Annotated in this window: 54 protein-coding genes (1 of these 54 cut by a window edge); 19 read left to right on the top strand and 35 right to left on the bottom strand. The window is 62.8% G+C overall.

The features are described 5' to 3' along the window. A protein-coding gene (zwf, locus tag F1542_RS11945; RefSeq protein WP_193733231.1) for a glucose-6-phosphate dehydrogenase crosses the window boundary here: on the bottom strand, window positions 1-1093 show its 5' portion. It extends 431 nt beyond the left edge of the window; 1093 of the gene's 1524 nt are visible here — the first part of the coding sequence; the start codon lies at window positions 1091-1093; its stop codon lies beyond the left edge, outside the window. Window positions 1094-1378: 285 nt separating this feature from the next. On the opposite strand from zwf, the gene F1542_RS11940 reads away from it, so the two are divergent. The 6 genes from F1542_RS11940 to F1542_RS11915 all read left to right on the top strand — a co-directional run bounded on the left by F1542_RS11940 (window position 1379) and on the right by F1542_RS11915 (window position 6954). Continuing rightward, window positions 1379-2398, top strand: a complete 1020-nt coding sequence (locus F1542_RS11940) for an aspartate-semialdehyde dehydrogenase (protein ID WP_193733230.1) — start codon at window positions 1379-1381, stop codon at window positions 2396-2398. Between the two features lie 253 nt (window positions 2399-2651). Continuing rightward, window positions 2652-3044 carry a succinate dehydrogenase, cytochrome b556 subunit gene (gene sdhC / locus F1542_RS11935; RefSeq protein WP_010514767.1) on the top strand — a complete coding sequence of 131 codons (393 nt, stop codon included), beginning with the start codon at window positions 2652-2654 and terminating at the stop codon, window positions 3042-3044. A 2-nt stretch (window positions 3045-3046) separates the two neighbouring features. After that, window positions 3047-3478, top strand: coding sequence for a succinate dehydrogenase, hydrophobic membrane anchor protein (gene sdhD, locus F1542_RS11930; RefSeq protein WP_193733229.1), 432 nt, complete (start codon window positions 3047-3049; stop codon window positions 3476-3478). Window positions 3479-3575: 97 nt separating this feature from the next. Then, complete coding sequence (gene sdhA / locus F1542_RS11925; protein WP_193733228.1) at window positions 3576-5387, top strand: succinate dehydrogenase flavoprotein subunit; 1812 nt, start codon at window positions 3576-3578, stop codon at window positions 5385-5387. Window positions 5388-5413: 26 nt separating this feature from the next. Next, complete coding sequence (locus F1542_RS11920; RefSeq protein WP_010509197.1) at window positions 5414-6196, top strand: succinate dehydrogenase iron-sulfur subunit; 783 nt, start codon at window positions 5414-5416, stop codon at window positions 6194-6196. Between the two features lie 95 nt (window positions 6197-6291). Continuing rightward, complete coding sequence (locus F1542_RS11915) at window positions 6292-6954, top strand: tyrosine-protein phosphatase (protein ID WP_193733227.1); 663 nt, start codon at window positions 6292-6294, stop codon at window positions 6952-6954. Window positions 6955-6962: 8 nt separating this feature from the next. Here F1542_RS11915 and F1542_RS11910 read toward each other — a convergent pair whose 3' ends face one another. From F1542_RS11910 to F1542_RS11890, 5 genes are all read right to left on the bottom strand, one after another. Next, the gene (locus F1542_RS11910) at window positions 6963-7412 is read right to left on the bottom strand and encodes a helix-turn-helix domain-containing protein (RefSeq protein ID WP_193733226.1); all 450 of its coding nucleotides are present in this window, start codon (window positions 7410-7412) and stop codon (window positions 6963-6965) included. Between the two features lie 412 nt (window positions 7413-7824). Further along, window positions 7825-9369, bottom strand: coding sequence for an apolipoprotein N-acyltransferase (lnt, locus tag F1542_RS11905; protein WP_193733225.1), 1545 nt, complete (start codon window positions 9367-9369; stop codon window positions 7825-7827). A 36-nt stretch (window positions 9370-9405) separates the two neighbouring features. Further along, on the bottom strand, window positions 9406-10251 hold the full coding sequence (locus tag F1542_RS11900) for a GNAT family N-acetyltransferase (protein ID WP_193733224.1): 846 nt from the start codon (window positions 10249-10251) through the stop codon (window positions 9406-9408). Next, on the bottom strand, window positions 10248-10739 hold the full coding sequence (locus tag F1542_RS11895) for a Fur family transcriptional regulator (RefSeq protein WP_019090652.1): 492 nt from the start codon (window positions 10737-10739) through the stop codon (window positions 10248-10250). The genes F1542_RS11900 and F1542_RS11895 overlap by 4 nt, the downstream gene beginning before the upstream one ends. 58 nt (window positions 10740-10797) lie before the next feature. After that, window positions 10798-11202 carry a MucR family transcriptional regulator gene (locus F1542_RS11890; RefSeq protein WP_019085217.1) on the bottom strand — a complete coding sequence of 135 codons (405 nt, stop codon included), beginning with the start codon at window positions 11200-11202 and terminating at the stop codon, window positions 10798-10800. Between the two features lie 93 nt (window positions 11203-11295). On the opposite strand from F1542_RS11890, the gene F1542_RS11885 reads away from it, so the two are divergent. Continuing rightward, on the top strand, window positions 11296-11544 hold the full coding sequence (locus F1542_RS11885; RefSeq protein WP_193733223.1) for a sulfurtransferase TusA family protein: 249 nt from the start codon (window positions 11296-11298) through the stop codon (window positions 11542-11544). On the opposite strand, the gene rimI is transcribed toward F1542_RS11885, so the two are convergent. From rimI to hrcA, 13 genes are all read right to left on the bottom strand, one after another. Continuing rightward, window positions 11525-11959: a ribosomal protein S18-alanine N-acetyltransferase gene (gene rimI / locus F1542_RS11880; RefSeq protein ID WP_193733222.1), complete on the bottom strand. Its 435-nt coding sequence runs from the start codon at window positions 11957-11959 to the stop codon at window positions 11525-11527. The genes F1542_RS11885 and rimI overlap by 20 nt on opposite strands. After that, a complete protein-coding gene (gene tsaB, locus F1542_RS11875; protein WP_193733221.1) occupies window positions 11956-12669 on the bottom strand; it encodes a tRNA (adenosine(37)-N6)-threonylcarbamoyltransferase complex dimerization subunit type 1 TsaB in 714 nt (237 codons plus the stop codon). Before tsaB ends, rimI begins: the two co-directional genes overlap by 4 nt. Before the next feature lie 3 nt (window positions 12670-12672). Next, a complete protein-coding gene (locus F1542_RS11870; protein WP_193733220.1) occupies window positions 12673-13257 on the bottom strand; it encodes a malonic semialdehyde reductase in 585 nt (194 codons plus the stop codon). Window positions 13258-13290: 33 nt separating this feature from the next. After that, on the bottom strand, window positions 13291-13854 hold the full coding sequence (locus tag F1542_RS11865) for a NifU family protein (RefSeq protein ID WP_193733219.1): 564 nt from the start codon (window positions 13852-13854) through the stop codon (window positions 13291-13293). 116 nt (window positions 13855-13970) lie between these two features. Then, a complete protein-coding gene (locus tag F1542_RS11860; RefSeq protein WP_227672702.1) occupies window positions 13971-15260 on the bottom strand; it encodes an ATP-binding protein in 1290 nt (429 codons plus the stop codon). 109 nt (window positions 15261-15369) lie between these two features. Next, on the bottom strand, window positions 15370-16143 hold the full coding sequence (locus F1542_RS11855; RefSeq protein WP_193733218.1) for a response regulator transcription factor: 774 nt from the start codon (window positions 16141-16143) through the stop codon (window positions 15370-15372). Between the two features lie 193 nt (window positions 16144-16336). Continuing rightward, window positions 16337-17647 (bottom strand): tetratricopeptide repeat protein, encoded by a 1311-nt coding sequence (locus tag F1542_RS11850; RefSeq protein WP_346011920.1) that lies wholly within the window; start codon window positions 17645-17647, stop codon window positions 16337-16339. A gap of 120 nt (window positions 17648-17767) precedes the next feature. After that, the gene (locus F1542_RS11845) at window positions 17768-18538 is read right to left on the bottom strand and encodes a MotA/TolQ/ExbB proton channel family protein (RefSeq protein WP_010509183.1); all 771 of its coding nucleotides are present in this window, start codon (window positions 18536-18538) and stop codon (window positions 17768-17770) included. Between the two features lie 87 nt (window positions 18539-18625). Beyond that, window positions 18626-19081 carry a hypothetical protein gene (locus tag F1542_RS11840; RefSeq protein WP_227672696.1) on the bottom strand — a complete coding sequence of 152 codons (456 nt, stop codon included), beginning with the start codon at window positions 19079-19081 and terminating at the stop codon, window positions 18626-18628. Between the two features lie 115 nt (window positions 19082-19196). Further along, window positions 19197-20328 (bottom strand): peptide chain release factor 2 gene (gene prfB / locus F1542_RS11835; protein ID WP_193733216.1). Its coding sequence is split into 2 segments (ribosomal slippage): window positions 19197-20258 and window positions 20260-20328, totalling 1131 coding nucleotides; the frame shifts between segments, so codons are not numbered across the junction. Window positions 20329-20393: 65 nt separating this feature from the next. After that, window positions 20394-22958, bottom strand: a complete 2565-nt coding sequence (locus F1542_RS11830) for a penicillin-binding protein 1A (protein ID WP_193733215.1) — start codon at window positions 22956-22958, stop codon at window positions 20394-20396. A 110-nt stretch (window positions 22959-23068) separates the two neighbouring features. Then, entirely contained in the window at window positions 23069-23956 is an 888-nt protein-coding gene (locus F1542_RS11825; protein ID WP_193733214.1) for an aldo/keto reductase, read from the bottom strand. Between the two features lie 118 nt (window positions 23957-24074). Further along, window positions 24075-25154 carry a heat-inducible transcriptional repressor HrcA gene (hrcA, locus tag F1542_RS11820; RefSeq protein ID WP_193733260.1) on the bottom strand — a complete coding sequence of 360 codons (1080 nt, stop codon included), beginning with the start codon at window positions 25152-25154 and terminating at the stop codon, window positions 24075-24077. 147 nt (window positions 25155-25301) lie between these two features. Here hrcA and rph point away from each other — a divergent pair, with 147 nt between their 5' ends. Both rph and rdgB read left to right on the top strand, forming a co-directional pair. After that, window positions 25302-26030, top strand: a complete 729-nt coding sequence (gene rph / locus F1542_RS11815; RefSeq protein ID WP_193733213.1) for a ribonuclease PH — start codon at window positions 25302-25304, stop codon at window positions 26028-26030. After that, complete coding sequence (gene rdgB, locus F1542_RS11810; protein ID WP_193733212.1) at window positions 26027-26644, top strand: RdgB/HAM1 family non-canonical purine NTP pyrophosphatase; 618 nt, start codon at window positions 26027-26029, stop codon at window positions 26642-26644. The genes rph and rdgB overlap by 4 nt, the downstream gene beginning before the upstream one ends. A gap of 131 nt (window positions 26645-26775) precedes the next feature. Here rdgB and F1542_RS11805 read toward each other — a convergent pair whose 3' ends face one another. From F1542_RS11805 to truB, 4 genes are all read right to left on the bottom strand, one after another. Then, on the bottom strand, window positions 26776-28194 hold the full coding sequence (locus tag F1542_RS11805; protein ID WP_193733259.1) for a nitronate monooxygenase family protein: 1419 nt from the start codon (window positions 28192-28194) through the stop codon (window positions 26776-26778). Window positions 28195-28286: 92 nt separating this feature from the next. Next, window positions 28287-30422: a polyribonucleotide nucleotidyltransferase gene (pnp, locus tag F1542_RS11800; RefSeq protein ID WP_193733211.1), complete on the bottom strand. Its 2136-nt coding sequence runs from the start codon at window positions 30420-30422 to the stop codon at window positions 28287-28289. Window positions 30423-30729: 307 nt separating this feature from the next. Further along, complete coding sequence (gene rpsO / locus F1542_RS11795; protein ID WP_025439775.1) at window positions 30730-30999, bottom strand: 30S ribosomal protein S15; 270 nt, start codon at window positions 30997-30999, stop codon at window positions 30730-30732. A 24-nt stretch (window positions 31000-31023) separates the two neighbouring features. Beyond that, complete coding sequence (truB, locus tag F1542_RS11790) at window positions 31024-31944, bottom strand: tRNA pseudouridine(55) synthase TruB (RefSeq protein WP_193733210.1); 921 nt, start codon at window positions 31942-31944, stop codon at window positions 31024-31026. Between the two features lie 253 nt (window positions 31945-32197). Between truB and F1542_RS11785 the strand changes: the two genes are divergently transcribed. After that, a complete protein-coding gene (locus tag F1542_RS11785) occupies window positions 32198-33169 on the top strand; it encodes an MlaD family protein (protein ID WP_193733209.1) in 972 nt (323 codons plus the stop codon). A 195-nt stretch (window positions 33170-33364) separates the two neighbouring features. On the opposite strand, the gene rbfA is transcribed toward F1542_RS11785, so the two are convergent. Genes rbfA through rimP form a run of 5 tightly spaced genes read right to left on the bottom strand, consistent with a single transcriptional unit; the run spans window position 33365 to window position 39347 of the window. Next, window positions 33365-33778, bottom strand: coding sequence for a 30S ribosome-binding factor RbfA (gene rbfA / locus F1542_RS11780; RefSeq protein WP_010509158.1), 414 nt, complete (start codon window positions 33776-33778; stop codon window positions 33365-33367). A 23-nt stretch (window positions 33779-33801) separates the two neighbouring features. Continuing rightward, entirely contained in the window at window positions 33802-36507 is a 2706-nt protein-coding gene (gene infB, locus F1542_RS11775) for a translation initiation factor IF-2 (RefSeq protein ID WP_193733208.1), read from the bottom strand. Beyond that, entirely contained in the window at window positions 36504-37214 is a 711-nt protein-coding gene (locus F1542_RS11770; protein ID WP_193733207.1) for an RNA-binding protein, read from the bottom strand. The genes infB and F1542_RS11770 overlap by 4 nt, the downstream gene beginning before the upstream one ends. Next, entirely contained in the window at window positions 37171-38706 is a 1536-nt protein-coding gene (nusA, locus tag F1542_RS11765) for a transcription termination factor NusA (protein WP_193733206.1), read from the bottom strand. Before nusA ends, F1542_RS11770 begins: the two co-directional genes overlap by 44 nt. 20 nt (window positions 38707-38726) lie before the next feature. Then, window positions 38727-39347 (bottom strand): ribosome maturation factor RimP, encoded by a 621-nt coding sequence (gene rimP, locus F1542_RS11760; RefSeq protein WP_193733205.1) that lies wholly within the window; start codon window positions 39345-39347, stop codon window positions 38727-38729. Window positions 39348-39531: 184 nt separating this feature from the next. Between rimP and F1542_RS11755 the strand changes: the two genes are divergently transcribed. From F1542_RS11755 to F1542_RS11745, 3 genes are all read left to right on the top strand, one after another. Next, on the top strand, window positions 39532-40161 hold the full coding sequence (locus F1542_RS11755) for a hypothetical protein (protein WP_193733204.1): 630 nt from the start codon (window positions 39532-39534) through the stop codon (window positions 40159-40161). Beyond that, window positions 40158-41432, top strand: a complete 1275-nt coding sequence (locus F1542_RS11750; protein ID WP_193733203.1) for an AAA family ATPase — start codon at window positions 40158-40160, stop codon at window positions 41430-41432. The genes F1542_RS11755 and F1542_RS11750 overlap by 4 nt, the downstream gene beginning before the upstream one ends. Before the next feature lie 66 nt (window positions 41433-41498). Further along, on the top strand, window positions 41499-42440 hold the full coding sequence (locus F1542_RS11745) for a hypothetical protein (protein WP_227672694.1): 942 nt from the start codon (window positions 41499-41501) through the stop codon (window positions 42438-42440). 96 nt (window positions 42441-42536) lie between these two features. On the opposite strand, the gene F1542_RS11740 is transcribed toward F1542_RS11745, so the two are convergent. Together F1542_RS11740 and acnA are read right to left on the bottom strand one after the other, a co-directional pair. Further along, complete coding sequence (locus F1542_RS11740; RefSeq protein ID WP_193733202.1) at window positions 42537-43433, bottom strand: LysR family transcriptional regulator; 897 nt, start codon at window positions 43431-43433, stop codon at window positions 42537-42539. 233 nt (window positions 43434-43666) lie between these two features. Then, window positions 43667-46360, bottom strand: coding sequence for an aconitate hydratase AcnA (gene acnA, locus F1542_RS11735; RefSeq protein ID WP_193733201.1), 2694 nt, complete (start codon window positions 46358-46360; stop codon window positions 43667-43669). A 279-nt stretch (window positions 46361-46639) separates the two neighbouring features. Here acnA and ccmA point away from each other — a divergent pair, with 279 nt between their 5' ends. Both ccmA and ccmB read left to right on the top strand, forming a co-directional pair. Then, on the top strand, window positions 46640-47284 hold the full coding sequence (gene ccmA / locus F1542_RS11730; protein WP_193557700.1) for a heme ABC exporter ATP-binding protein CcmA: 645 nt from the start codon (window positions 46640-46642) through the stop codon (window positions 47282-47284). A gap of 23 nt (window positions 47285-47307) precedes the next feature. Continuing rightward, window positions 47308-47961: a heme exporter protein CcmB gene (gene ccmB / locus F1542_RS11725; protein ID WP_039734178.1), complete on the top strand. Its 654-nt coding sequence runs from the start codon at window positions 47308-47310 to the stop codon at window positions 47959-47961. Window positions 47962-48076: 115 nt separating this feature from the next. On the opposite strand, the gene F1542_RS11720 is transcribed toward ccmB, so the two are convergent. Together F1542_RS11720 and F1542_RS11715 are read right to left on the bottom strand one after the other, a co-directional pair. Beyond that, on the bottom strand, window positions 48077-48475 hold the full coding sequence (locus F1542_RS11720; RefSeq protein ID WP_346011913.1) for a copper resistance CopC family protein: 399 nt from the start codon (window positions 48473-48475) through the stop codon (window positions 48077-48079). A 119-nt stretch (window positions 48476-48594) separates the two neighbouring features. Continuing rightward, window positions 48595-49725, bottom strand: a complete 1131-nt coding sequence (locus F1542_RS11715; RefSeq protein ID WP_193733200.1) for a type III PLP-dependent enzyme — start codon at window positions 49723-49725, stop codon at window positions 48595-48597. Between the two features lie 292 nt (window positions 49726-50017). Between F1542_RS11715 and F1542_RS11710 the strand changes: the two genes are divergently transcribed. After that, a complete protein-coding gene (locus F1542_RS11710) occupies window positions 50018-51046 on the top strand; it encodes a YihY/virulence factor BrkB family protein (protein WP_193733199.1) in 1029 nt (342 codons plus the stop codon). A gap of 10 nt (window positions 51047-51056) precedes the next feature. On the opposite strand, the gene F1542_RS11705 is transcribed toward F1542_RS11710, so the two are convergent. Continuing rightward, window positions 51057-51599 (bottom strand): septal ring lytic transglycosylase RlpA family protein, encoded by a 543-nt coding sequence (locus F1542_RS11705; protein WP_193733198.1) that lies wholly within the window; start codon window positions 51597-51599, stop codon window positions 51057-51059. A 152-nt stretch (window positions 51600-51751) separates the two neighbouring features. On the opposite strand from F1542_RS11705, the gene aroQ reads away from it, so the two are divergent. From aroQ to accC, 3 genes are read left to right on the top strand one after another with little or no spacing between them, the layout of a single operon-like run. Next, on the top strand, window positions 51752-52207 hold the full coding sequence (gene aroQ, locus F1542_RS11700; RefSeq protein WP_010514708.1) for a type II 3-dehydroquinate dehydratase: 456 nt from the start codon (window positions 51752-51754) through the stop codon (window positions 52205-52207). After that, on the top strand, window positions 52204-52665 hold the full coding sequence (gene accB, locus F1542_RS11695) for an acetyl-CoA carboxylase biotin carboxyl carrier protein (protein WP_193733197.1): 462 nt from the start codon (window positions 52204-52206) through the stop codon (window positions 52663-52665). Before aroQ ends, accB begins: the two co-directional genes overlap by 4 nt. Beyond that, window positions 52665-54017, top strand: a complete 1353-nt coding sequence (gene accC / locus F1542_RS11690) for an acetyl-CoA carboxylase biotin carboxylase subunit (RefSeq protein ID WP_193733196.1) — start codon at window positions 52665-52667, stop codon at window positions 54015-54017. The genes accB and accC overlap by 1 nt, the downstream gene beginning before the upstream one ends. 204 nt (window positions 54018-54221) lie before the next feature. On the opposite strand, the gene F1542_RS11685 is transcribed toward accC, so the two are convergent. Both F1542_RS11685 and F1542_RS11680 read right to left on the bottom strand, forming a co-directional pair. Next, entirely contained in the window at window positions 54222-56456 is a 2235-nt protein-coding gene (locus tag F1542_RS11685; protein ID WP_193733195.1) for an FUSC family protein, read from the bottom strand. Window positions 56457-56590: 134 nt separating this feature from the next. Further along, on the bottom strand, window positions 56591-57121 hold the full coding sequence (locus F1542_RS11680) for an adenine phosphoribosyltransferase (protein WP_176642901.1): 531 nt from the start codon (window positions 57119-57121) through the stop codon (window positions 56591-56593). Between the last annotated feature and the right edge of the window lie 207 nt (window positions 57122-57328).

Below are 57328 nucleotides of genomic sequence, written 5' to 3'. Positions count from 1 at the left end.
CGACCTCGGTCCGCCGGCCGCCCAGCCCCTTGCCGGTGCGCAGGTAGAACGGCACCCCGGCCCAGCGCCAGTTATCCACATGCAGCTTCAGCGCCACATAGGTTTCGGTATTGCTGTGCGGGGAAACGCCGGGGCTTTCGCGATAACCGACCATGGGTTTGCCCTCCACCGTGCCCGCCGCGTACTGGCCGCGCACGGCATCCGCCGGGTTGATCGGGGTCACGGCCTCGAACAGCTGTTCCTTGGCGTTGCGCACGCTTTCGGCGTCAAACGTGTTGGGCGGCTCCATCGCCACCATGGCAAACAGCTGGAACAGGTGGTTGGGCACCATGTCGCGCAGCGCGCCGGTGGGTTCGTAAAACGCGCCGCGCTGTTCCACGCCAATGGTCTCGGCTGCGGTGATCTCGACATGATCGACATATTCGTTGCGCCACAGGGGCTCGAATATCAGGTTGCCGAATCGCATGGCGAGGATGTTCTGCACCGTTTCCTTGCCCAGGAAGTGGTCGATGCGGAAGACCTGCGACTCCTCCAGCACCGACAGCACCCGGCGGTTGAGCGCCTGCGCCGAAGCCAGGTCGGAACCAAATGGCTTTTCAATCACCACACGGCGGAAGGCGTCGTCTTTCTGTTCCACCACCCCGGCCTTGCCCAGTGTTTCCACCACCGTGGCGAAAAACCGCGAGGGGATGGCAAGGTAGAAGATGGCGTTGCCCGGCAGCTTGGTACCCAGCTGGCGCAGGGCGTCCACGTCACTGAAATCGGCCTGCACGTATTCCAGGCGCTGCGCCAGCCAGTCCCACTGCTGCGCATTGATGCTGGCGGGATGGAATTCGGCATTCGGGTCGTGGGTGAAGGACTGCATCATTTCAGCCAGCCCGTCGCGCCACTGCGCGGTGGAACTGGCCACGCGGTCCACACCGATGATGCGGAAACCGTCATCGAGCAGGCCGTTGCCCACCAGGTTGTAAAGCGCGGGCATCAGCAGCCGCTTGGTCAGGTCCCCGTGCGCCCCGAAAATGACCAGGGTGCATGCCGGTGCCCTGCGCGCGCCGGGGGGCATGGTTTTGGAAGTGTCAGATGATAAGGCCATGATCTCTCTAACCGTTCTTGCCTGCGCCCTGTACCGGAACGGATGGTGGCGGTCAGCCTGTCCGATATGGCGCGATGGGCCAAGCGTGCACCCGGCACGCGGAAACGGACAAGGCCTATCACCGCATGGGACATGCCACCTTGACCTTACCCCCGATTCGATTCCCGGTCCGGCGGGGTCCGTGCTGCTTGCGCCTTTGGCACACAGGCTCTACGTGTCGATACAGTTACGACTAACGGCCCGTCCGCCCGGATGGACCGGCATGACAGGACAGGAAAGAAGATTATGGGTTACCGCGTTGCGGTGGTGGGCGCCACCGGCGCTGTGGGGCGCGAGATCCTCAAGACTCTGGCCGAGCGCCAGTTCCCTGTGGATGAGATCGTGGCCCTTGCGTCCGCCCGTTCGGCGGGCAAGGAAGTCTCCTTTGGCGATAAGAAGGTACTGAAGGTCCAGAACCTGGAAACCTTCGACTTTACCGGCTGGGATGTCGCCCTTTTCTCCCCCGGTGGGGCGGTTTCGGCCGTGCATGCGCCGCGGGCTGCGAAAGCGGGCTGCATCGTGATTGACAACACCTCCCACTTCCGCATGGAGCCGGACGTGCCGCTGGTGGTGCCCGAGGTCAATCCCAACGATGTGAAGAAGGCGAAGCGCGGCATCATCGCCAACCCCAACTGCTCGACCATCCAGATGGTGGTTGCCCTCAAGCCGCTGCATGACCTGTTCACAATCAAGCGCGTTGTGGTCGCCACCTACCAGGCCGTTGCCGGTGCGGGCAAGAGCGGCATGGACGAACTGTTCAACCAGTCGCGCGGCAGCCTGGTGGGCGACCCGCTGAAGGCCGAACAGTTCACCAAGCAGATCGCGTTCAACTGCATTCCCCACATCGACCGTTTCATGGATGACGGCGCGACCAAGGAGGAATGGAAGATGACGGTCGAGACCCGCAAGATCCTCGATCCCGACATCGCGGTCTTCGCCACCTGCGTACGTGTTCCCGTGTTCATTGGCCATGCCGAGGCCATCAGCGTCGAATTCGAGGAACCCGTTGATATCAAACGCGCCCGCGAGGCCCTGCGCGAAGCGCCGGGCGTGGTGCTGCATGACAAGCGCGAGGACGGCGGCTACGTCACCCCGCTTGAGGTCGTGGGCGAGGATGCGACCTATGTCTCGCGCCTGCGCATCGACCCGACCGTGCCCAATGGACTCGGCTTCTGGTGCGTTGCCGACAACCTGCGCAAGGGGGCCGCGCTGAACGCGGTTCAGATCGCGGAAACGATGGTCGCACTCGACCTGCTCGGGCACTGACCGGCAGGCCACAGGGCAGGCAGGGATGGCGGTGCAGCGGGGCTGTACCGCCATGCGGCGGGGGTCACGTCTCTCAACCTCGTGTTCCGGGCGTGCGTTGACCCCGCCTTCCGTGCGGCGTAGGACCGAATTCAGACAAGGCAACGGAACAAACCGAAGCCATAACAGGGAAATTGACGAGACGACCATGCAGGATGTCCGTGATGCGCTCTATGTAGGGCAGCGAAGCGACGGAACTCTGACCAGGCGGCCTATGTCCCCACACCTCCAGGTCTACCGCTTCCGTCTTTCCATGTTCCTTTCAATCGCGAACCGCGCTGCCGGTGTCGCCGCTGCGGGCGGTTCGGCACTTGGCCTGTGCTGGATCAGCGCGGCGGCAAAGGGACCCAAATCTTTCAGCAAGGTCCAGAAGGTGACCGGCAACCCGCTGGGGCAGATGCTGCTTGCGGGGTGGGCGCTGGCGCTGGTCTATCACTTCGTGGCGGGGATACGCCACCTGGTGTGGGATAGCGGCTATCGCTTTTCCAAGAAGGAAATCAACGAGGATGGCCCCGTGGCCGTGGGCGTGACAGTGGGTACCACGCTGGCGCTGGTGGCCGGTATCCTTGGTGTCGCGATCTGTCGTTCCCGCAAGAAGGCATCCTGACCATGAGCAATCTGAAAAAGCCGCATGTCACGGTCATGCGTTCCCAGCTTTCGCGCGCGCGCGGCCTGGGTTCGGGACAGGCCGGTGTTGGCCACTGGTGGGCGGAACGTGCATCGGCGGTAGCACTTGTGCCGCTGTCGGGCTGGTTCGTGATCCAGGTGTTCCGCCTGGCCGGCGCATCGCAGCCGGAAGTGGCGAAGTGGGGCGCACGCCCGCTGAACACCACCATGATGCTGTCGCTGGTGATCCTGACCTTCTACCACACCCAGCTTGGGCTGCAGGTCATCATTGATGACTATGTGCATGGCAAGGCGCACCTGCCTGCGGGCCTGCTGATGAAGGGGATCGTCTTCCTTCTGGGTCTGTTCGGCACGGTTTCCGTACTGAAGCTGGCGCTGGCCGGCAGCAGCCGGGGCAGGATTGCCGCGGGCTGAGGCCCACGCAATCGCCTGAGCAGAACATGACATTCGCGGACCGGCGGGCCGCAATACCGGCCGGCCGTCCGAACGAGCATCGGGACACGTCCAAGAAATGAACGCGACCACTTCACCACTCACCGGCTCCTACAGGATCGTTGACCACGCATATGACGTGGTTGTCGTAGGCGCTGGTGGCTCCGGCCTCCGGGCCACGCTGGGCATGGGGGCTGCTGGCCTCAAGACTGCCTGCGTGACCAAGGTTTTCCCCACACGCAGCCATACCGTCGCAGCACAGGGCGGCATTGGTGCATCGCTTGGCAACATGGCCGAGGATAACTGGCGCTGGCACATGTACGATACCGTCAAGGGATCGGACTGGCTGGGCGATCAGGACGCCATCGAATACATGTGCCGCGAGGCGGTGCCCGCCGTGCAGGAACTCGAGCACATGGGTGTGCCGTTCTCCCGCACGGAAGATGGCAAGATCTACCAGCGCCCCTTTGGTGGCCACATGCGCAATTATGGCGAGGCCCCGGTGCCCCGCGCCTGCGCCGCCGCCGACCGCACGGGCCATGCCATCCTGCACACGCTTTACCAGCAGTGCCTGAAGCATAACGTCGAATTTTTTGTCGAATACTTCGCCATCGACCTGATCATGGATGACGACGGCGCATGTCGCGGTGTCATGGCATGGTGTCTGGAAGACGGCACGCTGCACCGTTTCCGTGCGCAGAAGGTTGTGCTGGCGACCGGTGGCTATGGCCGTGCCTACCACTCGTGCACCTCCGCCCATACCTGCACGGGCGATGGCGGCGGCATGGCGATTCGCGCCGGCATTCCGATGCAGGATATGGAATTCGTGCAGTTCCACCCCACCGGCATCTTCCCCGCGGGTTGCCTGCTGACGGAAGGCTGCCGTGGTGAAGGTGGCTACCTGACCAATTCCGAGGGCGAGCGCTTCATGGAACGCTACGCGCCCACCGCCAAGGACCTGGCGTCGCGTGACGTGGTTTCCCGTGCCATGACCATCGAGATCAACGAAGGTCGCGGCTGTGGTCCGGAAAAGAACTACATCATGCTCCACCTCGAGCATCTTGGCCCCGAGATCCTGCATGAACGCCTGCCCGGCATTTCGGAAACGGCGCGTATCTTCGCCGGTATCGACGTGACCAAGGAACCGGTGCCGGTCCTGCCGACGGTGCATTACAACATGGGTGGCATTCCCACCAATTACCATGGTGAGGTCATCCGCCCCACGGCTGATGATGTCGATGCGGTGGTGCCCGGCCTTATGGCGGTGGGTGAAGCAGCCTGCGTATCCGTGCATGGCGCGAACCGGCTTGGCACCAACTCGCTGCTTGACCTTGTGGTGTTTGGCCGTGCCGCCGCCCAGCGCGCCGCCGCCACCACCAAGAGCGAGGAAGTGATCCCGCCGCTGCCCGAAGGCGCCGGTGACGCGGCAATCGCACGCTTCGACCGCCTGCGTTACGCCAAGGGCAAGACCCATGTGGCCGATATGCGCAGCAAGCTGCAGCGCACCATGCAGAAGCATGCCGCCGTGTTCCGCAACACCGAAAGCCTTGCGCAGGGTGTGGAGAAGATCAGGGAAATCTGGTCGGAAATTCCCGATATCTCGATCAACGACCGCTCGCTGATCTGGAACAGCGACCTTATGGAAGCGCTGGAGTTCGAGAACCTGCTGGCCAACGCCACCGTCACCATGGCCGGGGCCGACGCCCGTCACGAAAGCCGCGGCGCACAGGCGCATGACGACTATCCCGACCGTGACGACAAGAACTGGATGAAGCACACCGTCGCCCACATGACCGACAAGGGCGATGTCACGCTAAGCTACCGCCCCGTGCACATGAAAACGCTGACCAACGATGTGCAGGTCTTCCCCCCCAAGAAGCGCGTCTACTGACGTAACGGCGGAAAAGGAACGAGACGATGGTCGAATTCAGGCTGCCAAAGAACAGCACGGTGGGCAAGGGCCGCATTTTCACCGCCGCCCCCGGCGCCACCAATGTCAAGAACTTCCGGATCTATCGCTGGAGCCCGGATGACGACAAGAACCCCGTGGTCGATACCTACGAAATTGATCTGGACAAGATCGGGCCGATGGTGCTCGACGCGCTGATCCACATCAAGAACGATGTCGACTCCACCCTGACCTTCCGGCGTTCGTGCCGTGAAGGGATCTGCGGGTCGTGCGCGATGAACATCGCTGGCGAAAACACGCTGGCGTGCCTCAAGCCCATCCGGGATATCGAGGGCGATATCGCGATCTACCCGCTGCCGCACATGCCGGTCATCAAGGATCTGGTGCCCGATCTGGATGGTGCGTACGCCCAGCTGCGTTCGATCGATCCGTGGCTGAAATCCGACACGCTGCCGCCGCCGGATTCCGAACGCCGCCAGAGCATCGAGGAACGTGCCGAGCTGGATGGCATGTGGGAGTGCATCCTGTGCTTCTGCTGTTCCACCTCGTGCCCGTCCTACTGGTGGAATGGTGACCGCTACCTTGGCCCGGCAACGCTGCTGGCGGCCTATCGCTGGATTGCCGACAGTCGTGACGAACATGCGGGCGACCGCCTGGATGCACTGGAAGATCCGCTCAAGCTGTATGCCTGCCGCACGATCATGAACTGCACCCAGACCTGCCCCAAGGGCCTGAACCCCGCCAAGGCAATTGGCCGGATCAAGGAACTGCAGCTGGAACGCAAGGCGTAACAGCCGGTCACTTCATTCGTGATTGACGCAGAAGGCGCTGGATGTGAAAAATCCAGCGCCTTTTTCGTCTCCACCCGTTTGAAAGGACAAGGCTGGTGTTTGAGGGAAACCTGTCCACCCCCGCCGGCCGAAGCCGTGCATGGATCGACAGCCTGTTCGTTGATCATGCGATCCTGCGGCAGACATGGACCAATTTCCGCGTGGTCATTCCCGGCCGCGTCTATCGCTGCAACCATCCCACCCCGTGGCGGCTGCGGCTGGCCACCCGTCGCTACGGGCTGAAAACGCTGGTCAACCTGCGCGGGCACCGCAAATGCGGGTCGGATGCCCTGTCGCGCGAAGCCGCCCACCAGATCGGGCTGACCCATATCGACATGGCGTTTGAAAGCCGCAACGCCCCCCACCGTGACCGCATAGAGCGGTTTGAACGGATTTACCGCGACATCCGCTTTCCCATGCTCATGCACTGCAAGTCCGGTGCGGACCGCACGGGGCTGGCGGCGGGACTTGTCATCCTGTTTGAAGGGGGAACGGCGCAACAGGCGCTGCGCCAGCTTTCATGGAAGAACGGGCATTTCAACAGTTCACGCACGGGCGTGCTGGATGCCTTCTTCCTGCGTTACGCAGCGGAGGCGGAAGGACGCCTGCCCTTCATGGACTGGGTGCGTACGGAATATGATGAAGACCGGCTGCGCGCAGATTTCCGTGCCGGGAAAATCGCGTCCTTCATGACCGATCAGGTGCTCAGGCGGGAATGACCCGCCGTTCAGGACGCGCCCATGGAACGGACAAGGTCAAGGACTCGACGGCGGGTGCCACTATCCTCGATCCCGTAATAGGCCCGCACCAGTTCAATGGTTTCGCGACGTGAAAGCAGGGTCAGGTCATCCTGCGCCATCGTAGGCAACGCGGGTGACAGCAGGCTGGTGGCGGGTTCGGCCATGCCCTGCGCATTGCCGGTATCGGGATGGTCCGCATCATCTGTCCGCGCGGGCAGGTCCGCGAAAAAAAATCCTACCGGAACATCCAGCACGCATGCCAGATCATACAGGCGCGACGCCCCCACACGGTTGCGCCCGCGTTCGTATTTCTGCACCTGCTGGAAGGTCAGGCCCAGGGCATTGCCCAGTCGTTCCTGTGACATACCAAGCAATGTACGACGCAGGCGGATACGGTTGCCGACATGCACATCTACAGGATTGGACGTAGCGGACATTTTCCCCGTCACAATAATGGTCTTGCCTCCCCTGCCTGCCATTCCCAGACCGACTGGAAATCAAGATATCTCAACCGCCTACATGTGGACGTTAAGAATTTTTAAATCAAGAACGGCTACAATAAATCCGTTATTTATATGAATTTCCAGAGGATGATGCTCAGGCATTACATAAAATACCCTGCGCTACCTATCTGGCAGCGATTTAGGAAAATATTCATGCATATGAAATGCATTAATTAAAGAAGCTTTTTGAAAATAACTCATTGATAAATAAAAACAAAAATTTTTTGGGTATCGCCTTTTTCAAAAAGGTGGCGCTTTCTGAAGCTTTTCGAAAAAAGCTGCATCAAAAACTTCCTTAAAACTTTCACGATGCCGTCAGGGTCATCGGTTGAACAGGCCCGTTTGTCTAGACGGTCCTGTCCCGCATAATGCCGCGCCAAAAACCACACAGTCCCATCACGCATGCCAGCAGTAACGGCACCAGGCGCCCATAACGACCAAAGAAAGTACAGGGCAGCGCATCGGGGAGCGCATGAACCAGCACGCCCTGCCTGTCCCAGCCCAGCCGGGCCAGTTCATGACCGCGTCCATCGAACACGGCTGAAATACCGGTATTGGCGGCACGGGCCACGGGCAAGCCTTCTTCCACCGCGCGCAGACGCACGGCGGCAAGGTGTTGCCGGGGGCCTGCGCTGTTACCGTACCAGGCATCATTGGTACTGTTCATAAGCCAGTCAGGCCGGTCGCGGGGATCAGCGACCTGTCCTGAAAAAATCACTTCGTAACAGATCAGCGGTCCAACAGGGGTGATCCCGGGCAGGTGCCATGTCCGCACGCCAGGGCCGGGGGTCATGCCCTCACCCGGCACGACATGGAAGGGCAGGAAGGCAGGCTGGTATTCCCCAAAGGGGACCAGATGCGCCTTGTCATACACAATGCTGCCTGCCGCATCGGGCGGCATCAGGGCGACCATGCTGTTGCGCCAGTGATGATCGTCCTCCAGCCAGCGCACGGTGCCGATAATGCCGGCCGCCGCCCCCTGCCCTGCCCGCAGGATCATGGGACGCGCGATATCATCTTCCAGCAGCAGTCCCGGAAAAGCTGATTCCGGCCATGCGAACACAACGGGCCGCGTATCGCCCGCCTGCCGCAGGCCCTGTCCCACCCCCTGATGGGTCAGGGCGAGGTACCGGCGAAAGATTGCTACGTCCGAATTGCCCGCGATCTTGTCGGTTTCCGGTACGTTGCCCTGCACCAGCACGATTTCGGGATTATGGAGATAGGTGTCGTGTATGCTGCCGAACCGTACTGCACCACAACCGACCCACGCCACCATAAGCGCAAGGCATGCCCAGCGGCCGATCCGACCATAAAGCGGAGCCAGCGCCACGATACAGGTCAGCAGCGTCAGGCCATCCACCCCGATCCATGCGGCAGGCTGGATCATGATATCCCCCGCAAGACCGGGGAATTCCCACACGCTGCCCGGCGGGTTCCATGGAAAGCCGCTGAACACGTACACGCGCGCCATATCCGTCAGTGTCCACAGCGCGGACAGGACCATAAGCCGCCCGGTGCCACGTGGCACCAGTCGGCTCAGCCCGGCGGACAGGGCGCTCAAGGGGGCAAGGATCAGCGCACAGCCCGGCGATGCCAGCGGCACCAGCCACCAGAAATCATCCGCGCGCAGCAGGATGGCGTACATGAGCCAGTACAGGCCCACGGTATAAAGCCCCATCGCAAACATGAAGCCGCGCCGCGCGGCCCCGCGCCAACCGGCCGCATGATCAATCGCCAGCGCCAGCAGGCAGAAGGCGACAGGCAGGACCACAACGGCATGCAGTGGCGGAAACGCAAGGGCATACACCCCACCCGCCAGCAGCATGACCAGATCCGCACGCCACCCGTGCAGGCGCGCAAGCTTCATATACAGAGTGTACAGGGACATCATGGAGCGCCGCGATCCGCTCCCCCGGGGATTGCGGGGCTAGTCCAGCGCGTCACGCAGGCGACGTTCATAGTGCCGGTAATACTTGTCTGCCAGCAGTTCGCTCTTGACCAGTACCGCGACATCGGTGGTGTTGAACTGTTCATCGATCACGGCGCCATCACCCACGTAACCACCCAGCCGCAGGTAACCCTTTATCAACGGTGGCAGGCGCGCAAGCGAACGCCGGTGGTCCAGCACCTGCGGGTCCGCGCGCAGCATTTCCACCCGGCGTTCGGACAGGGCGCGCACGCGCAGCGCGGGCGGGGCGAGGTGGTTGTGGTACAGATAGGTCAGTTCATCCGACAGCGCATCGGGATTGGTGCCCGGCAGGCTGGCGCAACCGAACAGGACATCAATACGGTGCAGGAAGATGTAGGAGGCAATGCCACGCCACAGCAGTTGCATGGCCGCGCGCCCGCGATAGTTCAGGTCCACGCATGACCGCCCCACTTCCAGCAGCCGGCCGGGAAATTCGGTCAGGGGAGAAATGTCATATTCGCTGGATGTATAGAATTTGCCCAGCCGCCTGGCCGCATCCCCCTGCATCAGGCGATAGGTGCCAACCACGCCCTTGGCGCCAGACGAAATGGCATGGTCGATCACCAGAAGGTGATCGGCATATTCATCGAATTCGTCCACATCACGCTTCAGGCGCGCGGTACGGGAATCGGGTTTTGCCCCCATTTCCTCATAGAACACACGGTAACGCAGTGCCTGGGCCGCGTCGCGTTCCTCATCCGTCGTGGCGATCCGGACACCAAGGTTGCCACCACGCAACTCAGGAAAACCGTTGCGTTCAAGGTCCAGTGTAGAAAGGGACTGTATGGTTTTCTCGATACTCAAGGCCGTGACCTGCCTTTCTGCTGCGTTTGCGCCATCTGGCCCGTCTGTTCTTCTGGCACGTCGGGCAGCCTGCGTGCAAACAGTTCCAGCCGATGTGATACCAGCTCGAACCCGAGTTCGGCCGTGATCCTGCGCAGCAGTTCGGCGTGGTCGGCATGAGTGAATTCCACCACCTGACCACTTTCCACATCAATCAGGTGGTAATGGTCGCCTTCTTCCGTGGCTTCGTACCGGGCACGGCCGCCACCGAAATCCCGCCGTTCCAGAATGCCGTTTTCTTCCAGCAGGCGCACGGTGCGGTACACCGTGGCAACCGAAATACGCCCGTCCAGCTGGGATGCGCGGCGGTACAGTTCCTCCACATCCGGGTGGTCATGGGCTTCAGACAGAACGCGTGCGATCACCCGTCGCTGGCCTGTCATTTTCAGGCCACGTTCGGTGCACATGCGCTCGATGCGGGTTTGTAGTCCGTTACTGTCTGGTGCCATGTTTACGGGCGTAGCCGATCATGCAGATACCTGTCCACACTACCACACTGTGTGTGGTTCAGTCCTCACGTTTGGTGCCAAGCCCGATCTTGCGCGCAAGCGACGAACGATGGCTGGCATAATTGGGGGCCACCATGGGGTAGTCATGGGGCAGGCCCCAGCGTTCACGGTATTCATCGGGCGTCATGTTATAGGCGGTCTTGAGGTGACGCTTGAGCATCTTGAGCTTCTTCCCGTCTTCAAGACAGACGATATAATCGGGGAAAACCGATTTCTTCAGGGGCACGGCCGGCACCGGCTTCTCCGGCACGGGTTCCGCGCGTCCAAGCGAAGCCACGGCTTCGTAAACCCGGTGAATCAGATCGGGAAGGGTATCCGCATCCAGCTCGTTGCGGGATACGTACGCCGAAACGATTTCGGCAGCGAGTTCCCGCAATTCAACTTCTGCTGCTGCATCAGCCATCAATCTGATCCTGTCACTCTGGAATAATGATATATCCTATATAAATAATTCCAGACGGATCGCAACCGGTAACAACAAAGGTTTCATGGTAATATGTCTGATATTGGTATGGCAGAAATAGATATCACCCATGAAGTATGCCCCATGACTTTCGTTCGCACACGGTTGGCACTTGACAGACTGCCCGCCGGGGAAAAACTGCTTGTCCGCCTGCGTGGCGCAACGCCACTGGACAACGTTTCACGCAGCCTGAAACTGCTTGGTCATGTCGTGGAAGAAATACAGACAGAAACAGATGGCATGACACATCGGCTGACCGTGCTCAAATCGCCCGCCGCATGACACAGGCATCCATTCCGTCGGGGTAATAGTGACGACGGATTCCCGCCTGCGCAAATCCGTTCGCGCGATACAGCGCCATGGCGGGAATGTTATCCATGGCCACTTCCAGAAACAGGGTCCGCGCCCCCGCTTCCGCTGCCTGCCGCATGCAGCGCGCCAGCAGGTCACGCCCGATCCCGCGCCGCTGCCATGCCGGGTCCACGGCAAAGGTCAGGATCTCGGCCTCGTCAAAAAGGGTGCGGGCCATGATGAAGCCGGGCGTGTCCCCCGCCGCCATCACGACACAGACACCCGGCATGTCCAGCAGGGCCTGCATGGCCTGCGCGTCCCACCGGTGGCTGGGGGGAAACGCCCGCGCATGGATATGCGCCAGCAACGTGGCCTGCGCACCGGCAGGCCGGGGGGACAGGGTCATGGCGTGTCGACGGGGGCGGGTCGCAGGCCTGCCGCAGGCAGTTTGGCTTCCGGCGCATCGACATAGAGTGGCTGGGCCGCGCGGGGCGGCAGATCACCACGGAAACGACGCAGGGCCACCGTGGCGATGGCCATGGGGTCAGGCTGCGTCAGGGTGCATGTCCGCACGTCCCTGCGCTGCGGCAGGGCCTGCGCCGCCTCTTCCGCCGCATTGCCGGCCAGCAGCACGGGACCAGGCGGCAGTTCAAGCGTATCAAGCATATGGGCGGACACGCTGCCCGCATCCTTCCCGTCCGCCAGCGTCTCGACAAACACACGCCCCCGCCGCGCAACGGTGCAGCATAGCGGGCGGGCCGCCAGCGGCCGGGCCACGTCCTGCAGGGCGTCGGCCATGGCTTCGCCCCCTGTCATGCCCACCACGGCGCAGCCACTGCCTGCGGAAAGCCCATGGGCGAATGCCAGCGAAGCCCGCAATCCGGTAAACGAACCCGGCCCAACAACCACGCCCACCACTTCGGGCATGGCATGGGTCCAGCCACATTGTGCAAACAGTTCGGTCGCCAGCAGGGGAAACTGTTCGGCAGCCCCCCGTCCCGTGGCCGTCCGGGTTGCCAGAACGGACAGTGCCCCGTCATCATCCAACGCAAGGCAGGCAATCACGGCCTGCGCCTGCGTACCGGTGGCGCTGCCGTCCATCACCAGAATCCGCATGACCTATACAATCACGCAGGCATCATCGAAATCGGGGCGCGGCGCGCGGGCAGTCGGTGGCGGCCCGTCCGTATAGCCAAGACAGACAAGGAAATTGGCCTGCCAGCCCTTCTGCGCCAGGAAGCAGTCTTCCACCATCGCGCCATCAAACCCGGACAGCGGCAGTACCGACAGGCCCAGCGCACGGGCGGCCATGATCAGATACCCCCCCTGCAACGTGCCGTTGCGAAAGGCCGTTTCCTCCGCCAGTCCCACATCCGCCGCGAACCACTGCCGCACATCCGGGGCGGGGTTGAGCGTATCCATCCGGTCAAAGAACAGCGGGTCATGCGCCACGATCACGGTGACCGGCGCAGTCATTACGCGCTGCACGTTTCCCGCCGAAAGGGCGGGACGCAGGCGTTCACGGCAGCTTTCGGTGGTAATGAACACGAAACGCGCGGGACAGCAGTTACCCGATGTCGGGCCAAGGCGGACCAGATCGTACAACTGCCGCAGCGTCTCCTGCCCCACGGGCCGGTCATTCCACGCCACCGGCGTGCGTGCGTTGCGAAACAGAAGATCAAGCCCAGCGTCATCAAGCGCCATGAAACATTCCCAGACTACCCGCAGGCCTGCCGATCAGGCCTCTACCTGCTCTACCGATACCACTTCCGGCACGTAATGGCGCAGCATGTTCTCCACCCCGTGCTTGAGCGTCGCGCGCGACGACGGACAGCCCGAACACGCTCCCTGCATGGTCAGCCGCACCACACCGTCCCGATATCCCCGGAATACAATGTCACCGCCATCACCCGCAACGGCGGGACGTACGCGGGTATCCAGCAGTTCCTTGATCTGCTGCACGATTTCCTCATCCCCCGGCGCGATCAGGTCCTCGACCACCTGCGCGTCGCTTTCCACCACCGGCTGTTCCGTCGCCAGGTAGTCCGCCAGCACGGACAGCACCTGCGGGCGCAGGTCGTCCCATTGTGTTGCGTCGCTGCGGGTCACGGCCACGAAGTCATTGCCGAAAAAGACGCGCGCCACACCGTCCAGATCAAACAGAAGGTCCGCAAGGCGGGACCGCCCAGCCACGGAATCGGGACTGATGAAATCAGCCGTGGCCCCGTTGGCCATGATCTCGCGCCCCGGCAGGAACTTCAGCGTTGCGGGATTCGGGGTATCTTCTGTTTCGATGAACATTGCTCGGTCTTCCAGACATGACGGGAAAGCGGGACATGCAAACGTACTTCCCAAGTCCTGTTATATGATCGACCCGCGTGTAAATCCAACCCCACGCAGGAAAGCCAGACCCGCTTTTAGCTACCGGGACGTATCACAGCATTGCGTGGCAGGACAATTTCCGCGCACAGGCCACCATGGGCCCGGTTATACAGGTGGAAACAACCGCCATCACGCTCCACCTCCCGGCTGACGATCGCAAGCCCCAGCCCCAGTCCCCCCGTGCTGCGCGAACGCGACCCCTCCACCCGGTAGAAGGGTGTCGTCACGCGCCCGATCTCGGCTTCCGGCAGGCCGGGACCATTGTCTTCCACCCGGATGCACAGCACTTCCGGCCCCACCGTCAGGCTGACATGCGCATTGCCGCCGTAATTCACCGCATTGTCGATCAGGTTGCCCAGCACGCGCTTGAGCGCCAGCGGACGCACCACGGCCTGCGCCTGATCCGGCCCGTCATAAGTCACGTCGCGACCCTGATCGGCGTCATCATCCACCCGTGTCGCAAGGATCGAGGCCACATTGGCCGACCGCGCGGGTTCGGGGTCCTTTTCCCCCGACAGATAGGCCAGCACGCCGGCAATCATGGCCTCCATTTCCGTGACATCGGCCTCGATTTCCTTCTGCGCGTTCGCATCATCCAGAAAGCCCGCCCGCAACCGCAGGCGGGCCAGCGGCGTGCGCAGGTCGTGGGATACGGCGGCCAGCGCCTCGGTCCGGTCGACGATCAGGCGGTTGATGCGTTCCTGCATCTCGTTGATGGCACGGGCGAGGTAGCGGACCTCCCGCGGGCCCTTGTTCTCCAGCGGCACCCACCGGCCGGACCCGACCGTATCGGCCACATCCGCCAGTGCGCGCAGCGGCATGCTCAGCGCACGCACCAGCATGCCCGCCGCCAGCAGCACCGCCCCCGCCAGGATCGCCGCCGAGACAATGCCCCGCCGCATATGGTGGGGCTGCAGGATGGCAGGGGCGAGAAAGCCCATGTAACTGCCATCGGGCAGGCGCAGCGTGCCGCGCACATCCTGCGTCGCCGCGATCGTGCCCGACAGGTTCAGCGCGTCCCCCTGCAATGCCGTCAGAGGCCCGGCCATGCGGTCATGCAGCTTGCGCAGTGATGGGGGTTCGACCTTCATCACCCCCTGCTGCGCGGGGGTGCGCCAGTCCACCGTCAGGTCATTGGTGGACAGCATGGCCGCCAGCACCATGCGTTGCGACGTGGGTGTCGCGGCCAGAACGCGGGCATCGATCACCAGCCGTTCCCCCACCTGTTCCAGCTGGGCATCATCTATGGTGTAGGTCTCGGCTTCCTCATAGAAGACGGAACTGCCGACAAAGACGAGTGCGACCGCAGCCAGCAGCACGAACATGACGCGCCCCACCAGCCCACGTGGCCACAGCGTGATCCGCCGTGGCACGGGCTCTGTCTCACGCGGGGGGGGCTGTAAGGTCCGGGTCGTATTCACGCCCCTGTTCCCGTCAGACCCGCTCCACCTCCGACGTGAAGATATAGCCCATACCCCGCACGGTGCGGATCAGCCCGTCCGAGTCCGGCCCCAGCTTGCGCCGCAGGCGGCTGACCAGCACGTCCACGCTCCGGTCCGACACGTCCCCCAGCCGGGTACGTGACAGTTCCAGCAGACGGTCGCGGCCAATGACGCGCTGCGGATTGTCAAGGAAGCTGGTCAGCAGGTCATGCTCCGCCCCCGAAATCTCCACCGCCGCACCGGACGGGTCCGTCAGTTCACGGCGGCGCAGGTCCAGTGTCCAACCGGCGAAACGCACGGTTTCCTTGCGCTGACGGCCCGCACTGGGGGTCGTGACCCCACCGCCACGACGGCGCAGCACCGCGCGCACGCGGGCCAGCAGTTCCTTCTGGCCAAAGGGCTTGGGCACATAGTCATCCGCGCCCAGTTCCAGCCCCTGCACGCGGTCCAGTTCCTCGCCACGCGCGGAAACGATAATGACCGGCACTTCGGTCAGTGGTGCCTCGCCCGGCGCCACCGGGTCGGGCTGTGCGCGCAGGCCACGGCACAGGTCCAGCCCATTGGTGCCCGGCAGCATGACATCAAGGATGATCAGGTCAGCCGCCTGCGCACGCAGCGCATCCCACATTTCAGGACCGTCCTGCACACCACGCACGCGGTAGCCATCGCCCTGCAGGGCGCGGACGATCAGGGTGCGCATGCCAGGGTCATCTTCCACCACGAGGATACGGGCGGGCAGATCATCAGTGGCAGGTATCTGTGTCATTCTCTCGGCCATGGTTCGGTTCAGGGACAGTCATGATGCCATTCATGCGACAGTCGCCAGCATATCCAACGCACCGGGCCGGGATAAGACCATCGTTCATATCATAAAATGTCAATCATGACCGGATACGAAAAAAAAACGGGGCGCCGGACGAATCCGGCACCCCGCATGGCAGACAACCTGCTGGATGGTATCAGTGTGCGGCGGCTGCGGCTGAATTCAGCTTCAGCACCCAGAACTGGGCGATATCGCGCGCGCCGTTCGTGCCTTCCACGCTGTTGAAGGTGGCGATGGCAGCATCCTTCTTCCCCGCAGCGGCCTGCGCCAGGCCAAGGTGCAGGCGCGCGATGTTCACGTCCGATGGCCCCTTGGCGAGACCCTGCTGCATCAGTGCGATGCCCTTGTCGCCCTGACCGAACAGCACGTAGTTGTAACCCGCCGTCAGCATGGCGTTGCCGGTGGTGGCCTGCGCCGCCGCCGCATCCAGCCCGGCCTTGCGGTCGGCGACACTCTGCGTCACCAGCGCCTTCAGCTTTTCCTCACGCGGGGCGCTGGCGTCATGGCCAAGCACACCGGTGCTGTAGCCCTGGTTGATGATATCAAGCGCAAGCTGCGGCAGCCCTGCCTGCATGGCCAGTTCGGTAATGTCCATATACTCGGCCGAGGTCTTGACCAGACCGGCTTCCAGACGCACGCGGTCGATATCCAGACGCAGCCCCGGAGCCATGTTCGGGTTACTCAGGACCGAATGCACCACCTGTGCCCAGTAATCGGGCTTGGGGTAATAGGTGGCCAGCAGCACATAGGTTTTTGTCAGCGCCGCATTGTCCTTCAGCTGCGCCTGACATGCGGCCAGAAGCTGAAGCTGGTTTTCCGTGGGCTTGCCACCGGCCTTGATCGTGTCGTCAATCTGCGCCTGCTGCACGCGCGCGGCGTTTGCGTAATCATGCTGCAGGTAATACGCCTGGATCAGGATCGTCAGCATCTGCGGGTTCTTGCCACCCGCCTTGATGTACTTTTCCGTAACCGTGATCGCCGTGGGGTAATCCTTGGCGGTGAAGGCCATGCTGCCTTCGGCCAGCGCCATCTGTTCCTTGGTCGCAGCCGGCGTGCGCGGGGATGCGATCAGCTTGTCATAGGCCGAAATCGCGGCGGGCACATTGCCGGACTGGGCGGCGACGGCGGCACGCATCTGCGCGATGGTATAGGATTCGTACTCGGACTTGCCGGTCACGGCATCCGCCGCGTCAACATCGGCCATGGCCTGCGGGTACTTCTTGGCGGCCAGGTCGGTCTGCGCCTTCTGCAGCGCCGTGCCGACCTTTTCCCCCAGCTGGTCCGCCGCATACGCACCGTGAACGGGCAGCACGCCCGCCAGCGGCAGCGCCATCATGACCCCGGCCAGCAGGCGCCCGCGCAGCTGGAACAGCGATTTGGATGTGATGTTTTTCAACTGGATGTCCTTCCATGAACGGGTCATGGCCCGATTGATCGGCCAGGGCATCACGATGGACCCGCGCGGCCCATCATTCAATCCGCCCCTGACCGATGGCGACACGGCAGGCCGCATGATATGCGCCTGCCGTGTCACGACGTGAAATCAGATCATGCGCGGGTGTCGGGCTTATTCAGCGGCGTCGTGCGTTTCATGGCGATAGCCACCCATCAGGATCGACTGCACGTCAGCGGCAAAGTTGCGCACCTCATCCAGCGCACCCTTGTTGCGGCGGACCAGCATGTTGTAGCCCAGAACCGCAGGCACGGCGGTGCCCAGGCCGATGGCGGTCATGATCAGCGATTCACCAACCGGACCGGCAACCTTGTCGATCGATGCCTGGCCCGCGATGCCGATGGCCGTCAGCGCGTGATAGATGCCCCAGACGGTCCCGAACAGGCCCACGAACGGGGAGGTCGAACCCACGGTGCCAAGAAAGGCCAGGCCACCCTGCAGGCGGTTCTGGATGAAATCAACCGAACGCTGGATGGACATGGTGGTCCAGGAATGCAGGTCGATGGTTTCCTGCATCGTGCCTTCGTGGTGTTCGGCGGCCTTGATGCCGGTATCGGCAATGTAGCGGAAGGGCGATGCGGTATCGAGCAGCGCGGCACCTTCCTTGATGTCATGCGCGGGCCAGAATTTCGCCTTCACTTCCTTGGCGTCCTTCAGGATACGCGCCTGCTCGAGGAACTTGGTGATCATGATGTACCATGTCCCGACAGACATCACGACCATGATGATCAGCACGGTACGCGCAATGAAGTCACCATTTGACCACAGCGCACCCAGGCCATACGGGTTGGAATCGGCCGCAGCCGCGGGGGTGGCGTAGGCAAGGGCGGGTAATGCAGTCAGCAGCGCGGCCGCGATGACTTGATTACGATGCTGTCGGGTCATTTACCTGAAATCCTCTGACGAAAAGGCCATGGGTCTGGCCTGCAACACATTTCATGACTGTTATCTGACCAGTCCGGGAGATGAAAATCAATCCACCTGTATCGATTTCGGAACAATTTCCGGCATGTGGACCCGCCGGTCACGCCCGATGACAGGTGCGGAAATGACGGGAACCACAGGCTGGACCATGACCGGGCGCACAGGCGGCGGCGCGGGTGGGACGGGTGGCATCGGCTCGGGAATGATCCGCAGCGTCACCGGCGGCAATGGGCGATAGGGTTCGGGAAACATGGGCTTGGCCTTGGGCCGCAACCCGTAGGCCAGCATCGACAGAACAACGACATGGACCGCAATGATCACGCCCACCACGCGCACGTACGGCGTGCGCCGTCGCTGCCTGGCCGCATAATCCAATCCCATGACTTCGTCAGACCACATGCCATTCCCATCCAGACGCCACCAGCCAGCGCCCTTGGACCGGGGCTGCGCGCCATTAATTGCCAGACCCTGATTGGGCGTGGTCGGGGCGTATGTGTCAAGCATGATATGCAACAGGTGCGGAACAAATTTCCTGTTGCGGAACAATGGTTCCCGCTCCGGCATGAAAAAACCCCACGACCGGAAGCCGTGGGGTGTGTGCATGAACGGACTGCCGCGGTTACTGCGCCTGCGCGCTGGCTTCCGACCGGGTCGCCCCCACGCGGGCGGCAAGGGCGGCGGCCATGAAGTCATCCAGGTCACCGTCCAGGATGGCGTCCGGATTGGTCTTTTCCACGTTGGTCCGCAGGTCCTTCACCAGCTGGTACGGGGCCAGCACGTAGGAACGGATCTGGTGCCCCCAGCCGATATCGGTCTTGTTCGCCTCGGTCTGGGCGGCGGCGGCCTCGCGCTTCTGCAGTTCCTGCTCGTACATGCGCGCCTTCAGCATGGTCATGGCCGTGGCGCGGTTACGGTGCTGGGACCGGTCGGTCTGGCACGCCACCACGATCCCTGTGGGGATGTGGGTGATGCGGATGGCCGATTCCGTCTTGTTGACGTGCTGGCCGCCCGCGCCGGATGCCCGGAACGTATCCACGCGCAGGTCGGCTTCGTTGATCTCGATCTCGATCGAATCATCGACCACCGGATAGACCCATACGGACGCAAACGATGTCTGTCGCCGTGCCGCCGCGTCAAACGGCGAGATCCGGACAAGGCGATGCACGCCCGCCTCGGTCTTGAGCCAGCCATAGGCATTGGGACCACTGACCTGGATGGTGGCGGACTTGATGCCGGCCTGCTCCCCTTCCGAACTTTCCATCATGGTCACCTTGTAACCATGCTGTTCAGCCCAGCGGGTGTACATGCGCAGCAGCATTTCGGCCCAGTCCTGCGCCTCCGTCCCGCCCGCGCCGGCATTGACCTCAAGGTAGCAGTCATTGCTGTCCGCCTCACCCGAAAGCAGGCTTTCCGTCTCGCGCCGCTTGGCTTCTTCCGCAAGCGCACGCAGGCTGGACAGCGCTTCGGCCACGACAGCCGAATCGCCTTCCATTTCCGCCAGTTCCACCAGTTCGAGCGTATCGTTCACATCGGCTTCCAGCCGCTGCACGCCCTCGATCTGGTTGGCCAGCAGCGTGCGCTCGCGCATGAGCTTCTGGGCGGCTTCGGAATCATTCCACAACTCGGGGTCTTCGGCCCGGTTGTTCAGCTCCGCAAGGCGGTCGATTGCGACATCCCAGTCAAAGATGCCTCCTCAGCAGTGCCACCGACTGCTTGATCTGGTCGTTCAGGGCCTCTGTCTCGGCAGACATGGGCTTGCTCCTCGCTCAACGGTAAACAATGCGGGCATGCGCGCGGCCGCCCGGCATAACGGGCGTCAATACAGGCCACCCATGCCAATGTCACCCCCGGAAGGCTGGGGTGCGGCGGGGCCGGACGGCGCGGCGGGATGGCCTGCTGATGTGCTGCCATCCCCCGCCACCGCCGGGCTGCCCGGCATGGTACCCATGTCGGTTTCGGAATCAGGCATGTTTTCAGCACCGGTATCCGCCGCCGTCAGCGCCATGCCCGAACCCGCGCCAAGGTCAACACTGACCCCCGGCACCTGTCCGGGCTTGAAGGCGTCGATCGCCATGCCCATCCCGGTATCGTAACGGGCCAGCTGTACCCCCTCGGGCACGCGGAAATCAAGGCGCGGGCGGGTGGCCAGCGCCGCCTTCATCACCTGGTTCCAGATCGGGCCGGCGATCACGCCGCCGGTCTCGTTCTTGCCCAGGGACTGCGGGGTATCGAACCCGATCCACACCACCGTCACCAGATCGGGGGAAAAGCCCGCGAACCATGCGTCATTGAAATCCTGGCTGGTGCCGGTCTTGCCCGCGATGGGCCGGTCAATGCCCGCGCCCGCGCGCACGCCGGTGCCGCGGCGCACCACGTCCTGCATCATCGCCACGATCTGGCTGGCGGACGTAGCCGATACAACCTGCGGCCGGGTATCCTCCATCTGCGGGCCATCGGCGGCCATGCTGCCGGCCTTCCACGTTATGCCATCGGGGCGCCATACGACGTTGCCGTTACGGTCCTTGATGTCATCCACCAGGGTGGGCGTGACCAGCCTGCCGCCATTGGCGATGGTGGCATAGGCGGCGGCTTCACGCATGACGGTGGTTTCCACCGCCCCCAGGGCTGCTGGCAGCACCAGCGGCATGGAATGGACAAGGCCAAGCTTCTGCGCCAGATCGGCCACCGGTTTCATGCCGATCTGTGCGGCAAGGCGGATGGTGACCAGGTTGCGTGATTCCCGCAGCGCATCATGCAGCGTGGTCGGGCCCCAGAAATCCTTTTCATAATTGTTGGGATGCCATTCGCCATAGCTGACGGGGGAGTCGTCGAATTTCTGCGAAGGGGAAATCCCCTGCTCCATCGCCGCCAGATAGACGAAGGGCTTGAACGACGACCCCGGCTGGCGCGCCGCCTGCGTTGCACGGTTGAACTGTGATTCCCTGAACGACCAGCCCCCCACCATGGCCATGACGCGCCCGGTATGCACGTCCACCGTGGCCAGCGCACCTTCCACGCGCGGCACCTGCCGCACGGCAACGCCGCCACCATCGGCCTGCGGTTCGATCAGGATCACGTCACCTTCCTGCAATCCCTTGCCGGTGCGCATCCATGTCCGGTCACGTGCCAGCAGTTCACCGGTATGGGGAATGACGGGATCATGCCCCTCCAGCCAGCCCACGCGCCCGGTGGTGGCGGACAGCACGACCGCGACCCGCCACTGTTCCAGCATGGCGGCGGGTGCTGTGACATGGGCCAGCGCATTGGCCCAGTCGCCGCTGGCATCCGCTGCATCGATATGCGTGAACGCGCCACGCCAGCCACCATGCGCGCGGTCATAACGCAGCAGCCCGTCACGCAGGGCGGTCGTGGCCACCTGCTGCAGATGGGAATCGAGCGAGGTATGAACCGACAGCCCACCTTCCATCGTGGTGCCGATGCCGTAGCGTTCGATCAGTTCCCGGCGCACTTCCTCGGCAAACCATTCGGAACCGGGGACCGGGCCGGGCCGGGTAAAGTTGGCGGGCACCAGCGGCTCCTGCTGGGCCGCGCGCGCTTCCTCGGGCGTGATGACCTTCAGGTCCGCCATGCGGTCCAGCACCCAGTTGCGCCGGTTGGTCGCCGCCTGCACGAAGCGGTGGGGATTATAGTTGGTGGGCGACTTGGGCAGCGCGCCAAGAAAGGCGGCCTCGGCATTGTCCAGCTGGTCCAGCGGCTTGTTGAAATAGGTCTGGGCCGCGGCCCCGATGCCGTAGGCCCCTTCGCCAAGGTAGATTTCGTTCAGGTAGATCTCGAGGATCTGTTCCTTGCTCAGCGTCTGCTCCAGCCGCATGGCCAGCAGCGCTTCCTTGATCTTGCGGTCGATGGAGACCGCATTCGATCCCAGCAGCATGATGCGCGCGACCTGCTGCGTGATGGTGGACGCCCCGATGGGACGGTGCTTTGTCCCGTGCATCATCATGTCGGTCAGGCCCGCGCGCGCGATGGCCATCGGATCAACACCGCCATGGGTAAAGAATTTCTGGTCTTCCGCCGCAAGGAAGGCATCGCGCACGCGTTCGGGTATGGCGCTGTAGGGCACGAATATGCGCCGTTCCGCCGCCAGTTCCGCCATGACCTGATCATCGCCCGAATACAGGCGGCTCATGACCGGGGGCTGGTAGGTACGCAGGCCGTCAACCGTGGGCAGGCCCTCGCTCAGGCGTTCATATTCCCCCCATGCCAGAAGGGCCGCCCCACCGCCACCCAGCAGCAGGACGGCAAGCGCGCTGCCCGCCAGCCAGCGCACCATGCGGTAACGCGGGCGGCGCGGGCCGCCAGCGCCGGGGCGTGAGGGTCCATCAATCCGGCCATCACGGCCTGATCCGTCAGCAAGCGTCATCCGGTATCCAATAGGGAAAGAAAGGGGCGGTTGTGTGTCGAGACCCCTGTCTAGCATTGTCCGCCGCCGCCGTCGCCCCCGATCCGCCGCCCTGTTGGCGTGCCGGCTGCTTACGCGCCGTTACGGCTGGCCCATTCCGCGCGCCCGTCATTATCAAGCTGCTGGAATTCCTCATGGCTCAGTTCAATGGCGGCGGCAGCGGCGTTATCGGCCAGATGGTCGGGACTGCTGGTGCCGGGAATGGGCAGCATGACCGGCGCACGACGCAGCAGCCACGCCAGCGCGATCTGTCCGGGCTGCACGCCCTTCTCGCTGGCCAGGCGGGTCAGCAGCGTGTCCCCCCTGGTCAGGCTGCCTGCCGCCAGCGGCGCCCACGGGATGAAGCCGATATTTTCCTTCGTGCAGTAATCCAGCACGTCTTCGGAATAGCGGTTGACGAGGTTGAAGCGGTTCTGGACCGTGGCGACAGGGAAATACAGCCGCGCGCGTTCGATCATCTCCACCGTGACTTCCGACAGGCCGACATGGCGGATCAACCCCTGCGCGCGCATGGCGGCAATGGCCTCGAACTGCCGTTCGGGCGTGCAGTCAGGCCCCACGCGGTGCAACTGCCACAGGTCGATGCGTTCGACCCCCAGCCTGCGCATGCTCATCAGCACGCACTGCCGCAGGTAATCGGGGTTGCCAACCGGTTTCCAGATATCGGGACCGTGGCGTGTATGGCCGCCCTTGGTGGCGATGATGGTGTCCGTGTAGGGATGCAGCGCCTCGCGGATCAGGTCCTCGCTGACAAACGGGCCGTACGCATCTGCCGTATCGACGAAGTTGATGCCCAGTTCCGGCAGGCGCCGCAGGGTGGCCAGTGCCGCAGCCCGGTCGGCGGGTTCACCCCATATGCCCTTTCCCGTAATGCGCATGGCGCCAAAGCCAAGCCGCGTGACCTCCAGGTCACCACCAATCATGAACGATCCGGACTGCCTTGCATCGGGCGTGAACATGTCATTCTCCTTGCGCGTTGGGCGACCATGCGCCTGCATGGGCGCCGGGCGCGTGTGGCTGGTCTGTGTCCCCATTAAGGACCGCGGGCGACGTGGGTTGCATTGCAATCCCGTCGCCTCAGCCCAGCATCCGCCCGATCACCCGCGCCGTGTAATCCACCACGGGAATGATGCGGGCATAGTTGATGCGGGTGGGGCCGATCACGCCAATCGCGCCGACAATGCGGTTGGAATCGGTGCGTGCGGGGGCCACCACCACCGACATGCCCGCCATGCCGAACAGCCCGCTTTCCGCCCCGATGAAGATCCGCACCCCTTCGGATTCGCGCGCAAGGTCCAGCAGGCGCAGCATGGTTTCCTGTGTTTCCAGCCGTTCAAACAGCATCTGGATCGTGGTCAGGCGTTCGATTTCCGTCACATCGGCCAGCAGGCGGCCCTGCCCGCGTATGAACAGGGTGCCGCCGCGCTCGTCCGCGTCGCTCCATGTTGCCAGCCCGCTTTCCACCACTTCCGCCGTCAGGTGGTCCAGTTCGTTGCGGTTGGCCGTCATGTCGGTGCTGACCGTCTCGCGCAGGCGGTCCAGCGTCTGGCCCGACAGGTGGGCGTTGAGGTAATTGCCCGCCTCCACCAGTGCGGATGGCGGCAGGCCGGGCGGGGTCTCGATCACGCGGTTTTCCACCTGCCCATCCGCGCTGACCAGAATGACCAGTGCGCGCCCCGGACCCAGCGCCACGAATTCGATATGCTTGATGGTGGTGCCATCACTCTTGGGGGCCATGACCAGCCCCGCCGCCGATGACAGGCCCGACAGCATGGACGATGCCTGCGCCAGCGTATCCTCCAGCGAACGGCCCTTTACGTCCAGCATGCCCGCGATGCTTTCACGCTCCTCCTCGCTCAGATTACCGAACTGCAGCAGGCCATCGACAAACAGCCGCACGCCCTTTTCCGTGGGCAGCCGCCCTGCCGATGCATGCGGCGAAAACAGCAGCCCCGCATCGGTCAGGTCCGCCATCACATTGCGAATCGTGGCGGGAGAAAGCGACAGCGGCAGGCGCTGCGACAGGGTGCGCGACCCCATCGGTTCGCCCGTTTCGACATACTGCTCCACGATCTCACGCAGGATCGCGGCAGAACGCGCATCAAGCCCGGACAGCAGGGCGGGCTGCGATACCTGTGGCCGGTTTTCCATCGCCATGCCTCCCGTGTTGCACATATCCATTCACCATACGGACCATCCGCGTCCCCATCATAGCAGATCCTGCCGCGTCCTGCCCACGCGGGACTGGAAATCGGGACGGGTTGCAGGCTATGCCGCCCCATTACCTTGCGGAGTTTTACGCCCATGCGCCCATCCGGCCGTGCCATTGACGCCCTGCGTCCCGTCTTCATCCAGCCCGGCTTCGCCCACCATGCCGAAGGGTCCGCCCTGATCCGCATGGGCGGGACCGAAGTCCTGTGCGCCGCCACGGTGGAAACCCGCGTGCCCTCCTTCCTGCGCGGCAAGGGGCAGGGCTGGGTCACGGCGGAATATGGCATGCTGCCGCGCGCCACCCACAGCCGGGGCCAGCGCGAGGCCGCACGTGGGAAGCAGACCGGCCGTACACAGGAAATCCAGCGTCTGATCGCCCGTGCCCTGCGCGCGGTAGTAGACCTGAAGGCACTGGGCGAAATCTCGGTCACGGTGGATTGCGACGTGCTGAACGCCGATGGCGGCACGCGCTGCGCCGCGATTACCGGGGCGTGGGTGGCCCTGCGCCTGGCGCTGGAAAAACTGGTACGCGACGACACCCTGCCCGCCCTGCCGATCAAGGGACAGGTCGCAGCCATATCGTGCGGGCTGACGGATGACGGTCCGGTTCTGGACCTGGACTACAGGGAAGACAGCACGGCCAGCGCCGACGCCAATTTTGTCCTGACCGCCGATGGCGGCATCGTGGAAATTCAGGGTACGGCGGAAAAGGATCCCTTTACCGAAGCGCAGTTCAATACCCTCATGCGGCTTGCCCGCACCGGCACGGCTGAACTGTTCCGTATCCAGACCGCCATCGTGGAAGAGGCATTAAAGGCATGAACACATCCCCCACCCGCCTGAACCGTGGCGACACACTGGTTCTGGCCACCCATAACCGGGGCAAGATCGCGGAATTCGCGGCCCTGCTTGCGGGATACGGCATCCGTGTCGTCTCCGCCGGAGACCTGTCGCTGCCCGAGCCGGAGGAAACCGCCGACAGCTTTACCGGCAACGCCGCCATCAAGGCCGCTGCGGCAGCAAAAGCCGCCAACCTGCCCGCACTGGCTGATGATTCGGGTTTCTGTGTCGCGGCGCTGGATGGCGCGCCGGGCATTTTCTCCGCCCGCTGGGCTGGCCCGAACAAGGATTATCCTGACGCCATGCGCCGCATCCATGACCAGATGGGGGATAACCCGGACCGCAGCGCATGGTTCATTTCCGTCCTGTGCCTTGCATGGCCAGACGGGCGGACCGAAACCTTTGAAGGGCGCATTGACGGCCATGTCATCTGGCCGCCGCATGGGGAAAACGGCCATGGCTATGACCCCATCTTCGCCCCCGGCAGCGGCACCCGCAGCTTTGCCGACATGACGGATGTGGAAAAGAACACCATCAGTCATCGCGCGCTGGCCTTTGCGCTGTTCCGCGATGCCTGCCTGCCCGCGACAGCATAAAGAAAAAGCTTCAAAGCACGCCGCCTTTTTAAAAAAGGCGGCGCCCAAAAACTTTCATCATTCCCGATCATGATGAAAAAAGGCCGGTGCCCTTAGGGCAACCGGCCTTTTTCACAGGTTTCATGATCGCGTTAACGCCCGGTCATGATCTGTTCCAGCAATTGCGCCACAGTGGGCACGAAGCCGTTGGCATAGAACGGGTCGGTCGCAAAACGCCATGCGTTCGTGCCGCCGAACATCAGGTTGTGGTCAATCACATCCGCCTGATCCGGCCCATGGGCATGGGCCGCCGCCTGCAACGTTTTCTGGATGCAGTAGGAACGTGGGTCCGCCTTGTGCCCGTTGGAATAGGCAGGCGGCTTCTGTGACCAGTTGGAAAAACGGCATTCCGACAGGCAGCCCATGCAGGCCCCCTGATCGGCCAGGATTTCCCGCGCCTGTTCCGGGGCCACGAACACCAGCGTATTATCCGGTGTGCGCATGGCCTCGGTATGGCCTTCCTCGATCCACAGCCGCGCGCGCTGCGCATCAGCCGGGGTGACATAAACCTGCCGCCCCCGTGCACCGATGGCCAGCGCCGCCGTATGTTCGCCCATCGCTTCAGGGGAGAACGGAATCTGCCGTTCCGACCGTCCCCGCAATTCGCGCAGGAACGAATTGTTCACCGCAGACGAATAAAAACCGGTGGGTGAGAAACGGTTAAGGAACACATCCCCCTTCTTCAACGTCAGCAGACGCTGCTTCCACGCATCGGGAATCGGGCTTTCGCGCGTCAGCAGCGGCCGGGTGCCGAACTGGAACACGATCGGACCCAGTTCGGGGTTGTCGATCCAGTCCTGCCATTCCTCCAGCCACCACACGCCACCGGCCATGATGATGGGGGTGTCATCCAGGCCAAAGGCCCGCATCTGCTTGCGCAACGCCAGCACGCGGGGGAACGGGTCTTCCGGCGCCAGCGGGTTTTCGGTGTTGGACAGGCCGTTATGGCCACCCGCACGCCACGGGTCTTCATACACCACCGCACCCAGCAGTTCGGCCGTCTTGTGGTACGAACGCCGCCACAGGGCATTGAACGCACGGGCGGATGATACGATGGGATAATAATGGATACCGAACCGCGCCGCGATTTCCGACAGGCGGTATGGCATGCCCGCGCCACAGGTCAGGCCCTGGATCATACCCGGCGCACCCTCCAGCACCCCGTTTATGACGCGTTCCGCACCACCCATTTCCCACAGGATGTTGGCATGGATACGTCCCTTGCCCCCTGCGATTTCATGCGCGATGCGGGCCTGCGCGATCCCGCCGCGAATGGCGTAATCAATCAGTTCCTCGTGCCGCTCGCGCCGTGTCCTGCCATGATAGATCTGCGGGACGACGTTGCCATCTCTGTCATAGGAATCGGCATTCACGATCGAGACCGTGCCAGCCCCCCCGGCTGCCGCCCAGTGCCCGGCGGATATGCCGGTTGAGATCGAGACGCCCTTCCCCCCTTCGACCAGGGGCAGAATATCCGTCCCGCCCATACGGATCGCATTGATCGGCTTCATCACCATTCCATCGTCATGTGTCTGCCCGCGCGGCGGGGCGCCCATGCCGGGCGCATCCCGCCGCCGGGTGTCATACAGGCCGGAGCCGCGTCTTAGCGCGCGGGCGCACGGCCGGGCTTCGCGCCCACTGTCTCGGTGATATCGGCACCGGTGTCCTGATCAACCACGCGCATGGACAGCTTGACCTTGCCGCGATCGTCAAAGCCCAGCACCTTCACCTTCACCTCGTCTCCCTGCTTGACGACATCGGTCGTCTTGGAGACACGGCCCTGCGCCAGTTCGGAAATGTGAACCAGCCCGTCACGGGGGCCGAGGAAGTTGACGAACGCACCGAAATCAGCGGTCTTGACGACCTTGCCGTTATAGATGTGCCCCACTTCGGGTTCCGCCACGATGCCACGGATCCGTTCGATGGCCTTTTCAGCCTGATCATCGGACGACGCGGCGATCATGATCGTGCCGTCATCGTTGATGTCGATCTTCGCACCCGAATATTCAACGATCTCACGAATAACTTTACCGCCCTGACCGATCACGTCGCGGATCTTTTCCTTCGGAACCGAGATCGTGGTGATTTTCGGCGCGGAAGAAGATACATCCGTACGGCCTTCGGTCAGCGCCTTGGCCATTTCACCCAGAATGTGCAGGCGACCCTGACGGGCCTGACCGAGCGCGATCTTCATGATTTCCGGCGTGATGGACGTGATCTTGATGTCCATCTGCAGCGCGGTCACGCCCTGTTCGGTGCCCGCCACCTTGAAATCCATGTCGCCAAGGTGATCTTCATCGCCAAGGATGTCGGACAGGACGGCGAAGTCCTCGTCTTCCTTGATCAGGCCCATGGCGATACCGGCCACCGGGCGCTTCAGCGGCACACCGGCATCCATCAGCGCAAGCGACGTGCCGCACACGGTCGCCATGGAGGACGAGCCGTTGCTTTCCGTGATCTCGGACACCACGCGCATGGTGTACGGGAAGGTATCCTTGCCCGGCAGCAGCGGGTGGATCGCACGCCATGCCAGCTTGCCATGACCGATTTCACGACGGCCGGGGGAGCCCATGCGCCCGCACTCACCGACCGAGAAGGGCGGGAAGTTGTAATGCAGCATGAAGTTGTTGCGATATTCGCCTTCCAGCGCATCCACGATCTGCTCGTCCTGGCCGGTGCCAAGGGTCGCGACCACAAGGGCCTGCGTCTCGCCACGGGTGAACAGGGCGGAACCATGCGCGCGCGGCAGGATGCCGACTTCGGACACGATCGGGCGGATCGTTTCCAGGTCACGGCCATCGATACGGAAACCGGTATCCAGCACTTCGGTGCGGACCACGTCGGCTTCCAGATCCTTGATCATGGGCTTGGCGGCATCGGCGTCGGCCTCCCCGATCTTGGCAAGGATGGCTTCACGGGCTGCGGCAACCTTCTTGTAACGCACCTGCTTGGCGCGTTCCTTGTAGGCATCGGCGATCAGGGCGCGACCGGCCTTGTCCACCTTCTTGCGCAGCTTGATTTCCTCAGCCGTCGGCTCGGCCAGTTCCCATGGGGCCTTGGCTGCGCTTTCGGCCAGGTCAATGATCGCATCGATCACCGGCTGGAAGGCTTCGTGACCGAACGTCACCGCACCCAGCATCACTTCCTCGGACAGTTCCACGGCCTCGGACTCGACCATCAGGACGCCTTCGGACGTGCCGGCCACGACCAGGTCCAGTTCGCTTTCCTTCAGCTGGGAAATGGTCGGGTTCAGCACATACTTGCCGTTGCTGTAACCGACGCGGGCCGCACCCACGGGGCCGAAGAACGGAATGCCCGACAGCGTCAGCGCGGCCGAACAGCCGATCAGCGCCACGACGGCGGGGTCGTTTTCCATGTCGTGGCTGAGCACGGTGGCGACGACCTGCACTTCATTGCGGAAGTTTTCGGGGAACAGCGGCCGGATCGGACGGTCGATCAGGCGGGAGTTCAGGACTTCGGCCTCGCTCGGGCGGCCTTCACGCTTGAAGAAGCCACCGGGGATCTTGCCCGCGGCGTAAGCCTTTTCCTGATAATTGACCGTCAGCGGGAAAAAATCCTGCCCCGGCTTCACGCTCTTGGCGCCAACGGCGGTGCACAGCACCACCGTGTCGCCATAGGTTACGACAACCGCGCCGTCGGCCTGGCGGGCGATCTTGCCCGTTTCCAGCACCAGCGGGCGGCCGCCCCATTCGATTTCCTTGCGAAAATAATTAAACATCCAGACAACCCTGTCCGTTGACTGCCGCAATGCAGGCGGGCCGGACATTGGAACGTTGATGGCAGCGCCTCGGACGGCATGGAGCGATGACGACACATACCGCCAGAACACCATGTGGCCTGAAACGCTGCGATCCGGTCCGGATATCTCCGCCGTGGCGTCGGCAGCGTGTTGATGGCACCCGTCTGATCACGGATGCCGGAAGATAGCCGGCCCGACCGGACACGGGCATGCGGGTGCATGCGCCGTGTCCGTGCGGGCCGTATGGCAGGAACGCATTATGACCGCGTTCCCGCCATGTCGCAAATCAGCGACGCAGGCCAAGACGCTTGATCAGCGTTTCGTAACGGGCCTGGTCCTTGCGCTTGACATAGTCCAGCAGGCGGCGGCGGCGGCCGACCAGCATCAGCAGGCCACGACGCGAATGGAAATCCTTCGCGTGGGTCTTCAGGTGATCAGTCAGGTTCACGATCCGCTCGGTCAGCAGGGCAACCTGTACTTCCGGCGAGCCCGTGTCCGTCGCGGCATTGCGGTATTCGCCAATAAGCGCCGTGCGGCGTTCAGCAGTAATCGACATCGTCATCTCCATTGATCATTCAGTTCACAGCATGCGTACCGATCGCAGCAGGCCCCCTTCGGGACGGCACAGCCCGACCACACGCGCCCCGTCCATCGCACGCACGACACCGCTGCGCGGGTCGGTGTGTTCCGGCATCCGGTCCGCCAGCTGGTTCAGGTCAATCGCCTGGCCAAATGACAGGGCATCCGCTTCCTCACGGGTCAGGGCCAGCGCCGGGATGTCGGCCAGCGCGGTCGCGACCGGAAGAAGCAGATCCGGTGGAGCAGGCGCGTTGTCGGCGCTTGCGACAATTTTGTCCAGTGGAATCGCATGGGTTTCATCAAAAGGCCCGACGTTCAGCCGCCGCAGCGCCGCAACATGCCCCACCGTGCCGCAGGCCAGGGCGATATCACGGGCCAACGCGCGCATGTACACGCCCTTGCCCGATTCCACCTCGAACACCGCCGTATCGGCATCGGGGCGCGCAATCAGTTCAAAGCGGTCGATCCGCGCGGGACGGGGGGCCAGTTCGGACGCATTGCCCGCGCGCGCCATATCATAGGACCGCTTTCCCCCGACCTTCAGTGCCGAGAAGACCGGCGGTACCTGCATGATGTCGCCACGGAAGGCGGCAAGGGCGGCTTCAAACGCGGCATTGTCGGGCCGCACGTCGGATACGGCGGTCACGCTGCCTTCCGCATCATCACTGTCGCGCGCTTCCCCGATACGCAGGGTGAAATGGTATCGCTTGGTGCCGTCCATTATATAAGGCACGGTCTTCGTCGCCCTGCCAAAGGCCACGGGCAGCAGCCCCGTCGCCAGCGGATCCAGCGTGCCGCCATGTCCCGCCTTGGCCGCGTCAAACAGGTAACGCACGCGGCCCACGACCTGGGTCGAGGTCATTCCCAATGGCTTGTCCACTATCAGCCAGCCATCCAGCGGGCGTCCACGTTTGCGTCCCATTGCAGGCACCTTGATCAATGAGGGGGGAATGCCGTGCGTTTAGACGAGGCACGCATGCACGGCAATGCCCCATTCCGTCACTGGGGCTGGCCGGCTGCGCCATACATGGTAAAAGGCGAAGCGGGCACATGCCTGCCATCCCCGCAGCCCGCTTTGCCAGTCGTGGATGTAGTGTCATCTTGCAGCAAACGGACACATGGCCAGATGTGTCCGCAATCGTTTTTTATTCTGCGTCTAGGGAGACCTGAACACCATGGCTGAACGGCAGACCACGGTCGGTGCATTTGTGTTGGGTGGAGCCCTGCTTGGTGTGACGGCCATAGCGCTGTTTGGACAGTTTCATCCCTTTTCCCCCACCAGTCGGGCCGTGGTGGTGTTCGACAGCCCCATCAACGGACTGGGCGTAGGCGCGCCCGTCACCTTCGATGGGGTGCAGGTCGGTCACGTGGACCATATTGCCGTCCAGTTCGATCCCCAGACGCATCAGGCCTATATTCCCGTTACCCTGGAACTGCAGGCCAATGGCGCGCACATGGCGGGCAGCCATGGCAAGGTGCTGGACAGCCGCGAACTGCCGAAACTGGTGGAAAACGGACTGCGCGCCGAACTGCATATGCAGAGCTTTGTCACGGGTCAGGAAGAAATCGACCTGACCTTCGACCCCAGCGTGCCCGCGCATCTGCACCCCGGTATCAGCCCGCTGCCGGAAATCCCGGCGCGTGAATCGGAAATGCAGAAGCTGACCGATGCGCTGACGGCGCTGCCGCTGAAGAATATCGCCAACAATGCCGACGCCATGCTGGTCAGCATCCGTACGCTGGCGGACAAGCTGGACAAGGACCTGCCCCCGCTGGTGGACAGCGTGCGCGCCACGTCCGACCATACGCGCGTGACGGTGGATACCGCGACCGATGCGATCCGTGACTTGGACCACCATATGGATACGACGCTGGCATCCATCAACAATCTGGCTGATACCGGCACGGCGCAACTGGATGCGCGTGGCAACGAACTGCATACCCTGCTGGTCAATTCCAATGAAACCGTGACCGAGGCCAAGGGCGCGCTGACTGGCCTGCATGACATTACCGCACCCAGTTCGGCCGATCGTGCCAATATCGATTCGTCGCTGCGTGATCTTGCCGCTGCTGCTTCCGCCCTGCGTGGATTTGCCACTGATGTGGAACGCAACCCGCAGCTGCTGCTGATGGGGCGACGTAACTGATCCCTTCCCCATATCGGGACCATAAAAAGGCCGGTCATGGCATAACGCCAGACCGGCCTTTTTTATTGGAATACCAAAAGTCTCCGGGTGCCGTCTTTTTTCAAAAAGGCAGCGTTCCTTGACGCTTTTTACAAAAAACTTCACCAACAACTTGTGTTCAATGGAAAGTCGTTTCAGTTACAGGCCCGGGAGGATTCAGTCCTCCAGATCGCGCCTGACTTCTGGCTGACGCAGCATGTTATCGACTTCCATCGCATAATCCAGCGCCGTATCAGGCTGGAAATGCAGGTCGGGCACACCCCGTAGCCGGAGCGCATGTGACAGGCGCGTGCGCAGGAAAGGCGTCACGCGCTTGAGCGCGGGCAGCAGTTCCGCCACATCGCTACGCCCCAGTCGTGCCACGAATACAGTGGCATGCTTGAGGTCGGGCGAGATACGCACCTCGGTAACCGTAATGCGCACATCCGCCAGATCCGGGTCACGGAATTCGGTGCGGGCAAAGATTTCCGCCAACACGCGACGGACTTCTTCCGCCACGCGCAACTGGCGCTGCGAGGGGCCTGATGCGGAATGGCCGGCAAGTTTCCCTGCCGGCCCGCTCTCGCTCATCCCTTTTCTGGATGAATTACGGCTCATGCCGGGACGAGTTCCATTTCATAACATTCGACCACGTCACCCTCGCGCAGGTCATTATATCCGGCAAAGGACAGGCCGCACTCGTAACCGCGCGCCACTTCCTTGACGTCATCCTTGAAGCGCTTGAGCTGGCTCAGCTCGCCTTCATGGATCACGACGTTGTCACGCAGCAGACGCACGCCACAGCCACGCTTGACCACGCCTTCGGTCACGTAACAGCCAGCGACCTTGCCCACCTTGGTAATTTCGAAAACCTTGCGGATTTCGGCGTAACCCAGGAACTTCTCGCGATGCTTGGGCGCGATCTTGCCACGGACCAGCTGCTCCACATCATCAGCAACCTGATAGATGATGGAGTAGTAGCGGATATCCACACCTTCACGCTGCGCCAGTTCACGCGCCTGCGCCGTGGCGCGGACATTGAAGGCGATGATGACGGCACCGGACGCCTTGGCCAGCTGCACATCACTTTCGGTGATCTGGCCGACAGTCGCATTCAGCACGCGGATCTTGACTTCCTCATGCTCCAGCTTCTGCACCGTGGCTTCCAGCGCTTCCGCCGAACCCTGCACATCTGCCTTGATCAGGACGGCGACTTCCTTCTGCGCACCGGCCTGGATACGGGCCAGCATCTGGTCCAGTGTGCCACGTGCGGCGGTCTGGCCTGCTGCCATGCGTTCCTTGATCACACGCTGACGGAATTCCGAGATTTCGCGTGCGCGGTTCTCGTTTTCCACCACAACGAACGGTTCACCCGCACCCGGCACCCCGGTAATACCCAGGATTTCAACCGGCATGGACGGACCGGCTTCACCCAACTGGCGATTACGGTCATCGATCATGGCGCGGACGCGGCCCCATTCAGCACCGGCCACCACGATATCGGTGCGGCGCAGCGTGCCCTTCTGGACCAGCACGGTCGCAACCGGGCCACGACCACGGTCAAGGCGGCTTTCGATCACCGAACCTTCGGCAACGCGATCCGGATTGGCCTTCAGGTCAAGGATTTCGGCCTGCAGCAGGATTGCTTCCTCAAGCTTGTCCAGCCCGGTGCGCTTGAGCGCCGAGACCTCGACATCCTGCGTGTCGCCACCCATGCTTTCCACCACGATTTCGTGGTTCAGCAGTTCCTGACGCACCCGGTCGGGGTTCGCACCCGGCTTGTCGCACTTGTTGATCGCCACGATGATCGGGGCATCGGCCGCCTTGGCATGCTTGATGGCTTCGATCGTCTGCGGCATCACACCGTCATCCGCCGCAACCACCAGCACCACCACATCGGTCACCGATGCGCCACGGGCACGCATGGCCGTAAAGGCTTCATGGCCCGGCGTATCGATGAAGGTGATCTTCGCACCCGACGCCAGTGTAACCTGATACGCACCGATATGCTGCGTGATGCCACCAGCTTCGCCATTGGCGACATCGGTGGTGCGCAGGGCGTCAAGTAGCGAGGTCTTGCCGTGATCGACATGCCCCATGACGGTCACCACCGGCGGACGCGGCTTGAGATCCTCGGCCTTGTCCTCGATTCCTTCGATGCCGATTTCAACATCGCTGTCGGATACGCGGCGCACGCGGTGGCCGAATTCCTGTACCACCAGTTCAGCGGTATCGGCATCAAGCGACTGTGTAACCGTCGCCATGACGCCCATTTTCATCAGCGCCTTGATGACCTCACCCTGACGGGCGGCCATACGGTTGGCGAGTTCCTGCACCGTGATGGTTTCAGGCAGGACCACGTCACGCACCACACGGACCTGATCGGAACGCAGGCGTTCCAGTTCGGCCTGGCGGCGTTCACGCTCACGCTGGCGGCGAACGGATGCGAGCGAACGGGTCTTGTCGTCATCCCCTTCGATCGCGGCCTGCACGTCAATGCGGCCGGCGCGACGGCTGTCATTGTTCTTCTTCGCACCGCCCGAGGGGCGGCGGCCGGGTGCGGCGTTGCCGGGACGGCGGCTGGGACGACGTTCTTCCTCGCCCCCATCCGCACGACCGCTGCGCAGGCGCAGCGTTTCCCCCGCACCAGCGGCGGTACGTCCGGCGCCACCTGCAGCGTTGCCAGCACCTGCCGGACGCGCCGGGCGCAGCGGCTGTGCCGGCATGATCGCCCGTTCGGCCAGCGGACGCAGGCGCTGCATCGGCGGCGCCAGCGTGACCTCGCCGGGAATTGGCACGGAAGAGACAACCGGGCCTTCCGGCTCGGTGGACTCGACCGGTTCGGGCTTGCCCTGTGCCGCGGCACTGCGGGCTTCCTGTTTACGGGCCTCGGCCTCAGCTGCCGCATCTGCCTTTGCACGTGCCTCTTCTTCGGCACGGCGGGCATTTTCCTCTTCCTGGCGACGGGCTTCTTCCGCGGCGGAAAGGATCGTGATCTTTTCCTGCTCGCGCGCATCCTTTTCGCGCTGGATGGCGGCGCGGCGCTGTTCGTCCAGCACGCGCTGGCGGGTTGCCAGCTCGGCTGCCGTCAGCGCGCGACCACCCCGTCCCCCGGCGCGACCGCCAGCCGGCCCCGATCCGTTACCTGCGGCCCCGGCCCCGCGCTTCTTGCGCACCTCGACCTGAACCACCTTTGAACGACCATGGCTGAAGCTCTGTCGCACGGAACCGGCATCCACCGTCCGTCCGACTTCCCTACGGCCCGCCGGCCGCAGGGACAAGCGTCCCTTACCCTGATCCTGATCGTTGCCTTCGCTCATGTACCCGCCTGTTCACACCGTCCGGCGGAACACTCCGCCGAATTCGGGCTGGCCCTGCCGGACAAACCCGCAAAACGTTCACTCTCGATCCGGAATCGGCGCGCCAGTTCACCATGCAGCATCGCCGCATGAACAACATGGTCGCGGCCAAATGCCGCACCCAGACCCGATGCCGTAGGAACAACCGTAACCGGAAGGTCCCGTGCACCAGACAAAACTCTCTTCCTCTCGTCGGGGCTGCCATCGGCTGCCTGGATAACCAGACCGGCCCGACCGCCCACAACCCACTCACGCACCTTGGCGAAACCACAGACAATCTGTCCGGCCCGCCGTGCCAGTCCCGCGACATCCATCATGCGCCGCAGCAACCCGTCTTCAACAAGATGGGTCAGGTCAGGGTGAATAACAACCCTTCCCCGTGCCGCGCGAGCGAATGCGCCACGTGTGCGTGCTGTTTCTAACACATCCGCACGCGCGCTCAACCAAATTCCCCGTCCGGGCAGACGTGCGGAAAGATCAGGGATCACGACTCGGTCGGGGGAAATGACAAATCTGATCATTTCCTCCTTCGGCAACCGGACGCGGGTGACGGCACAGCGGCGCAGCGGACCGCGCTCTTCATGTTCCATGTCGCCCGCGTCTTCCGCGGTCAGATATTCCTGCTCAGACGTCGGACGTCTCCTGCTCGCCGGCCTTGTCGTCTTCATCAAACCAGTGCGCACGCGCCGCCATGATGATTTCATTGGCCGCATCCTCATCAATGGCATCGCTGCCGAGGATTTCAACCAGTTCATCACCGGCCAGATCGGCCAGGTCATCAAGCGTCTTCACGCCTTTTTCACCCAGCGTCACCAGCATCTGGTTGGTGAACACGCCCAGTGCCGCGATGTCATCGGTAACACCCAGCGCCCGGCGCTTGTTATCCAGTTCTTCTTCCTGACCCGCAAGGTAGCCTTCGGCGCGGCGGACCAGTTCACTGGCCACGTCTTCGTCAAAGCCTTCGATGTTGGCCAGTTCCTCGGAGTCGGCAAAAGCCAGTTCCTCGATGGAATGGAACCCTTCGGTCACCAGCAGGCCCGCAATGACGTCATCAACGTCCAGCGCCTCGACAAACAGGTTGCTGCGGCGGCGGAATTCTTCCTGACGGCGCTCCGATTCCTCAGCTTCGGTCAGGATGTCGATGTCCCAGCGCGTCAGCTGGCTGGCAAGGCGGACATTCTGCCCACGCCGCCCGATGGCAAGGCTGAGCTGGTCATCGGGAACAACGACCTCGACCCGGCCCGCTTCCTCATCCATCACCACCTTGCTGACTTCTGCCGGGGCCAGGGCGTTGACGACAAAGGTCGCGGCCTGCGGGCTCCACGGAATGATATCGATCTTTTCGCCCTGCAGTTCCTTCACGACTTCCTGAACGCGGCGGCCACGCACACCCACGCAGGCACCGACCGGATCGATCGATGCATCGCGGGAAATGACAGCCATTTTCGCGCGCGAGCCGGGGTCGCGGGCCACGGCCTTGATCTCGATGATGCCATCATAGATCTCGGGCACTTCCTGCGCGAACAGCTTGGCCAGGAAGGCCGGATGCGTGCGGGACAGGAAGATCTGCGGGCCGCGCGGCTCGTCACGCACATCATAGATGTAGGCGCGCACACGGTCGGAATTGCGGAAGCTTTCGCGCGGGATCAGTTCATCACGGCGCAGCAGGGCCTCGGCATCGCCGATCTCGACCAGCAGGTTGCCGTATTCCGTGCGCTTGACGGTACCGTTGACGATCTCGCCCACGCGGTCCTTGAAGTCATTGAACTGGCGGCGGCGTTCATATTCGCGCACGCGCTGGACAATGACCTGCTTTGCCGTCTGCGCCGCGATGCGTCCGAAGTCGATGGGCGGCAACGGGTCGATCAGGTATTCACCCAGCTGGATCTCGGGCTTGAACTTGCGCGCGATGTACAGCGGGATCTGGGTTTCCTCGTTTTCCACTGCCTCGACCGCTTCGGTCCAGCGCGACAGCCTGACATCGCCCGTCTTGCGGTCGATGGTGGCGCGGATATCCTTTTCATGGCCGTATTTCGCGCGGCCGGCCTTCTGGATGGCCTGCTCCATCGCTTCCAGCACTTCTTCACGGTCGATCGACTTTTCCCGCGCTACGGCATCGGCAACCAGCAGCAGTTCGGGACGGGCAACGGACGTATCCATCAGTGTCTCCACAACATCGTTCAGTTGGCCTTGCGCGCCGGCTTGCGGTCGGGCTTGCCAGGGGCCTTCTGCGTTCCGGCCGGGGCAGTTTCGTCCCCCGGCCCGTTTTCGTCGCTGGCGGCATCCGGCTTCATCATCCGGGCGCTCGCCTCGATCAGTTCATCGGTCAGGACCAGCCGCGCCTTGCGCATTTCGGCAAAAGGCAGTGCGACCTCGGTCCCGTCATCCAGCCGCATCAACCCATGGCCGTCACGCGCACCCAGCACGATACCGGCAAAGCGCTTGCGGCCATCAATGGGCATGTTCATCTCGGCGCGGGCAAGGTGGCCCGCGAAACGGTCCCAGTCCTTGGCGCGCGTCAGGGGACGGTCGATCCCGGCAGACGAAATCTCCAGCGTCCAGGCGCCCGGCAGCGGGTCCTCGACATCCAGTATCGCACCCACCGCATGGCTGATCTGTTCGCAGTCCTCGATGGCGATGAGCGTGCCATCCGCACGGTCCGCCATGATCTGCACCGTGGGGGATTCGCGCCCCAGCACCGCCACGCGCACAAGGTCGAAGCCCATGTCGGCCAGCGCGGGCGCGATCATTTCGGCAATACGGGCATCAAGGCCCGTCAGGAATGGCAGATCAGCGTCCAATGCAAAAAAGGCAGCCCTGCGGCCACCCCCCAAAGAAAAAACCAGAGATGAAGGAATTGCCCGTAACATAGGTCACGCCCACCGTAACCGCAAGAACTATATCTGTGGCTGAACGTTACATTTCCTGCATCTTAACGTCTTGCCATATCCCGTCACAGACCCACATTATGCACGCATGACGCCCTTGAACTCACCGCCGGAACCCGCACGGGAACGCAGTGAACGCTCATCCAGCCGCAGGCTGGTTGTGGTGGGGCTGATCGCGGCCGTTGTCGCGGGCGGCGGCCTGGGCACGGGCGGCTTCATGGCCGCGCGTGAAGGCGGCAGCGGCAGCCAGACACCCCCCGTCGCGGCCGAGGCCGGTGGTGGTGGCACCAGCGACGGCACGCATCTCATGCTGAACGCCCCGGTCCAGAACCAGCCGGACATGATGGGCCAGATGCCCATGATCTCCCCCGACCGGGCGGCGGAAATGCTGCGCCAGACCTCCTATTCCATACAGCAGCAGGCCGAAATCCTGGCCGCGCTGAAGCGCCGCGACATCATTCTGGCCGACATGCCCATGTATGACATGGCAGGCGGCAACGCGGTGGTGAACGTGCAGTCGCTGGGACTGGTGCAGACCGTGCATCTGGGGCCGCGACCCAAAAGCGTCATCCTGCCCATCCGCGTGGCAGGCAACGTGTCCATCACCGCGGCGGGGGACCCGGGGCCGACCGGCATTCATGCGGGGGCGGTATTCGTGCCCGGCCCCACGGCACTGCCCGTACTGACGCGTGACACCGAAATCGTGATCGGGGTAGTCGTACAATGAAACCGCTCTATCCCGCGCTGATGGAGCGGCTGGTACCCCTCATCATGGTCATTTTCCTGGTGTTGGGCAGCTTTCAGGCCGCGATGGCGTTGCATCTTTCGCTCGCCAGCCTGCGGCATTTCATGGAATGGTGTGCCCCGGCCTATCCGGTCGTGGCAGCGGCCAGCGCCCTGCTGGCGCTGACCGGGCTGTGGTTCGAGAACCGGGCCGAAAAACTGGCCCGCAAGGGGATCCGACGCAGACGGGGATGGATAATGGACGTACTCGCCAGGCTGACCAATCGCAGCGCGCTGGAGGAAATGCTGGCGCGCGAACAGAAAGAAACCGTGATCGACGCGGAGGAACTGGCCGCAAGCCTGCGTGCCCGCGTGATCGGTCAGGACCAGGTGTGCGAGGACGTGGCGACCCAGCTGCGCCGCCGTCTGGCGCTGCAGGTGCGGGGCAAGCCGGTGGGGATTTTCCTGCTGGCAGGCCCCCCGGGCACGGGCAAGACCTACCTGTCCAAGCAGCTTGCGCGCCAGCTTGACCGTCCCCTGCTGAATTTTGACATGACGCAGATGAGTTCCCCCCACGCCGCAACCCAGCTGTTCGGCTCCCCCAAGGGCTATGTGGGATCGGACACATACGGCAAGCTGACCGGCGGGCTGAAGGAAAAGCCCGACGCGGTGGTGCTGCTGGATGAAATCGAGAAGGCGCATCCCGACGTTTTCAAGAAATTCCTGACCGCGTGGAACGATGGCCATGTGACCGAGGCCTCCACCGGGCAGCAGATTTCCACCGTGCGCTGCATCTTCATGCTGACATCCAACATCGCCACCGAAGCGCTGACCGAAATCGCGGACAGGCTGGTGGATGAACCCGACAAGATGCGCGCCGAATCGGTCGAAGCCCTGCGCCAGGCCGGTTTCGCACCGGAAGTACTGAACCGTCTGGACCGTATCTTCATCTTCCGTCCGCTGGAAGGACTCGACATCGCGCGTGTCTCGGCGCTTGAGATCGAAGCCATGATCGACAGCTATGGCCTGAAGGTCGAAACCGGCGGCATTGACCCCGCCCTGCTGTTTGAAGTCATGCGCCGGCAGGATCGCATGGGGCCTGCCGCCAGTGCGCGTGACCTGGCGCGATCCATTGAGGACATGATCAGCGACTCGCTCATCACCGCCCGCCAGCAGGGGGCGAAACTGGTGCGCATCGTCTCCAGTGAAGATGGCGTGGTGGCCGAAATCGCGGATGCCGACCGCGACGCCCAGCGCGCGCCGATCAGTTACTGATCCATGCGCATGGTATCCTGTTTCCGGCCTCGACCGGGCCGCGTGGCCCGCGCCTTGGATTGCTGAATGTCTGCTTTTTCGCGCTTATGGCATCGGGCGCCAGCATGGCGGTTCTGCCTGTACATGATCCTGCCGTTCACGGTGCTGACGCTGATCTTCCCGCCGGCCTATCTTATGCGCCTGATTCCCCGGCTGTCGGCGCTGTCCTCCAGCATTCATAACCGGCTGGGCATGCATGACGCCCCGGCCAAGGGTGAAGGCGGCGGGGACGGCAATGGGGAGGACGGGGTCATCACCATGATGCCGATCACCGACCGGCTGACCAAGGCGATCCCGTTTGCAGGTCGCATCCTGCCGTTGCCCGAGGGCACATGGCACCCGGTCATGAACATTATCAACGGCCCGCATGGGGAAGTGCTGGAAAATGTGCTGATTCGTGTGGAAGGTCATGTCGTCACCGGCATGATCGGGGCGGAAGGCAGTACCCAGCCCGTGCCGGAAACGGCCATTACGTCCATTGATTCCAGCTGCCATGACGACCGGAACTACATGTCCCGTGTCCTGACCGCCCACCCGCCATCAATGGAATGCTGGTTTACGACGGCGGTCTATCCCGCCTCGATCAACCGCACGGCCATCATCGCCAACCGGCTGAGGGAAGAAGGGTTCATCCTGCCGCCCGTGCTGCTGAAGGCAGGGTGGAGTTACAGCACGCCTGCCGGTGACCACAACGTCAATGTCGAGACGGTGACCATCTTCCTCAACCCCGTGAATACCGACAGCACCAAGATGCTGCGTACGCCCGATTACTGGGCCAAGGACACATTGGGCCAGCAACCCGCCGCCAGCGATTTCGTCAAGCGTACGAATACATGGATGACAGGCTGGGCGCAGGTCCTGCATGACGGGTTCAACAGCGATATGCTGGCCTCAAGCGATGAACAGCGCGCCCGTCTGGCGCACGATCCTGCCGCATCCCAGCCCGGCCGGGGCAGCCCGCTGGACTAGGCAACCAATTCCAGAACAAATTCTTGATAAAGATAGAAGTTTTTTGGGCACCGCCTTTTTTCAATAAAGGCGGTACTCCTGAAGCTTTTTAAAAAACTAGCCCTGTCGCAATACGTCCGAAATCTCGATCAGGAAATCCAGCACGGTACGGGTGCGCAGTGGCAGGGTACGTGGCCCTGTATGGACGGCATAAAAAGGCAGTTCCGGTATCGTCCATTCCGGCAACAGGTGCTTCAGGCGCCCGGCCGCAATGTCTTCTTCCACCTGGAATGTCGGCAGCATGCCAATCCCCAGCCCCGCACGGACGGCCTGCAGCACGGCCTCGCTGCTGTTGGCGCGGAAGGGACCACTGGCGGCGACCGTGGTTTCGGCCTCGCCCTTGCGGGCAAACTGCCAGTCGTGGCGGGTACCGCCATAGCTGTAGGCAATACAGGGATGATTGAGCAGGTCACGCGGGTGTTCGGGCGTACCACGGCGGGCAAGGTAGTCGGTTGACGCCACAACACAGCGATGGACCGAGCCAAGCCTGCGGGCAATCAGCGACCCTTCGGCAATGGAACCGATGCGGATGGCAAGATCCAGCCCTTCTTCCACCAGATCACCGAATCCGTCACGCATGACCAGTTCAACCGACAGGTCGGGATGTTCCTCCAGCAGGGCGCTCAGCCGGCTGGTCAGGTACAGGCCGAACGCCGTCGTCACCCCCAGACGCACCAGCCCCGAAACCGAAGCCCGCCTGCGGCCAAGGGCCGTTTCCGCCGTTTCCAGGATTTCCAGCACTTCATAGGCATGCGGCAGCAGGCTGCGCCCGTCTTCCGTCATCATCAGGCTGCGGGTGGTCCGGGCGAACAAGGTCGCGCCGTAATGGGCTTCAAGCAACGCAATATGCCGGGAAATGGTGGGCTGGCTTGCCCCCGTTTCCCTTGATACCGCCGAGAATGAACCCGTGGCGGCCACACGGACGAAGCTATGCAAGGCAGAAAGCAGATCCATGAAGCCCCAGCGTCCTCAACTATGTTATTACATAGTCATGGTTTTAAACGGCATCCTATTTATGCACAATATAGAGAAAAGACACCACCGATATGTGTAAAATGCAACGGTAACACCGGCAACCTATGCTGAATATGCATATATGCCCTGCCCATAAAAAAACGGCGGCCCGTGTGATACGGACCGCCGCTTCTGACATTCCATCCCGGCCGGAACCGGGACGGATCGTATGATTACGCGGCCTTGGTCATGCCACGCAGAACGGTCTGGAGAATACCGCCATTGCGGAAATACTCCACCTCATCCAGCGTATCGACACGGCACAGCAGCGGAACATCCTGCTTGGAGCCATCGGCGCGGGTGATGGTCATGGTCATCGTCATACGCGGCGTGATCTTGTCCAGACCGCGGATTTCGAAGGTCTCGTCACCCTTCAGGCCCAGCGTCTTGCGCGTCGTGCCCTCTTCAAACAGCAGCGGCAGCACGCCCATGCCCACCAGGTTGGAACGGTGGATACGCTCGAAGCTTTCCGCAACCACGGCGCGCACGCCCAGCAGCAGGGTGCCCTTGGCCGCCCAGTCGCGTGAGGAGCCCATGCCGTATTCCTTGCCGCCGATCACGACCAGGGGCACGCCCTCCTTCTTGTATTCCATCGCCACATCGTAGATGGAGCCTTCCTTGCCGTCCGGGAAGTGCTTGGACACGCCCCCTTCGGTGCCGGGCAGCATCTCGTTCTTGATGCGGATGTTGGCAAACGTGCCACGCACCATCACGCGGTCATTGCCACGACGCGAACCGTAGGAGTTGAAGTCCTTCTTCGCGACGCCATGCGCTTCAAGATACTTGCCGGCAGGCGAGCTTTCCTTGATCGCACCAGCGGGCGAGATGTGGTCGGTCGTGATGTTGTCACCCAGCAGCGCCAGCAGGCGCGCGCCGACGATGTCGCCACGCGGCTTGGGTTCGGGCGTGATGTCCTGGAAGTACGGCGGGTCCTGCACGTAGGTGGAGGATGCATCCCACTTGTACGTCTCGGAACCGGTGGCGACCTTCAGCGCCTGCCATTCCTTCGTGCCCTGGCTTACGTGCTTGTAGCGGTTGATGAACTCCTCACGCGTGATGGCGGAACCCATCAGGGCGGCGATTTCATGGTTGGTGGGCCAGATGTCCTTCAGGTACACCGGCTTGCCATCCTTGGAAGTACCCAGCGGCGTGGTGGTGATGTCCTCACGCATGGTGCCCAGCAGGGAATACGCCACGACCAGCGGCGGGCTGGCGAGGTAGTTGGCGCGCACGTTCGGCGAGATACGGCCCTCGAAGTTACGGTTACCCGACAGGACCGACACCGCAACCAGCTTGTTGCCTTCGATCGCATCGACGATGTGATCTTCCAGCGGGCCGGAGTTGCCGATACAGGTCGTGCAGCCATAGCCCACGGTGTTGAAGCCCATCGCGTCCAGTTCGGCCTGCAGGCCCGCGCGGTTCAGGTAGTCGGTCACAACCTGCGATCCCGGTGCGAGCGAGGTCTTGACCCACGGCTTGGGCTTCAGGCCCAGCGCACGCGCCTTTTTCGCCACCAGACCAGCCGCGATCAGCACGGCGGGGTTGGAGGTGTTGGTGCACGAGGTGATGGCCGCGATCACCACGTCGCCATGGCCGATCTCGTAATTGGTGCCAGCCACCTTGGCCTTCTTGTTCTTGTCGGCTTCGGGCACGCCAAGGCTGCCGGTCAGCTCGGTTTCGAACGCCTTGTCCGCACCCTTCAGCACGACGCGGTCCTGCGGGCGCTTGGGGCCGGCAATGGACGGCACGATGGTCTCAAGGTTGAGTTCCAGCGTATCGGTGAACACGGGGTGCGCCGATTCGGCATGACGGAACATGCCCTGCGCCTTCAGGTATTCCGCCGTCAGCTTGATGCGGTGTTCCTCACGACCGGTCTGGCGCAGGTAATCCAGCGTCAGGTCGTCAACCGGGAAGAAGCCGCAGGTCGCGCCATATTCCGGGGCCATGTTGGCGATGGTCGCACGGTCGGCAACCGGCAGATGGTCAAGGGCGGGGCCGAAGAATTCGACAAACTTGCCGACAACGCCCTTCTTGCGCAGCATCTGCGTGACCGTCAGCACCAGGTCGGTGGCGGTCGCCCCCTCAGGCAGCTTGCCAACCAGCTTGAAGCCGATCACGTCAGGGATGAGCATGGCGATCGGCTGGCCCAGCATCGCGGCTTCCGCCTCGATCCCGCCAACGCCCCAGCCCAGCACGCCCATGCCGTTGACCATGGTGGTGTGGCTGTCAGTGCCGAACAGGGTGTCGGGATAGGCATAGTCCTTGCCATCCACATTCGCCGTCCACACCGCCTGCGCGATGTATTCCAGGTTCACCTGATGGCAGATCCCGGTGCCCGGCGGCACGACGGAGAAGTTTTCGAACGCTTCCTGGCCCCAGCGCAGGAAGGCGTAGCGTTCGCCATTGCGCTCGAACTCGATGGTCACGTTGTCCTGCAGCGCTTCGGGCGAGCCCGCCACGTCCACCATGACCGAATGGTCGATCACCAGGTTGACGGGAACCAGCGGGTTCACCTTCTGCGGGTCGCCCTTCAGCTTCAGGATACCGTCGCGCATCGCGGCCAGATCGACCACGGCGGGAACGCCGGTGAAATCCTGCATCAGGATACGCGCGGGCTTGAAGGGAACTTCCTTCGTGCTGCGCCCTTCCTTCAGCCATTCCGCAATGGCCTTGGCATCCTCAACCGAATAGGAATGCCCGTCCTCGAACCGCAGCACGTTTTCCAGCAGCACTTTCAGGCTGACCGGCAGGCGGCTGACGGAACCGATCGTCTTTTCAGCTTCCGGGATTGAGAAATAATGATAGGTCTTGCCGTCCACATTGAGTGTGCGGCCCGTTTTCATTGAGTCGTGCCCAACCGTCTTCATTGGCTTTGTTTCCTCCGAGGCATCAGCAACGGATCGTCCCGTATGACCGCTTTCCCCCGCCCCACTTCCACAGGTGCGGGATTTGCGGCCTTGTCGGGGACAACCTGCTTGATCTCCCAACGGGGGTAGAACATACCCGGACGCGGTTGCGACACAAGCTGGAGCCGGTAACAAGAAACCGGGAGCAGGCATTTTTTTCGCCTGCCTGCCCCATCACCCACCGATCGGAGGATTTGCGTCATTCCTGCCTTTACTCCCCCCGGCCGTCCCCTGCTGGAAGTGGAAAATATATCGGTTTTCCGCGGTGAACGGCTGGTTCTGGACCGTGTCGGCTTTACGTTGGATGCAGGCGACGCCCTGCTTCTGACCGGGCCGAATGGCGCGGGCAAGTCCACCTTGCTGCGTGTGCTTGCGGGTTTGCGCAAACCTGAAGGCGGCCATGTCCTGTGGTCCGGGGTCGATGCGCTGGCCGATCGCAGCCAGCATGCCGGACGGGTGGCCTATCTGGGTCATCAGGACGCCCTGAAACTGGGGCTGACATTGCGTGAAAACCTGACGCTGGCGGCGCGCGCCAGTGGCGGGAATCCTGATTTGTGCATGAAATCGCTTAATATTTCCGGGCTGGCCGATCTGCCCGCGCGCATGCTGTCAGCGGGGCAGAAACGCCGCGCGGCACTGGCGCGCGTCCTGCTGGCGCAGGCCCCGCTATGGCTGCTGGATGAACCCAGCCTGGGGCTGGACATCAACACGATGGGCCTGCTGGGCACGCTGTTTGCCGCCCACCGGCAGGCTGGCGGAATTGTGATTGCAACCACGCATGTTCCCCTGCCCCTTCCCAATGCCCGCACGCTGGCGCTGCCGGGCCTGAACGAATCCGACATCCCGCAACCGATGGAGGATTTCCCCGAGGACGACCTGCTGTGAAATTCCAGATTCCCTCCCTCATCATGGCCATTCTGGAACGTGACCTGCGGCTTGCCCTGCGTCATGGGGCGGACACGCTGGGCGCGGTGCTGTTCTTCATCCTTGCGGGCGCGCTGTTTCCGCTGGCCCTTGGCCCCTCGCCCGAACTGCTGCGGCGCATGGCGCCGGGCATTGTCTGGGTCTGCGCGCTGCTGGCGGCCCTGCTGCCGCTGGACCGCCTGTTCGGTGCGGAACTGGAGGACGGGTCACTGGACCAGCTGCTCATGACCGGGCTGCCCGCCTCCCTCATCGCGCTGGCGAAAATGATGGCCCACTGGCTGACCACCGGCCTGCCGCTGCTGCTGGCGGCGGGACCGCTGGCCATCATGCTGGGCATGCCCTCAGGCAGCATGGTCGTGCTGCTGACGGGGCTGTTCCTGGGCACGCTGATCCTGTCGCTGATCGGGGGCATGGCGGCATCGGTGGTGCTGGGCGCGCGACGGGGCGGCGTGCTGCTGCCGCTGCTGGTGCTGCCGTTGACCACGCCCGCGCTGATCTTTGGCGCGGCGGCGCTGGATGCGGCACAGACCGGCCTGTCCTGGGGGCCGGACCTTGAACTGCTGGGCGCCTTTCTGGCAGCGGCGATTCCCCTGTGCCCGCTGGCGGCGGGGGCCGGGCTGCGCGCCGCAGTGGAATAGGAAAAGTTTTTGGTGAAGCTTTTTTCAAAAAAGCTTCGACGAACGCCGCCTTTTGGAAAAAAGGCGGCACCCAAAAACTTTTATCCTTATTTATCAATCCTTCAGACCGGGTCGCCTATCTGGCCGTAACGGGTGCTGCGGGGGTAGTGCCAACGTCAAACGGCAGCGTCCCCTGCACCGGGTCGCCAGTCCGCGCCCGCATGCGCCAGTGCAGCACATAATGGCCCGGCGTCAATGCCATGCTGGTCGCAATGGACTGCTGTTCATCATCACTGGGCGATGCAGGCAGCAGTTGCGGCACCCCACTGGGACCAAGCAGCAGCAGACGGGCGCGAAACGGGTCGATCACGGTATCGAATGACAGCCTGATGGCCACGTTGCCCGCAGCAACCCGCTGCCCCGGCGCGGGATCGGAATGCACCAGTGCTGGCGCAGCGCTGGCCTGCGCCACAACTGCCGCGCCGGACAGGATGGCGGACAGGCCAAGCATGCGCAGCATTGGAAAAAAGGACACGGGAACGATACCTCCGGCATGGTTGGACTGCCGTGTGTATTCCCCCGATATGCGAAGGGCGGCAAGACCTTCGTCCCGCCGCCCTGTATTTTGCCCGCCCCCAAGGGGGCCATGGCATATCAGATATAATGTTCCTGGATCGGCTTCAGACCATTGAACCCGGTCGAGCAGTAGGTCGAGACATATGCTCCCGTGGACAGCAGTTCGATCCGGTCCCCCGAGTCCAGACCCAGCGGCAGGGCATAGGGGGTCTTTTCATACATGATATCCGCGCCGTCACAGGTCGGGCCCGCAATGGCAACGGGGCCGGTTGCCGTCCCGTCATGCGGGGTGCGGATGCCATAACGGATCGCCTCGCCCTCGGTCTCGGCCAGACCGCCGAAACGCCCGATATCCAGATAGACCCAGCGCACGCCATCATCGATTCCACGACGGCTGACCAGCACCACTTCGGATGACACCACGCCCGCGTCACCAACGATGAAACGACCCGGCTCGACAATCATTTCCGGCAGATCATTGCCGAAATGCTCGGTCATGGCGTGGCTGATCGCCAGCGCGAAGCTGTCGATGCCCGGCACGTCGTCACGGTAACGGATGGGGAACCCGCCACCCAGATTGACCATGCGCAGGTCCAGCCCCGCCGCCTTCAGGTCCGTGAACAGCATGCCGACGCGCGCGATAGCGGCTTCGTACGCGCCGGTCGCCGTCTGCTGGCTGCCGACATGGAAGGACAGGCCATACGGGTCCAGCCCCAGGTCACGGGCGCGCAGCATGAGGTCACGCGCATTGTCCAGCGTCGTGCCGAACTTGCGCGACAGCGGCCAGTCGGCGCCTTCGTTTTCCACGATCAGGCGACAGTATACGCGCGAACCCGGCGCATGGCGGGCCAGCTTTTCCAGTTCTTCCGCGCAGTCGAAGGCGAACATGTCAACGCCAGCGGCAAAGGCGCGGGCGATGTTGGACGCCTTCTTGACAGTGTTGCCAAAGGAGACGTCGGCCGGACGCGCACCCGCATCAAGGCACATGGAAATCTCTTCCCATGATGCCGCGTCGAATGCCGAACCCAGACCCACCAGGCGGGTCAGGATCTCACGGGCGGGATTGGCCTTGACGGCGTAATAGATCCGGGCCAGCGGCAGCGCGTCGCGCAGTGCGCGATAGCGTTCTTCCACTCGGTCAACGTCAACGACAAGGCAAGGCGTAGCAGGAGACTGCTCAGCCAGATAACGAGCGATTTTGGGAGTCATCGCACCCAAATCCCTTCTGTACTGCCGCCCGATGGATACAATTCTGGAATTGCACAAACGGACAGATGTTGCGAAACGGTCTAACGGACCAGCGACCAATTAAGGACCCCCACCCTGTGGTGGCCCGATTGCCAGAACGCTTGACGTCGTTGCGTAACCTCAGAGGGCCAGTGGCACGTGCGTTGTTGCGTAAGCAGCGCATATGAGGACAATACGCCCGCGACGCAATAGAAAAATCATCCCTTCCGACAGTTTTTCGTCTAAGGTCACATGATCGTGGCGCAATATACACATGACCGGTCCCGACCCGGTCCGTCCACGTGACAGCAGACAGGATACGCAGTTCCCCTTGATTGGTACCTCATCCACTGAAATCGATATGACGGATATCCCGCCGCCTGCGTCCCACCTGCCGCATTTTTCCATGCGGCAGGTCAAGAAGGTGGCACAACAGGTCGCCCGCAACATCGTATCCGACCAGATCACGCTGGCTGCGGCGGGATGCGCATTCTATGCCACCCTGTCCCTGTTTCCCGCCATGAGTACGCTCATCTCCCTCTACGGGCTGCTGTTCGATCCACAGACGGTGGAACCGCAGCTGGTGGTGCTGCGCAACCTGCTGCCGCCATCCGCCTATGACATGATCGGGGACCGTATCCACCTGCTGGTGGCCGAATCGCATTCGTCACTGACGCTCAACCTGATCATATCGACCACCATCGCCACGTGGTCGGCATCCGCTGCCACGCGTTCGCTGATCATGGCGATGAATGTTGCCTACAACACGCCCGAAACGCGCAGCTTCGTACGTTTCCAGGCCATGGGCATGGGACTTACGTTCTGTTCGATCTGCGGGGGGATCCTGACACTCGCCCTGATGGTGGCGCTGCCGTTCCTGCTGGACTACCTGCCGCAGCGGCTGGCCCTTGCCCCGCCACCCGGATCGGTCGAACTGCTGGTACGCATGGGGGGGCCACTGCTCATGCTGCTGTTCGTGCTGTCGCTGTGTTCGCTGCTGTACCGCTTCGGCCCCAACCGGCCCCATACATACTGGCGCTGCATCCTGCCCGGATCGGTGGGGGCGACGCTGCTGTGGCTGCTCTCATCGGCGGGCTTTTCCTATTATGTCAGCCATATCGCGGGCTACAGCGCCACCTATGGGCCGCTGGGCGCGTTCATCGCCATCATGATGTGGTTCTATGTCTCGGCCTATGTCGTGCTGCTGGGGGCCGAACTGAACGCCGGGCTTGAAATCGAGATGAAACTGCGCTGCGCCCCTGAAAAGACCATGGAAGGCTGGACCAAGCACCAGAGCCTGTAGGGCGGACTGGTCAGCGCGGCATGCTGGCCACTTCTTCCTCATCATCCATCAAGGGCCTGAGATCGACCTGCGTCGTCCCCATGCCCAGCATGCCAAGCTGGCGCGCGGCCTCAAGCGACAGGTCAATGATACGGGCGCCATGATAGGGTCCGCGATCATTGACCCTGACCACCACCGAACGTCCCGTCCGGCGCGAATGCACCAGAATCCGGGTACCAAACGGCAATTGCCGGTGGGCGGCGGTCAGCGCGCCGGGATCAAACATCTCCCCCGATGCAGTGGCGTGACCAAGTTGCCGGCCGCTGCCGTACCAACTGGCCAGGCCATGCTGGCTCCAGTGCGTGGGCACACGCGCCATGGCAGGCAGCCGCCGCATGCCACCACGGCCGCCATGCCGGCCCATGGGCGCACCGTGTCTTACCGCGGCACACGCCACCTGCATGCCACCGGATGCCGCCAGCATGAAACACGCCACGATCACCGGGAACGCAAACCGCGCCCTGTCGCGGCCCATGCGCGTGCCGCCACGTCTGTGATCGGGATATCCTGTCATGACCCCATCATATCATGTGGCGCACCGATATCATATCAATAGCGACACGGTCCGCCGATCCCCGTCATGGACCGGTCCAGCAGGCGCCTGCACGGCACGCGTGACATGATCGGACTTGGAACCGGGCGGCGGGCGTGCTAGGCGCGTGCATCATGGAGCGCCCTCTCATTGCCGTGCTGAACGGCCCCAACCTGAACATGCTCGGGCTAAGGCAGCCCGAGGTCTATGGTCATGCCACGCTTGATGACGTGGAACAGGTCTGTGTCCAGGCCGCCGAACGCCTGGATGTGGCCATCGACTTCCGCCAGACAAATGGGGAGGGGGAACTTGTTTCATGGATACAGGAATGCCGGGGCCGCGCACGCGGCATCATCATCAACCCGGCGGCCTATTCCCATACCTCGGTCGCAATCCTTGACGCGCTGCTTGCCGTTGATCTGCCTGTGATCGAGGTGCACATTTCCAATATTCACCGCCGTGAAGCCTTCCGTCATCACTCCTACGTCTCCCGCGCCGCCATTGGCGTCATATGCGGGCTTGGCGTACGCGGGTATGCCCTGGCGCTTCAGGCCATGACAGACATGATTCTGGACGAGGACGATCAATGAGCCGACTGCTCGTGGATGCGGATGCCATTCGGGCATTGGCTGAAATTCTGACCGATACCGGCCTGACCGAAATCGAGATCGCGGAAAAGGACAACCGCATCCGTGTTGTCCGCGCGGCAGCACCGGTCGCCCATGCCGTGCCGGCCCCGGCGCCTGTGGCCGCGCCCGTTCCCGTGGCGCCCGTGACCGCTGTGGCCCCTGCGGCCACGGACCCGTCCAAGCACCCCGGCGCCGTGACCAGCCCGATGGTGGGTGTCGCGTATCTGGCGCCCGACCCGTCTTCCCCGCCGTTCGTCACCGAAGGCCAGCAGGTCAGCGCGGGCCAGACGCTGCTGCTGATCGAGGCGATGAAGACCTTCAACCAGATCAAGGCCCCCCGCGCGGGCACCCTGAGCAAGATTCTGGTGCAGTCGGGCGACCCGGTCGAATTTGGCGAAGCGCTGGTCATCATAGAGTAATGTTTTCCAAGATCCTCATTGCCAATCGTGGCGAGATCGCCCTGCGCATCCTGCGGGCCTGTCGCGAACTGGGTATCCGGACGGTTGCCGTGCATTCCACGGCCGACACCGATGCCATGTATGTCCGCCTGGCGGATGAAGCCGTGTGCATCGGACCGCCCGCAAGCCGCGACTCGTACCTCAATGTCGCGGCCATCCTGTCGGCGGCCACCATTACCGGGGCGGACGCGATCCATCCCGGTTACGGCTTCCTGTCGGAAAATGCCGATTTCGCGGAAACGGTGGAAGCCCACGGCATCACCTTCATCGGGCCGACGGCGGAACATATCCGCATGATGGGTGACAAGATCACCGCCAAGACCACCATGATGGCGCTGGGCGTGCCGCTGGTCCCCGGATCCGACGGCGCACTGGAAAACCTTGAACAGGCGCGTGAAGTGGCGGCAAGGGTCGGCTATCCCGTGCTGATCAAGGCCGCCGCTGGCGGCGGCGGGCGTGGCATGAAGGTCGCCCCGACTGAGGCCGACCTTGAGGAAGCGTGGAGCGTCGCCCGCACCGAAGCCCGTGCCGCCTTTGGCAATGATGAGGTGTATCTGGAAAAATACCTCGACAAGCCGCGCCATATCGAACTGCAGATCATGGCCGACACGCATGGCAACGTAGTGCATTATGGCGAACGTGACTGTTCGCTGCAGCGCCGTCACCAGAAACTGCTGGAAGAAGCGGGATCACCCGCGCTTACGGCAAGGCAGCGTGACGAAATCGGTGCGATCGCCACATCCGCGCTGACAAAGCTGGGTTACCGCAACGCTGGCACGCTGGAGTTCCTGTACCAGGACGGACAGTTCTGCTTCATCGAGATGAATACCCGCCTGCAGGTGGAACATCCGGTGACGGAAATGGTGTGCGACGTGGATCTGGTGCGTGAACAGATCCGCATCGCGGCGGGAGAGCCGATCGGTTACAGCCAGTCGGACATCAAGTTCTCCGGTCATGCGATCGAATGCCGCATCAATGCGGAAGACCCACAGACCTTCATGCCCACGCCGGGTACGATTACCGTCTATCACCCGCCCGGGGGGCTGGGGGTGCGAATCGACAGTGCGCTTTACGCGGGCTACCGCGTGCCGCCCTATTACGACAGCATGATCGCCAAGCTGATCGTGCGCGCTCCCACGCGACTTGAAGCCATCGAGCGCATGCGGCGCGCACTGGATGAATTCGTGATCGAGGGGGTCAAGACGGTCATCCCGCTGCACCGCAAGATTCTGGAAGATCCCCAGTTCCGCAAGGGTGATTACACCATCCACTGGCTGGAAAACTTCGTAGCCCGCCAGCAGGAAAAGAACTGAACCGGGCTACAAGCCGAAAGCCGTGGAACATTCCATGAAAAAAGGGACGGTACCATGAAGGTACCGTCCCTTTTTTATAGAGATTTTTCGAAACAATCCGTTGGTAAAGGAGCAAAAGTTTTTGGGTGCCGCCTTTTTGAAAAAGCTTCACCAAAAACTTCTTTATAATCCGTCCAACAGCACCATGCGCATGCCAGGGCGTATTCAGGCCATGACCGGGTCAAGATAGGGGCTGGAGGCATCAAAGAACTTCTGGTTGTGATCCAGTTCATAGGAAATCACGTACAGGCAGGTTAACGCACTGTCGATTTCCAGCCGCACACCCAGATTATCCGCCTGCCCCGCTATCTGCTGCAGGTGGGCGATGGCGAATTTGGCAGATCGCGCCGTGCGGCCGTAATGCCCCCCGTACCGTCCACTGAACTGCGCCATGCGCCCCATCATGTCGCCTACGACACGCTGGGCTTCAGGCGGCAGCATGTGGCGTTCCAGAATCGCACGCAGGCGGATGACATTCAGCCCGATCGTCATGGCGGACAGGATGCCCTGCAGGTACGCGTCGATAATCGTATCCGGCGTATTTTCAGCATTGGTCAGCAGGCGGACAAAGCGGTCCACATTGTGTTCGACCACATACAGCGTGGTTGGCAGGTTGCGCGCGCGCGCGACATAGCGCAGTCCGCGCAGGATGCCGGTACGCATCTGCCAGCGCATGTCGTTCGTATCGAACGGCAGGACCAGCCTGAAGGACCACATGGCGTACCACAGCCCCAGCACAAGCGGCATGGCGGTATTGAAGAACGCCACTTCATCCAGTCGCGACTGGTTGCCCGGCCCCAGAAGGATGGGCAGGAACAGGTTGTACGAAACCGCCCCCAGCACCAGCGCGGGATAGGCAAAGGCCAGCCCCCCCGCCAGCATGGGCAGGAACAGGCACACGGCCATGATTTCATACGTGGTGGGTTCCGCCAGGCGCCACAGCACCAGCACCCCCGCCATGACCGAGGCAATGATCGCCCCCCCAAGGAACGCCCGCGTGGCCAGCGCCGGTTTTTCCAGCGTGGAGAACAGGCTGCATACGATCGAGACGAACATCATGAACGTCAGCCCCGACGACCACGCCGTGGTGACCCAGATCAGGCCCGACCCGAAAATGGTGACCGACGCGCGCAGGCTGTTGGTAAAGGCCTGCTGCCAGTCACGAAAGGTCTTGAGCCGGTAATGGAAATGGTCATGCAGCAGCGGATGACGGCTTGCGTCAAACTGGATCAGTGCCTGTTCCAGTTCATCCAGTATTTCCCCCAGCGCATAGTTGAGCATGCGCTGCTGCGACAGCATCCGCACCAGTTGCGGATCCACGGGGGCGCTGCCGGGACTGCCCATTTCCTCATCCAGTGAATCCGCCACGCTCTGCCGGCACGATGCCTGCAGCGCCGCCAGGCGGGCCAGGACGGGATGGATGTCATCACTGGATTCAATCTGTGACGCCATATCCTTGAGGAAGGCCTCCACCTCGCTTGAGGTCGCAGCGAAAGCGGCATCGGGCATCCCGCACGGCCCCTGCATCAGGGCAGCAAGATCCAGCCCGCGCGACAGCAGCATGGCCACCCGTGCCAGCGCGGCACGTGCATGGTCGCCCTCGTGCCCGCGATGGGATCCCATCTCCACTTCAGCAAATTCGATCTGGTCACTCAGCGTGGTGATGTTGGAAAAGACCCCGCGCGCCTTTTTCAGGACCTGCGTATCCCCTGACAGCAGGCCGGCCAAGGTCTGGGCCGCCCCGTTGATCGCGGTCAGGAAATTGGCGGCCAGGCGGTCCTGCGCACGTTCTTCCAACTTGAACTGGAACAGGGAGGAGACGGTACTCTCCAGCACGATGCCCAGCACGATATAGGTCGCACGCGCCATGGCCGTCATGAAAATATGTTCGGGATCGGCAATCCCGTCTAGCGAGATGATGGCATAGGTAAAGCCGCTCGCGCGCATGCCGTGGATACGGTAATTGGTCATGGTCGCGGGACCGGGCAGCAACGTCCCGATAAAGCAGAACGTGCCGATCCCGATCGCCAGCATGAGAATGAACATGAGCGGCGCCTGTGGAAAGGCCGCCACCAGCAGCACGGCACAGATCGTGCCAACCACCATGCCAAACAGGTGCCATCGCGCCTTGGCGACACTCTTGCCACGCGTACCCTGCGCCACCATCCAGACCGTCAGCGCCGCCCATTGCGGGCTGCCCAGTTCCCACCACAGGGCAATGCCCAGCGCGACAAGCGAGGTGATGGTGGTCCGCAGCGCGTAGCCGAAGGTAAAGATGCCGGGCGCGTAAAGCCAGCGCAGGTGATCCTGGCGCAGGGTCATGCCCGGCGGCCACAGTCGCCTGAAAAAGCCACGGACCTGATTGCTGAAACGGATCAGGGAAAGCTCAAGACCTTTCATCCCGGCGTTAAGCCCCCCTGTTCAGATACAATCCATCCACACTGTACATCATACCGCCCACGCGCACAGGCCGACAGCCCGATGACTGCATGCGAGACAGTGCCTGCCGCATACCGCGCGCCCGGCGTTGCCGGTTACTCGTCGTAGGAGACGAGGGTCCTGACCGGCACATCCAGCCGGTCACGCCCGCCAAGCCCGGTCAGTTCGATCATGGTGGCAGCCCCCACGACATCCGCACCCACCTTGCGCAGCAGGGAGACGGACGCCACCAGCGTGCCACCCGTGGCCAGCAGGTCATCCATCACCACCACGCGCTGTCCCGGCTGGATCGCATCCGCCTGGATATGCAGCGAATCGGATCCGTATTCCAGGTCATAGCTGTGGGATACCGTCTTGCCCGGCAGCTTGCCGGGCTTGCGCAGCATGACCAGCCCGCAGCCAAGGCGGCTGGCCAGCGGGGCCGCCGTCAGGAACCCGCGCGATTCGATGGCTGCCAGCATGTCCGGCGCCCACGGCGCAACCGCCGCCGCCAGACGCCCCATGGCGATCTGCCATGCATCCGCATTCCGCATCAGGGTCGAAATATCGTAGAACAGGATCCCGGGCTTGGGAAAATCCGGGATGTTACGGATGTATTGTTTCAGGTCGATCTTGGCAGTCGTCATGATCGGTGCGCAGTCCCCGTTGGGTGGTCATACAGATCCGGGACATGCCTGCCCCGTTCACGAAAGTGTCGCCCCTGAGGACGGCCCCCCGCTGTAGCCGCCACACGGCGGTGCGACAACCCCAACCGGGTGCGGGGCACATGCTTTGCCGCGCCCTGATGGGCTGATGTGGCGGGGGGAGACTTTATTCCTTCCCCACCTCCGCAC

Origin of the sequence: Komagataeibacter sp. FXV3, from assembly GCF_015155755.1 — a bacterium.
Classification (GTDB): domain Bacteria; phylum Pseudomonadota; class Alphaproteobacteria; order Acetobacterales; family Acetobacteraceae; genus Komagataeibacter.
The sequence above is the reverse complement of the archived record's forward strand: the minus strand, read 5'-3'. Positions and strand labels throughout refer to the sequence as shown.

Excerpts from the sequence above, each read along its gene's own strand:
- F1542_RS11745 (WP_227672694.1), top strand. The coding sequence starts at position 41,499 with ATGTCTGCTTTTTCGCGCTTATGGCATCGGGCGCCAGCATGGCGGTTC.
- lnt (WP_193733225.1), bottom strand. The coding sequence starts at position 9,369 with ATGATGTCCCTGTACACTCTGTATATGAAGCTTGCGCGCCTGCACGGG.
- F1542_RS11685 (WP_193733195.1), bottom strand. The coding sequence starts at position 56,456 with ATGAAAGGTCTTGAGCTTTCCCTGATCCGTTTCAGCAATCAGGTCCGT.
- F1542_RS11845 (WP_010509183.1), bottom strand. The coding sequence starts at position 18,538 with ATGACCCGACAGCATCGTAATCAAGTCATCGCGGCCGCGCTGCTGACT.
- F1542_RS11855 (WP_193733218.1), bottom strand. The coding sequence starts at position 16,143 with ATGACACAGATACCTGCCACTGATGATCTGCCCGCCCGTATCCTCGTG.
- F1542_RS11830 (WP_193733215.1), bottom strand. The coding sequence starts at position 22,958 with ATGACGCTTGCTGACGGATCAGGCCGTGATGGCCGGATTGATGGACCC.
- accB (WP_193733197.1), top strand. The coding sequence starts at position 52,204 with ATGAGCCGACTGCTCGTGGATGCGGATGCCATTCGGGCATTGGCTGAA.
- aroQ (WP_010514708.1), top strand. The coding sequence starts at position 51,752 with ATGGAGCGCCCTCTCATTGCCGTGCTGAACGGCCCCAACCTGAACATG.
- F1542_RS11785 (WP_193733209.1), top strand. The coding sequence starts at position 32,198 with ATGGCTGAACGGCAGACCACGGTCGGTGCATTTGTGTTGGGTGGAGCC.
- sdhA (WP_193733228.1), top strand. The coding sequence starts at position 3,576 with ATGAACGCGACCACTTCACCACTCACCGGCTCCTACAGGATCGTTGAC.
- F1542_RS11865 (WP_193733219.1), bottom strand. The coding sequence starts at position 13,854 with ATGTTCATCGAAACAGAAGATACCCCGAATCCCGCAACGCTGAAGTTC.
- tsaB (WP_193733221.1), bottom strand. The coding sequence starts at position 12,669 with ATGCGGATTCTGGTGATGGACGGCAGCGCCACCGGTACGCAGGCGCAG.
- F1542_RS11805 (WP_193733259.1), bottom strand. The coding sequence starts at position 28,194 with ATGAAGCCGATCAATGCGATCCGTATGGGCGGGACGGATATTCTGCCC.
- F1542_RS11860 (WP_227672702.1), bottom strand. The coding sequence starts at position 15,260 with ATGTTCGTGCTGCTGGCTGCGGTCGCACTCGTCTTTGTCGGCAGTTCC.
- F1542_RS11825 (WP_193733214.1), bottom strand. The coding sequence starts at position 23,956 with ATGTTCACGCCCGATGCAAGGCAGTCCGGATCGTTCATGATTGGTGGT.
- F1542_RS11890 (WP_019085217.1), bottom strand. The coding sequence starts at position 11,202 with ATGGCTGATGCAGCAGCAGAAGTTGAATTGCGGGAACTCGCTGCCGAA.
- truB (WP_193733210.1), bottom strand. The coding sequence starts at position 31,944 with ATGGGACGCAAACGTGGACGCCCGCTGGATGGCTGGCTGATAGTGGAC.
- F1542_RS11940 (WP_193733230.1), top strand. The coding sequence starts at position 1,379 with ATGGGTTACCGCGTTGCGGTGGTGGGCGCCACCGGCGCTGTGGGGCGC.
- rdgB (WP_193733212.1), top strand. The coding sequence starts at position 26,027 with ATGAACACATCCCCCACCCGCCTGAACCGTGGCGACACACTGGTTCTG.
- rbfA (WP_010509158.1), bottom strand. The coding sequence starts at position 33,778 with ATGAGCGAGAGCGGGCCGGCAGGGAAACTTGCCGGCCATTCCGCATCA.
- F1542_RS11750 (WP_193733203.1), top strand. The coding sequence starts at position 40,158 with ATGAAACCGCTCTATCCCGCGCTGATGGAGCGGCTGGTACCCCTCATC.
- hrcA (WP_193733260.1), bottom strand. The coding sequence starts at position 25,154 with ATGGCGATGGAAAACCGGCCACAGGTATCGCAGCCCGCCCTGCTGTCC.
- F1542_RS11870 (WP_193733220.1), bottom strand. The coding sequence starts at position 13,257 with ATGGCGCTTGATGACGCTGGGCTTGATCTTCTGTTTCGCAACGCACGC.
- sdhC (WP_010514767.1), top strand. The coding sequence starts at position 2,652 with ATGTCCCCACACCTCCAGGTCTACCGCTTCCGTCTTTCCATGTTCCTT.
- F1542_RS11710 (WP_193733199.1), top strand. The coding sequence starts at position 50,018 with ATGACCGGTCCCGACCCGGTCCGTCCACGTGACAGCAGACAGGATACG.
- ccmB (WP_039734178.1), top strand. The coding sequence starts at position 47,308 with ATGGCCATTCTGGAACGTGACCTGCGGCTTGCCCTGCGTCATGGGGCG.
- F1542_RS11740 (WP_193733202.1), bottom strand. The coding sequence starts at position 43,433 with ATGGATCTGCTTTCTGCCTTGCATAGCTTCGTCCGTGTGGCCGCCACG.
- sdhD (WP_193733229.1), top strand. The coding sequence starts at position 3,047 with ATGAGCAATCTGAAAAAGCCGCATGTCACGGTCATGCGTTCCCAGCTT.
- acnA (WP_193733201.1), bottom strand. The coding sequence starts at position 46,360 with ATGAAGACGGTTGGGCACGACTCAATGAAAACGGGCCGCACACTCAAT.
- F1542_RS11840 (WP_227672696.1), bottom strand. The coding sequence starts at position 19,081 with ATGCTTGACACATACGCCCCGACCACGCCCAATCAGGGTCTGGCAATT.
- nusA (WP_193733206.1), bottom strand. The coding sequence starts at position 38,706 with ATGGATACGTCCGTTGCCCGTCCCGAACTGCTGCTGGTTGCCGATGCC.
- rimI (WP_193733222.1), bottom strand. The coding sequence starts at position 11,959 with ATGACCCTGTCCCCCCGGCCTGCCGGTGCGCAGGCCACGTTGCTGGCG.
- infB (WP_193733208.1), bottom strand. The coding sequence starts at position 36,507 with ATGAGCGAAGGCAACGATCAGGATCAGGGTAAGGGACGCTTGTCCCTG.
- rph (WP_193733213.1), top strand. The coding sequence starts at position 25,302 with ATGCGCCCATCCGGCCGTGCCATTGACGCCCTGCGTCCCGTCTTCATC.
- F1542_RS11920 (WP_010509197.1), top strand. The coding sequence starts at position 5,414 with ATGGTCGAATTCAGGCTGCCAAAGAACAGCACGGTGGGCAAGGGCCGC.
- pnp (WP_193733211.1), bottom strand. The coding sequence starts at position 30,422 with ATGTTTAATTATTTTCGCAAGGAAATCGAATGGGGCGGCCGCCCGCTG.
- F1542_RS11705 (WP_193733198.1), bottom strand. The coding sequence starts at position 51,599 with ATGACAGGATATCCCGATCACAGACGTGGCGGCACGCGCATGGGCCGC.
- F1542_RS11885 (WP_193733223.1), top strand. The coding sequence starts at position 11,296 with ATGTCTGATATTGGTATGGCAGAAATAGATATCACCCATGAAGTATGC.
- F1542_RS11895 (WP_019090652.1), bottom strand. The coding sequence starts at position 10,739 with ATGGCACCAGACAGTAACGGACTACAAACCCGCATCGAGCGCATGTGC.
- accC (WP_193733196.1), top strand. The coding sequence starts at position 52,665 with ATGTTTTCCAAGATCCTCATTGCCAATCGTGGCGAGATCGCCCTGCGC.
- F1542_RS11910 (WP_193733226.1), bottom strand. The coding sequence starts at position 7,412 with ATGTCCGCTACGTCCAATCCTGTAGATGTGCATGTCGGCAACCGTATC.
- F1542_RS11770 (WP_193733207.1), bottom strand. The coding sequence starts at position 37,214 with ATGAAGACGACAAGGCCGGCGAGCAGGAGACGTCCGACGTCTGAGCAG.
- F1542_RS11680 (WP_176642901.1), bottom strand. The coding sequence starts at position 57,121 with ATGACGACTGCCAAGATCGACCTGAAACAATACATCCGTAACATCCCG.
- F1542_RS11850 (WP_346011920.1), bottom strand. The coding sequence starts at position 17,647 with ATGCCCTGGCCGATCAATCGGGCCATGACCCGTTCATGGAAGGACATC.
- rpsO (WP_025439775.1), bottom strand. The coding sequence starts at position 30,999 with ATGTCGATTACTGCTGAACGCCGCACGGCGCTTATTGGCGAATACCGC.
- F1542_RS11715 (WP_193733200.1), bottom strand. The coding sequence starts at position 49,725 with ATGACTCCCAAAATCGCTCGTTATCTGGCTGAGCAGTCTCCTGCTACG.